This is a genomic window from Arthrobacter sp. zg-Y1110 (assembly GCF_025244865.1).
In the GTDB taxonomy this organism is placed as follows: Bacteria; Actinomycetota; Actinomycetes; order Actinomycetales; family Micrococcaceae; genus Arthrobacter_B.
In genome coordinates, this window is sequence record NZ_CP104273.1 from 160930 (window position 1) to 214897 (window position 53968).

General features: G+C 64.1%; 62 protein-coding genes, 3 tRNA genes and 1 pseudogene (2 of these 66 running past the window's edge). 21 read left to right on the forward strand and 45 right to left on the reverse strand.

Annotated elements, in window-relative coordinates; translation table 11 throughout:
* The 7 genes from secG to N2K99_RS17610 all read right to left on the reverse strand — a co-directional run.
* Positions 1-141: the 5' portion of a preprotein translocase subunit SecG gene (gene secG, locus N2K99_RS17580; RefSeq protein WP_227934324.1), read on the reverse strand. 105 nt of this gene lie to the left of the window's left edge; only the first 141 of its 246 coding nucleotides appear in the window; its start codon is at positions 139-141; its stop codon lies off the left edge, out of view.
* Positions 142-232: 91 nt separating this feature from the next.
* Positions 233-811 (reverse strand): DUF2637 domain-containing protein, encoded by a 579-nt coding sequence (locus N2K99_RS17585; RefSeq protein WP_260554935.1) that lies wholly within the window; start codon positions 809-811, stop codon positions 233-235.
* Between the two features lie 45 nt (positions 812-856).
* Positions 857-1519 carry a hypothetical protein gene (locus tag N2K99_RS17590; protein WP_227934323.1) on the reverse strand — a complete coding sequence of 221 codons (663 nt, stop codon included), beginning with the start codon at positions 1517-1519 and terminating at the stop codon, positions 857-859.
* Positions 1520-1616: 97 nt separating this feature from the next.
* Complete coding sequence (locus N2K99_RS17595; protein WP_227934322.1) at positions 1617-2444, reverse strand: thioredoxin domain-containing protein; 828 nt, start codon at positions 2442-2444, stop codon at positions 1617-1619.
* Positions 2445-2506: 62 nt separating this feature from the next.
* Positions 2507-3451 carry a hypothetical protein gene (locus N2K99_RS17600; RefSeq protein ID WP_227934321.1) on the reverse strand — a complete coding sequence of 315 codons (945 nt, stop codon included), beginning with the start codon at positions 3449-3451 and terminating at the stop codon, positions 2507-2509.
* A gap of 599 nt (positions 3452-4050) precedes the next feature.
* Entirely contained in the window at positions 4051-4623 is a 573-nt protein-coding gene (locus tag N2K99_RS17605; protein WP_231711964.1) for a dihydrofolate reductase, read from the reverse strand.
* Positions 4624-4664: 41 nt separating this feature from the next.
* Entirely contained in the window at positions 4665-5372 is a 708-nt protein-coding gene (locus N2K99_RS17610; protein WP_260554937.1) for a hypothetical protein, read from the reverse strand.
* A gap of 273 nt (positions 5373-5645) precedes the next feature.
* Here N2K99_RS17610 and clpX point away from each other — a divergent pair, with 273 nt between their 5' ends.
* The 6 genes from clpX to N2K99_RS17640 all read left to right on the forward strand — a co-directional run bounded on the left by clpX (position 5646) and on the right by N2K99_RS17640 (position 13242).
* Positions 5646-6911 (forward strand): ATP-dependent Clp protease ATP-binding subunit ClpX, encoded by a 1266-nt coding sequence (gene clpX, locus N2K99_RS17615; RefSeq protein ID WP_227934319.1) that lies wholly within the window; start codon positions 5646-5648, stop codon positions 6909-6911.
* Positions 6912-6987: 76 nt separating this feature from the next.
* Positions 6988-7371 (forward strand): hypothetical protein, encoded by a 384-nt coding sequence (locus N2K99_RS17620; protein WP_227934318.1) that lies wholly within the window; start codon positions 6988-6990, stop codon positions 7369-7371.
* The gene (locus tag N2K99_RS17625; protein WP_227934317.1) at positions 7368-8171 is read left to right on the forward strand and encodes a hypothetical protein; all 804 of its coding nucleotides are present in this window, start codon (positions 7368-7370) and stop codon (positions 8169-8171) included. The genes N2K99_RS17620 and N2K99_RS17625 overlap by 4 nt, the downstream gene beginning before the upstream one ends.
* An 82-nt stretch (positions 8172-8253) precedes the next feature.
* Positions 8254-8685 carry a LexA family transcriptional regulator gene (locus N2K99_RS17630; RefSeq protein ID WP_227934316.1) on the forward strand — a complete coding sequence of 144 codons (432 nt, stop codon included), beginning with the start codon at positions 8254-8256 and terminating at the stop codon, positions 8683-8685.
* A gap of 6 nt (positions 8686-8691) precedes the next feature.
* Positions 8692-9984, forward strand: a complete 1293-nt coding sequence (locus N2K99_RS17635) for a Y-family DNA polymerase (RefSeq protein WP_227934315.1) — start codon at positions 8692-8694, stop codon at positions 9982-9984.
* Between the two features lie 267 nt (positions 9985-10251).
* Entirely contained in the window at positions 10252-13242 is a 2991-nt protein-coding gene (locus tag N2K99_RS17640) for a fibronectin type III domain-containing protein (protein WP_227934314.1), read from the forward strand.
* 58 nt (positions 13243-13300) lie between these two features.
* On the opposite strand, the gene N2K99_RS17645 is transcribed toward N2K99_RS17640, so the two are convergent.
* Positions 13301-13903, reverse strand: coding sequence for a Clp protease N-terminal domain-containing protein (locus N2K99_RS17645; protein ID WP_227934313.1), 603 nt, complete (start codon positions 13901-13903; stop codon positions 13301-13303).
* Positions 13904-13964: 61 nt separating this feature from the next.
* Entirely contained in the window at positions 13965-14426 is a 462-nt protein-coding gene (locus N2K99_RS17650) for a GatB/YqeY domain-containing protein (protein ID WP_227934512.1), read from the reverse strand.
* Between the two features lie 313 nt (positions 14427-14739).
* On the opposite strand from N2K99_RS17650, the gene N2K99_RS17655 reads away from it, so the two are divergent.
* Complete coding sequence (locus tag N2K99_RS17655; RefSeq protein WP_227934312.1) at positions 14740-15909, forward strand: AI-2E family transporter; 1170 nt, start codon at positions 14740-14742, stop codon at positions 15907-15909.
* Here the strand turns inward: N2K99_RS17655 and N2K99_RS17660 are convergent.
* From N2K99_RS17660 to N2K99_RS17720, 13 genes and pseudogenes are all read right to left on the reverse strand, one after another.
* Positions 15896-16279, reverse strand: a complete 384-nt coding sequence (locus tag N2K99_RS17660; protein WP_227934311.1) for a hypothetical protein — start codon at positions 16277-16279, stop codon at positions 15896-15898. The two genes, N2K99_RS17655 and N2K99_RS17660, sit on opposite strands and share 14 nt — an antisense overlap.
* 42 nt (positions 16280-16321) lie before the next feature.
* Positions 16322-16394 (reverse strand) — tRNA-Arg (locus N2K99_RS17665).
* A gap of 63 nt (positions 16395-16457) precedes the next feature.
* Positions 16458-16862 carry a hypothetical protein gene (locus N2K99_RS17670; protein WP_227934310.1) on the reverse strand — a complete coding sequence of 135 codons (405 nt, stop codon included), beginning with the start codon at positions 16860-16862 and terminating at the stop codon, positions 16458-16460.
* 46 nt (positions 16863-16908) lie between these two features.
* A complete protein-coding gene (locus N2K99_RS17675) occupies positions 16909-17274 on the reverse strand; it encodes a hypothetical protein (RefSeq protein WP_227934309.1) in 366 nt (121 codons plus the stop codon).
* Positions 17274-18119: a thymidylate synthase gene (locus N2K99_RS17680; RefSeq protein WP_227934308.1), complete on the reverse strand. Its 846-nt coding sequence runs from the start codon at positions 18117-18119 to the stop codon at positions 17274-17276. Before N2K99_RS17680 ends, N2K99_RS17675 begins: the two co-directional genes overlap by 1 nt.
* A gap of 75 nt (positions 18120-18194) precedes the next feature.
* A complete protein-coding gene (locus tag N2K99_RS17685; protein ID WP_227934307.1) occupies positions 18195-19766 on the reverse strand; it encodes a Na+/H+ antiporter in 1572 nt (523 codons plus the stop codon).
* A gap of 226 nt (positions 19767-19992) precedes the next feature.
* Positions 19993-20066, reverse strand: a tRNA-Arg gene (locus tag N2K99_RS17690).
* Positions 20067-20098: 32 nt separating this feature from the next.
* Entirely contained in the window at positions 20099-20425 is a 327-nt protein-coding gene (locus N2K99_RS17695; RefSeq protein ID WP_227934306.1) for a hypothetical protein, read from the reverse strand.
* Positions 20426-20515: 90 nt separating this feature from the next.
* A complete protein-coding gene (locus N2K99_RS17700) occupies positions 20516-21019 on the reverse strand; it encodes a hypothetical protein (protein ID WP_227934305.1) in 504 nt (167 codons plus the stop codon).
* A 241-nt stretch (positions 21020-21260) separates the two neighbouring features.
* Positions 21261-21947 (reverse strand): hypothetical protein, encoded by a 687-nt coding sequence (locus N2K99_RS17705; protein WP_227934304.1) that lies wholly within the window; start codon positions 21945-21947, stop codon positions 21261-21263.
* A 42-nt stretch (positions 21948-21989) separates the two neighbouring features.
* Positions 21990-22087: pseudogene (locus N2K99_RS17710) on the reverse strand.
* A 317-nt stretch (positions 22088-22404) separates the two neighbouring features.
* The gene (locus N2K99_RS17715; RefSeq protein WP_227934303.1) at positions 22405-23256 is read right to left on the reverse strand and encodes a hypothetical protein; all 852 of its coding nucleotides are present in this window, start codon (positions 23254-23256) and stop codon (positions 22405-22407) included.
* A gap of 210 nt (positions 23257-23466) precedes the next feature.
* Positions 23467-23778, reverse strand: coding sequence for a hypothetical protein (locus tag N2K99_RS17720; RefSeq protein ID WP_227934302.1), 312 nt, complete (start codon positions 23776-23778; stop codon positions 23467-23469).
* A gap of 225 nt (positions 23779-24003) precedes the next feature.
* Here N2K99_RS17720 and N2K99_RS17725 point away from each other — a divergent pair, with 225 nt between their 5' ends.
* On the forward strand, positions 24004-26031 hold the full coding sequence (locus N2K99_RS17725) for an ATPase, T2SS/T4P/T4SS family (RefSeq protein WP_227934301.1): 2028 nt from the start codon (positions 24004-24006) through the stop codon (positions 26029-26031).
* 154 nt (positions 26032-26185) lie between these two features.
* Positions 26186-27394, forward strand: a complete 1209-nt coding sequence (locus N2K99_RS17730; RefSeq protein ID WP_260554943.1) for a hypothetical protein — start codon at positions 26186-26188, stop codon at positions 27392-27394.
* Between the two features lie 33 nt (positions 27395-27427).
* Here N2K99_RS17730 and N2K99_RS17735 read toward each other — a convergent pair.
* The 4 genes from N2K99_RS17735 to N2K99_RS17750 form a co-directional block, all read right to left on the reverse strand.
* Positions 27428-27512, reverse strand: a tRNA-OTHER gene (locus N2K99_RS17735).
* A 37-nt stretch (positions 27513-27549) separates the two neighbouring features.
* A complete protein-coding gene (locus tag N2K99_RS17740; RefSeq protein WP_227934299.1) occupies positions 27550-28314 on the reverse strand; it encodes a VWA domain-containing protein in 765 nt (254 codons plus the stop codon).
* Positions 28315-29133: 819 nt separating this feature from the next.
* Entirely contained in the window at positions 29134-29547 is a 414-nt protein-coding gene (locus N2K99_RS17745; RefSeq protein WP_227934298.1) for a hypothetical protein, read from the reverse strand.
* Positions 29544-29714: a hypothetical protein gene (locus N2K99_RS17750; RefSeq protein WP_227934297.1), complete on the reverse strand. Its 171-nt coding sequence runs from the start codon at positions 29712-29714 to the stop codon at positions 29544-29546. Before N2K99_RS17750 ends, N2K99_RS17745 begins: the two co-directional genes overlap by 4 nt.
* 130 nt (positions 29715-29844) lie before the next feature.
* Between N2K99_RS17750 and N2K99_RS17755 the strand changes: the two genes are divergently transcribed.
* Positions 29845-30255 carry a hypothetical protein gene (locus tag N2K99_RS17755; RefSeq protein ID WP_227934296.1) on the forward strand — a complete coding sequence of 137 codons (411 nt, stop codon included), beginning with the start codon at positions 29845-29847 and terminating at the stop codon, positions 30253-30255.
* A gap of 84 nt (positions 30256-30339) precedes the next feature.
* Positions 30340-31524: a Fic family protein gene (locus N2K99_RS17760; RefSeq protein ID WP_227934295.1), complete on the forward strand. Its 1185-nt coding sequence runs from the start codon at positions 30340-30342 to the stop codon at positions 31522-31524.
* Positions 31525-32225: 701 nt separating this feature from the next.
* Here the strand turns inward: N2K99_RS17760 and N2K99_RS17765 are convergent.
* Together N2K99_RS17765 and N2K99_RS17770 are read right to left on the reverse strand one after the other, a co-directional pair.
* Positions 32226-32516 carry a hypothetical protein gene (locus N2K99_RS17765; RefSeq protein WP_227934294.1) on the reverse strand — a complete coding sequence of 97 codons (291 nt, stop codon included), beginning with the start codon at positions 32514-32516 and terminating at the stop codon, positions 32226-32228.
* 163 nt (positions 32517-32679) lie between these two features.
* Positions 32680-33228, reverse strand: a complete 549-nt coding sequence (locus N2K99_RS17770; RefSeq protein WP_227934293.1) for a hypothetical protein — start codon at positions 33226-33228, stop codon at positions 32680-32682.
* Between the two features lie 107 nt (positions 33229-33335).
* Between N2K99_RS17770 and N2K99_RS17775 the strand changes: the two genes are divergently transcribed.
* Entirely contained in the window at positions 33336-34238 is a 903-nt protein-coding gene (locus N2K99_RS17775; protein ID WP_227934292.1) for a hypothetical protein, read from the forward strand.
* 2 nt (positions 34239-34240) lie between these two features.
* Here the strand turns inward: N2K99_RS17775 and N2K99_RS17780 are convergent, their stop codons facing one another.
* The 3 genes from N2K99_RS17780 to N2K99_RS17790 all read right to left on the reverse strand — a co-directional run bounded on the left by N2K99_RS17780 (position 34241) and on the right by N2K99_RS17790 (position 36683).
* Positions 34241-35146 carry a hypothetical protein gene (locus tag N2K99_RS17780; RefSeq protein WP_227934291.1) on the reverse strand — a complete coding sequence of 302 codons (906 nt, stop codon included), beginning with the start codon at positions 35144-35146 and terminating at the stop codon, positions 34241-34243.
* A complete protein-coding gene (locus N2K99_RS17785; protein WP_227934290.1) occupies positions 35143-36246 on the reverse strand; it encodes a site-specific integrase in 1104 nt (367 codons plus the stop codon). Before N2K99_RS17785 ends, N2K99_RS17780 begins: the two co-directional genes overlap by 4 nt.
* A 95-nt stretch (positions 36247-36341) precedes the next feature.
* Positions 36342-36683, reverse strand: a complete 342-nt coding sequence (locus N2K99_RS17790; RefSeq protein ID WP_227934289.1) for a hypothetical protein — start codon at positions 36681-36683, stop codon at positions 36342-36344.
* Positions 36684-36794: 111 nt separating this feature from the next.
* Here N2K99_RS17790 and N2K99_RS17795 point away from each other — a divergent pair, with 111 nt between their 5' ends.
* Positions 36795-37487 carry a hypothetical protein gene (locus N2K99_RS17795; RefSeq protein ID WP_227934288.1) on the forward strand — a complete coding sequence of 231 codons (693 nt, stop codon included), beginning with the start codon at positions 36795-36797 and terminating at the stop codon, positions 37485-37487.
* Between the two features lie 23 nt (positions 37488-37510).
* Here N2K99_RS17795 and N2K99_RS17800 read toward each other — a convergent pair whose 3' ends face one another.
* Positions 37511-38938, reverse strand: coding sequence for a hypothetical protein (locus tag N2K99_RS17800; protein WP_227934287.1), 1428 nt, complete (start codon positions 38936-38938; stop codon positions 37511-37513).
* A gap of 422 nt (positions 38939-39360) precedes the next feature.
* Here N2K99_RS17800 and N2K99_RS17805 point away from each other — a divergent pair, with 422 nt between their 5' ends.
* Positions 39361-39699 (forward strand): hypothetical protein, encoded by a 339-nt coding sequence (locus tag N2K99_RS17805; protein ID WP_227934286.1) that lies wholly within the window; start codon positions 39361-39363, stop codon positions 39697-39699.
* A 267-nt stretch (positions 39700-39966) separates the two neighbouring features.
* On the forward strand, positions 39967-41109 hold the full coding sequence (locus N2K99_RS17810; protein ID WP_227934285.1) for a nuclease-related domain-containing protein: 1143 nt from the start codon (positions 39967-39969) through the stop codon (positions 41107-41109).
* Positions 41110-41195: 86 nt separating this feature from the next.
* Here the strand turns inward: N2K99_RS17810 and N2K99_RS17815 are convergent, their stop codons facing one another.
* Positions 41196-41966, reverse strand: a complete 771-nt coding sequence (locus N2K99_RS17815) for a hypothetical protein (RefSeq protein WP_227934284.1) — start codon at positions 41964-41966, stop codon at positions 41196-41198.
* Between the two features lie 117 nt (positions 41967-42083).
* Here N2K99_RS17815 and N2K99_RS17820 point away from each other — a divergent pair, with 117 nt between their 5' ends.
* Complete coding sequence (locus N2K99_RS17820; protein WP_227934283.1) at positions 42084-42506, forward strand: DUF6283 family protein; 423 nt, start codon at positions 42084-42086, stop codon at positions 42504-42506.
* A 226-nt stretch (positions 42507-42732) separates the two neighbouring features.
* Positions 42733-43086: a hypothetical protein gene (locus tag N2K99_RS17825; RefSeq protein ID WP_227934282.1), complete on the forward strand. Its 354-nt coding sequence runs from the start codon at positions 42733-42735 to the stop codon at positions 43084-43086.
* Positions 43087-43139: 53 nt separating this feature from the next.
* Here N2K99_RS17825 and N2K99_RS17830 read toward each other — a convergent pair whose 3' ends face one another.
* From N2K99_RS17830 to N2K99_RS17840, 3 genes are read right to left on the reverse strand one after another with little or no spacing between them, the layout of a single operon-like run.
* Complete coding sequence (locus N2K99_RS17830; RefSeq protein ID WP_227934281.1) at positions 43140-43790, reverse strand: hypothetical protein; 651 nt, start codon at positions 43788-43790, stop codon at positions 43140-43142.
* Positions 43787-45322, reverse strand: coding sequence for a nicotinate phosphoribosyltransferase (locus tag N2K99_RS17835; RefSeq protein ID WP_227934280.1), 1536 nt, complete (start codon positions 45320-45322; stop codon positions 43787-43789). The genes N2K99_RS17830 and N2K99_RS17835 overlap by 4 nt, the downstream gene beginning before the upstream one ends.
* Positions 45323-45332: 10 nt before the next feature.
* Complete coding sequence (locus N2K99_RS17840) at positions 45333-46148, reverse strand: ribose-phosphate pyrophosphokinase (RefSeq protein ID WP_227934279.1); 816 nt, start codon at positions 46146-46148, stop codon at positions 45333-45335.
* 90 nt (positions 46149-46238) lie between these two features.
* On the opposite strand from N2K99_RS17840, the gene N2K99_RS17845 reads away from it, so the two are divergent.
* Positions 46239-46490 (forward strand): hypothetical protein, encoded by a 252-nt coding sequence (locus tag N2K99_RS17845; RefSeq protein WP_227934278.1) that lies wholly within the window; start codon positions 46239-46241, stop codon positions 46488-46490.
* A 13-nt stretch (positions 46491-46503) separates the two neighbouring features.
* Here N2K99_RS17845 and N2K99_RS17850 read toward each other — a convergent pair whose 3' ends face one another.
* From N2K99_RS17850 to N2K99_RS17865, 4 genes are all read right to left on the reverse strand, one after another.
* The gene (locus N2K99_RS17850) at positions 46504-47460 is read right to left on the reverse strand and encodes a hypothetical protein (protein ID WP_227934277.1); all 957 of its coding nucleotides are present in this window, start codon (positions 47458-47460) and stop codon (positions 46504-46506) included.
* A gap of 43 nt (positions 47461-47503) precedes the next feature.
* On the reverse strand, positions 47504-47968 hold the full coding sequence (locus N2K99_RS17855; protein WP_227934276.1) for a hypothetical protein: 465 nt from the start codon (positions 47966-47968) through the stop codon (positions 47504-47506).
* 140 nt (positions 47969-48108) lie between these two features.
* Positions 48109-49173 (reverse strand): hypothetical protein, encoded by a 1065-nt coding sequence (locus N2K99_RS17860; RefSeq protein ID WP_227934275.1) that lies wholly within the window; start codon positions 49171-49173, stop codon positions 48109-48111.
* A complete protein-coding gene (locus N2K99_RS17865; protein WP_227934274.1) occupies positions 49170-49856 on the reverse strand; it encodes a hypothetical protein in 687 nt (228 codons plus the stop codon). Before N2K99_RS17865 ends, N2K99_RS17860 begins: the two co-directional genes overlap by 4 nt.
* Before the next feature lie 76 nt (positions 49857-49932).
* Here N2K99_RS17865 and N2K99_RS17870 point away from each other — a divergent pair, with 76 nt between their 5' ends.
* Positions 49933-50328: a hypothetical protein gene (locus N2K99_RS17870; RefSeq protein ID WP_227934273.1), complete on the forward strand. Its 396-nt coding sequence runs from the start codon at positions 49933-49935 to the stop codon at positions 50326-50328.
* Positions 50329-50370: 42 nt separating this feature from the next.
* The gene (locus tag N2K99_RS17875) at positions 50371-50718 is read left to right on the forward strand and encodes a hypothetical protein (RefSeq protein WP_227934272.1); all 348 of its coding nucleotides are present in this window, start codon (positions 50371-50373) and stop codon (positions 50716-50718) included.
* Between the two features lie 89 nt (positions 50719-50807).
* On the opposite strand, the gene N2K99_RS17880 is transcribed toward N2K99_RS17875, so the two are convergent.
* From N2K99_RS17880 to N2K99_RS17895, 4 genes are all read right to left on the reverse strand, one after another.
* Positions 50808-51164 (reverse strand): hypothetical protein, encoded by a 357-nt coding sequence (locus N2K99_RS17880; RefSeq protein WP_227934271.1) that lies wholly within the window; start codon positions 51162-51164, stop codon positions 50808-50810.
* Between the two features lie 287 nt (positions 51165-51451).
* Positions 51452-51751: a hypothetical protein gene (locus N2K99_RS17885; protein ID WP_227934270.1), complete on the reverse strand. Its 300-nt coding sequence runs from the start codon at positions 51749-51751 to the stop codon at positions 51452-51454.
* Positions 51748-52098: a DUF4326 domain-containing protein gene (locus N2K99_RS17890; protein WP_227934269.1), complete on the reverse strand. Its 351-nt coding sequence runs from the start codon at positions 52096-52098 to the stop codon at positions 51748-51750. The genes N2K99_RS17885 and N2K99_RS17890 overlap by 4 nt, the downstream gene beginning before the upstream one ends.
* A gap of 132 nt (positions 52099-52230) precedes the next feature.
* The gene (locus tag N2K99_RS17895) at positions 52231-52839 is read right to left on the reverse strand and encodes a hypothetical protein (RefSeq protein ID WP_227934268.1); all 609 of its coding nucleotides are present in this window, start codon (positions 52837-52839) and stop codon (positions 52231-52233) included.
* A 128-nt stretch (positions 52840-52967) separates the two neighbouring features.
* Between N2K99_RS17895 and N2K99_RS17900 the strand changes: the two genes are divergently transcribed.
* The gene (locus N2K99_RS17900; RefSeq protein WP_227934267.1) at positions 52968-53645 is read left to right on the forward strand and encodes a hypothetical protein; all 678 of its coding nucleotides are present in this window, start codon (positions 52968-52970) and stop codon (positions 53643-53645) included.
* Here N2K99_RS17900 and N2K99_RS17905 read toward each other — a convergent pair.
* A protein-coding gene (locus N2K99_RS17905; protein WP_227934266.1) for a hypothetical protein crosses the window boundary here: on the reverse strand, positions 53642-53968 show its 3' end. The gene runs 486 nt beyond the window's last position; only the last 327 of its 813 coding nucleotides appear in the window; its start codon lies beyond the right edge, outside the window; its stop codon occupies positions 53642-53644. The genes N2K99_RS17900 and N2K99_RS17905 overlap by 4 nt on opposite strands.

Below are 53968 nucleotides of genomic sequence, written 5' to 3' on the forward strand. Positions count from 1 at the left end.
GGAGGCCAGACTGCTGGTCATTCCTCCGCCGAAGATGTCGGTTGCTCCCCCGCCCTTGGATTTGTGCAGCAGGACCATGCCGATCAGCGCGAGGCTAAGGGCCGCGGTCAGGACCTGCAGGGCGATAGTCAGAAAATTCATGGGGGTGGGAATCCTTCGTGGTGGTGCCGGCAGGGGATTTTTCCGGCATATGTTCTCTATGCGTTCCGCGGGTTGACGGCGCGCCGCGCCTTCAGGCGATGCTCAGTGCCGGTGCGTGCGCGGGGGTTTCGGCCGCACGTTCCACCGGGGGTTTCGCCGGTGCCGGGGAGCGGGGGACCTCGACGGATTCCGCTGGCTTGCGTGCGGTTGAACGGCGTGCCGCGGCAGGCTTCTTGACGGGCTTCGCAGCGGACTTCTGCACGAGGATCACTGTCAGGTGGGTGATGGCCAGGAGTACGACCGGCGGCATGGCGGCAACGATGGCTGAAACAACTGCGGGCACCGCCCCGTCTCCGCCGACGGCCAGGATTGCGTGGACGGCGTTAGCGGCCGTGCTGACGACGGCGCCGAAGAAGAGCAGCGCCCACGGGTAGGCGAGGACCCGCTTTTCATGGCCGGCCAGCGCCACGATGGCCACGGTGGCGGCCACGATGAGGCCGTCGACGATGATCGGCCAGATCCAGGCGAGGTCAGGGTTCAGGCCCGACATGACGGCAAGGTCTGTCAGGGCCGAGAAGGAAAGGATGAACGCTCCGGCGGCAATGATGACCGTGGTGGCGAAGCCGGTCATGACGATGGGGCGGGACAGGGGTGTGGCGTTCTTGCTCATGGGGTTTCTGGTGCTCCGGTGTGGTTCGTCGTCGGCGGATGGCCGTTAGCGGGTCTCGAGGCCGTCTTTTTCACGGGCGATGTCCACTGCGGTGCTGAGGATCAGGCGGACGGTTCCGGCCAGCTTGTCGGGATCGACGCCGGCGCCGGAGTCGAGGATGCGCTGTGCGATGGCCCGGGTGTCGCATGACATGCGCTGGATGCGGCGGGAGTCGTCGAACAGGTCTGCCAGGATCAGCGCGTCGGCTGCCGTTACGGGGCCGATGGACCCTCCGCTGCCGTCGCCGGCAAGTCCGGCCTTGGCGTACCGCGGTTCGGACTTGGCCTCGGCGGGGTTGCCTGCCGTCTCGATCTCACCGGCGATCTTCTCCACCGCGCGGTCCACGCAGCCGACATGGGTCTCGGCGCGGAAGGCTTCACGGTAGAGCCGGAAGCGCATCGGAATCTCGAAGAGGTAATCGTAGAGCGGGCGCTTGTCTTCCAGCCCGAACTTGTCCGTCAGCACGTCGCAGGCATCCAGGATGGCCGTGGTGGTCTGGTGTTCCAGCCTCCGTACGAGCTGGCTTACGGTGCCTGCGGATTCCATGGCCCGATAGGCCGGGGATCCGGTGCGTTCATCGGCGGCAGCCTTGGACATGGCGGTCAGCAGGGAACCGAGGGCGTCAGTGTCGAGGGCATCGGATTCTTCGGGGGCGGGGGTTTCGCTCATGCTTTCTATGTGTGCGGCATCCCGGGACCCTCTCCCCGGACATGAAGAAGGCCGCCGCGGATCTCTCCGTAGCGGCGGCCTTCTCTTCTCGTCGGCGTTATCCGGCGATGGCTTCATTCAGGACGGTGTCGAAGTCGCCCTGCAGGTCCCACATTTCCCCGTTGATGAAGATGGTGGGGGTGCCGGTGATGCCGTGCTCGGTGGCGGCCTCGGTCGTGAACTTCACGAAGGGACGGAACTTGCCGTCCTTCACGCAGTCGCTGATTCCGGTGACGCCGTGCTCTTCGGCAAGATCCACCAGGCCCTGGTTGGCCAGTTCGCCGTTGGGGTAGTTGGCAAAGACGGCGCCGGTGAACTCCAGGTACTTCTCCGGCTTGGCGTCGGCCACGCAGGCCATGGCGTTTGCTGCCCGGGATGAGTAGTTCGTCGGGGAGTTGCGGTCCAGGATGGCGATGGTCCGGGTTTCCAGGCTGATGGCCCCTTCCTCTGCCTTCTGCTTGAGGGAATCGCCGTACATGGTCTCGAATTCGGCGCAGTGCACGCAGTTCGGGTCGACGTAAAGGACTACGGAGGCCGGGTCTGCTTCGGCGGGTGCGGTGATGCCTGCAGGCTTGCCGTCCACTGAGCCTGGAATTTTCTCCGCATCCACGGATGCATCTGCCCCGCTCTCGGGTGCTGCGGCGTTGACGCCTCCGTAGATGTTCGCTGCCGACGGCACGGGCCCGCTGGAGGCGACTTCCTGGGGGCGGTTGTTGATCATGAGGGCGGCGACGGCGGCCAGGACGGCTATCACGGCCAGGACGATTCCGGTCCGGAACATCATTGCGCGCCGGCGGCTGCGGGCCTTCTCTGCGTTGAGCCTGGCTGCTGCCCGGGCCCTGCGCTGCTCGGTCTTGTCCTTTTTGCTCAGCTCTTCTTCGGTCATCTTGTGCCTTTCACGGAGGGTGCCGGTGCGGAGGGTTTTCCGCCGCGGCGTATCTCTTGTGTCTATGCGCCCCGGGCTCCGGCGGCTGTCCTTGCGGCGCCCAGGGGACGTCCGGAACGGCGCGCAGAGAGTTTGGCGGTGATGACGTAGTCATTGCTTGGGGCCAGCGTCCGGGTCGCCTCGTCGAAGACCGCTGTGGCAGCGAAACGGTAGGCGGCTGCGACGTCTGCCGGGGACTGCAGTGCGATGGGGTCCGGTTCCAGCAGTGCTTTGAGCCGGGACGGTGCCGGGCGGCGTGCCTTGGCGATGCCGTCTGCTTCCACGCTGTCCCAGGGTTCACCGGCGGGCACTGCCCCCTCACGGCCGAAGGTGGCATAGGTGAGGTCCGCCTTGCCTGCAGGCGAACGCGTGACCAGGGTGTGCACCGCCCGGCCGGGACCCGGCTTGGCCAGGGATCCTCCGATGAGCAGCTTCCGGGACGGTGTGTAGGGCGCCTCGCGCAGCGGTACGGGCATCGGTCCGGCGATGGTGGCGATGATCTTGGCCATTGATCCGGCGTCCATGAATGCCGCCCCCTTCACTTCCAGCCAGAGCTCGTGCTGCGGCAGGTAGAAGTCGGGGAGGTACCAGAGGTGGGGGCCGACCTGGTAGTGGGATGGCTCGTAGTCCCAGTTGATGTCCAGCAGGTCCATGAGGATGGCCCAGCGTGCCTCCAGGCGGGAGCGGAAGATCTTGCCTGAGTAGAGCGCCTCCATGGCCTTCGGTTTCGGGGCCCGGGAGGTGTGCTTGCGCACCGGAGCCTTCGAGGCAGGCTTCCTGGTGCCCGCCGCAGGCTTCCTCTTGGCTGCTGCCGGCTTGGCAGGAGCTTTCCTACGTCCTGCCGGTGTTGCCTTTGCCGTGGCCGCAGGAGCCTTCCTGGCGGTTTTCCGCGCCGGCGTGGCCGCGGGTTTCTTCTTTGCGGGTGCGGCAGCTTTGGGAGCCGCTTTCACGGCTGGTTTCGTAGTCATGGCAGGGGCGGCCTTGGGGCGGCCCGCTTTCTTCTCCGGCATGTGGTTCCTCCTGGCAGAGGACATGCGCAGACCATCGGCACCGGGCCGGATCGGCTGCCGACTGGTCCGCCAACCGGAACCAACCGGGTGCCGACCTGAGAGTCGGTGAAAAAATCCGCGGAATCAAAGGGGAAAAGAGGGGCCCCCATATAGAACCAACTTAACCAACCTGTTAAGAGAGAGATATATATAAGGGGCTCCTATATGTGCTCTTTCCTCGGGCTCATATATAGCCCTTTCTCTCTTATGGAGGCCTCCCCCTCCTGTCGGCAAGGTTGGTTTAGTCGGCAGAATTTCCGGAAACTGCGGAAGCACGCGGCAAAACGGGGGAACGGCACCTGGCTGCGGGTCGGTTCACCTGCTGTTTTAGGTCGCCGGACGGTTGGCAGGGCCCCTCCGAAGACCTGTTCCCGGCCTCTTTCGCCTGGTGGGTCGCCGCCAAAAGCACCCCGGGCAGCACAAAGCCCCGCAGATGGGGGACAGCTGCGGGGCTTTGCTGCCTCTACTTTACCTTGTCCGAAACCCTTCCCGGGATCGCGTTTAGGACAGTTTCGTGTCTAACGGGAGGTCCAGCGTTCGTAGCGGTAGCGGACGCCGTTGGCGGCGGTCGCGACACCTGAGGCAGGCTCTTCCTCCTCGAGCTCCCATTCAGGTCCGAGCCCGGGGGCGAAGGTGTCCCCCTCCACGTCCAGGTCAACCCTGGTGATCACGACCGTGTCGGCCAGGCTCAGTGCTTCCCGGTACAGGCTCGCTCCGCCGATGATCCAGATCTGTTCCGAGCCGGAGCCGCTCATGCTGGCTTCGATGAGCGCTGCATAAAGGTTGCCTGCACGCACCGCACCGGGGGCGGTGAAGTCCGGGTTGGATGTCACCACGATATTCGTACGTCCGGGCAGCGGGCGGGCGGCTTCGGGGAGGGATTCCCACGTCCGGCGGCCCATGATGACCGGGTGTCCGGAAGTGATCTTACTGAAGTGTGAAAGGTCCTCGGGCAGGCGCCAGGGGATGGAACCGCCGGAGCCGATCACCCCGGAGGTTCCCTGGGCCCAGATGAGCCCTATCACCGCGTTGTCGGCACGCATTACGGGTGCCTCCCGGGTTGTCTGCTTATTGGTGGCTGTTGCTGTCATGACCCCTATGTGTGCGGCAGATCGGGTCCATGTCCCCGATCTTAGAGGGTGAACTTGTTGTGCGATGCCCTGACGGAGCGGCCGTTGCGCATATGGGCCTTCCTGCCGCCCAGGATGTTGTTGGCGTTGTTGAAGCTGCCGTCGGCGTGGAAGAGTTCTCCGCCGCGGCCCTTGACCGGTGCGCCGCCCTGCAGCTCCATGCCTCCGACGCTGTTGTTCATGCCGCGGACCACTGCACCGATGCCGAGGGAGATCAGCACGGCGCCGATGGCGTTGTTCCGCCACTGCCGGGCGATCAGTTCCCTGGAGCGCATGGTCACTGTCCCGTCCGGCAGGGTCACCGGATAATCACGGAAGGTGGGAACGAACCCGTAGAAGAACAGTGCGGGCGGGAAGAACAGGAACCACAGGTAGGCAGCCGGATTGGCAAGCTGGTCACGAAGGCGGCGGATGGTCAGCGCGAAGACCGGGAACCGCATCACCACGATGAGGGCGAGGAGGAAGAAGGGCAGGTACTGTCCCGGGATCCGGGGCCACAGGGACGGCTGGCCCTCATCGTTGAGCATCTCGGGCGGCAGGATGACGTACCAGTTCAGGACAAGGCTGTTGGCGATCATGATCGTCAGCACCACGAAGGACGTAAAGAAGCCCGAGACGACAGTGTGGGTGAAGTACTCCGCCCTGTTCGAAGTTCCGGTGAAGTCGAACATGCGCCGAATAGGCAGGAAAAGGTAGCGAAGTGCTTTCAAGGGTCCCCCAGTGAGTGTGTGAATCAGGTCAGATCGTAGTGCGTAACGGGGGTGCCGGATGGTTCCGGCACGGTGTCCCGAATCCCATGTGTGCGGCAAACGTGGTAAAGCTTCCGTCTGAGGTTCACCGGAAGGCGGCCGGCCCGGACAGTTTCCGGGGCCGAAACCGACCGATGCAGGCATCTGCTGCACAGGAACCCGATACAGACCACGCGCCTGATGGCGCATCCAAGACGCCGGAACGATAGCCGGCCAGCAACAGGGGGAACACCAATGGCACGAATCGGCTCAGCATCGACCAGCATGAAGTGCTCGTTCTGCGGCAAAGGCCGTGAAGCGGTGCGCAAGCTCGTCTCAGGCCCCGGAGTCTCTGTCTGCGACGAGTGCATCGAGCTGTGCAACGAAATCCTCGAAGAGGAGACTGCAGCCGAAGCCCCCGCCCCTGCAGCACCCGAATTCGAGCTGCCCCGCCCGCGGGAAATCTTCGACCACCTCCAGGAGTACGTCGTTGGCCAGGAGCCGGCCAAGCGCGCCCTGTCGGTGGCCGTCTACAACCACTACAAGCGGATCGGGCTGGGCACCCCCGCGGCCGATGACGAAGGCGCCTTCGAGGGTGTGGAGGTCGGCAAGTCCAACGTCCTGCTCGTGGGCCCGACCGGCTGCGGCAAGACGTACCTGGCACAGACCCTGGCCAAGCGCCTCGACGTCCCGTTCGTCGTGGCGGATGCCACCTCGCTGACCGAGGCCGGCTACGTTGGCGAAGACGTGGAGACGATCCTGCTCAAACTCATCCAGGCTGCCGACGGCGACATCGAGCGCGCCCAGCGCGGGATCATCTACATCGACGAGATCGACAAGATCGCCCGCAAGTCCGAAAACCCCTCGATCACCCGGGACGTCTCCGGTGAAGGCGTGCAGCAGGCCCTGCTGAAGATCATCGAAGGCACCGTCGCCAACGTGCCCCCGCAGGGCGGCCGGAAGCACCCGAACCAGGAACTCATCCAGATCGACACGAAGAACGTCCTGTTCATCGTCGCCGGCGCCTTTGCAGGACTCGAGGGCGTCATCGCGGAACGCTCCGGACGCAAGGGCATCGGGTTCGGCGCAAGCCTTTCCAGCTCCGTCCCGGATGTCTCGCACTCCGACGTCCGGCCCGAGGACCTGGTCAAGTTCGGGCTCATCCCCGAATTCATCGGCCGTCTGCCCATCATCACCGCTGTCAGCCCGCTTGATGACGCCGCCCTCGTGGACATCATGAGCGGGCCCCGCAATGCCCTCGTGAAGCAGTACGGCAAGCTCTTCCACCAGGACGGAGTGGACCTGCGTTTCGAGGACGCCGCGCTGACGGCCATCGCCGGCATGGCACTGGAGCGCGGCACCGGCGCCCGCGGCCTGCGCGCCATCATGGAGGAAGTCCTGATGCCGCTGATGTTCGATCTGCCCGGGCGTGACGACATCGTCTCGGTGACCGTGACCGAAGCCCTCGTGAGCGGAACCGGCGAGGCGGAGCTGGGCCTGCGGCACAAAACGGCGGCCTAACCTGAATGCAGCCTGGGGATTGATCTAACGTTGCTTTCCTGTTGCTTTCGTGACGCCCAGGGTGAAAGATGCGTGCATGGAGACTACCTCCCGCAACGACATTTTCAACGAGGCCATGAGAATGGACTTCCACGACCTGGTCAAGGTACTCAACGAGAACGTTGGCGCTACCGTGGTTCAAACCATGGCCGGAGTCAGGGACCGGACCTCGCCGTACAAATGGGCAAAACCTGACGGTCCACTCCCGGATCGGCCGGAAGTTGTCGCCAGAGTCCGACTGGGATACCGCGTCTGGCGGACCCTTACCCAGTTCGAGGCCCCCAGCGTTGCGCTGGCGTGGCTGATGGGGGCCAACCCGCGGTTAGACGAGGAGATGCCGGTGCTGTACGTCCAGCGCCAGCTCGGCCAGGAGGTTCTCGGCGCCGCTGAAGCCTTCGTGTACGACACCTACGCCCCGTGACAGGGAAAACCTGCAGCCGAACCGGCCTCCACCTCATCAAGGCGGACGGGCAGACAGGATTCCGCGTCACTCAGGACCGTTACCACCCCTTGTCCGCCATGGAGAACAAATACGTTGGCCCACTTCCGACGCCGGAGCCGGGGGCAGCGCTGGTCGACAGGCGCGGTCGATACGACACTGTCGGTTGCACCGTCTACGCGGGGGATTCCGAAATGTGCGCCTATGCCGAAGTGCTCGGCGTCTTCCGGAAGAAACTCGCTGCAGTCGCCGCGGCCGCGGAGTCTATCGGCTGGAAGGTCGATGAGTACGTCAACAAGGTTCTGGAGGATGCGAAGCTCAATGGCGTTGAGCCGCCCTGGGCGATCCCCGCCGCCTGGCAGATGGACCGATCCATCCACGAGCTGTCTCTTCCTTCCAAAGGCTGGTGGGTGCGGATCGACCACCGCGACACGCTCACCGCCTTGGAGCGTCTGACATCGGCCGCTGCTGTCCAGGGCATGGCAGAGGAACTGCAGTTGCTCACAATCGGCTCGATCACGGGTGAAAACCGGGCACTCACCACGCTGCTGGCACAGACCCTGCGGATGCAGACGCTGGAGGACGGCTCTGAACCACTGGGTATTTCATTCGAATCAAAGACCCTGTTCGGTCGCTGCTGGGCCTTCTGGGACCGCAGGGAAGATCTGGGGCTGCCCCCTGGAAGCAACGACCCGCAGGTGGTCACTTCCGGAGGCATCGGCACTGACCCTCACTTCGCCTTCGTTGCCGACTACTACCGGCTCCCCCGCCCGAGCCGATAACCTTTTTGCCCGCCGACTCATCGGCACTCAGCCGGGTGCTACCCTGAATTAGTTCGAAAGTATGTTCTATGCGAGGTGTGCCATGGCAGCTGTATCGGAGGTCAAGCCACTCCCCGGGAACCATCCTGGCCTTGAAATACCGGTCAGCCCCTCTTCGGTTCCGGCCGGGTTTCCGTCGCCGTCCCAGGACTACTACGACGGCGGACTGGACCTGAACAAACACCTGATTTCCGACGCGACTTCCACCTTCATCGTGAGGGTCAGCGGCGACTCCATGACCGGTGCCGGCATCAGCGACGGCGACGAGCTGATCGTGGACAGATCCCTGGAACCGCGGGACGGCAACGTCGTTGTGGCCATCCTCGACGGCGAGCTGACCGTGAAGCGTCTTGTACTGAACAGCCGCGGGGTGGTTCTGCACCCTGAGAACCGGGACTATCCGGACATCGAGATCCCGGAGATCTGCGATCTAGTCGTGTGGGGTGTCGCCACCCGGTGCCTCCATAAGCTCTAGGAGCAGGTGTTGTATCCGCCCGGGCCCCGCATCGCCCTTGTAGATGTCAACAGTGCTTACGTGTCCATGGAGCGTGTTTTCGACCCGAAACTGGCCGGCCGGCCGGTCGTGGTGCTTTCCAATAACGACGGAATGGTGGTCGCCCGCTCAGATGAAGCCAAGGCCCTGGGCATCGAAAACGGTACCCCGTGGTTCAAGCTGGCCGAGGCGGCACCCCGCATGGGCCTGATCCAGCGCAGCAGCAACTATGAGCTTTACGGGGAGATGTCGGCACGCGTCATGAAGCTGCTGGACCGCTACTCATCCTTCACTGAGGTCTATTCGATTGACGAGGCATTCCTGCACATGGCGGGCGAGCCGGTGGACCTGCATTCCCGCGGCCGGGAGATCAAGGCAGCCGTCCTGCGCAACATCGGACTGCCGGTCTGTGTGGGGATCGCGCCCACGAAAACACTGTCCAAGCTGGCGAACCGCATCGCCAAGCAGAACCCGCATCTGGGCGGCGTCTGCAACCTGGACACTATGCCGGCCGGCGCCGTCGACACCATCATGTCGCGGGTGCCCGTCACCGGGCTCTGGGGTGTGGCCTCCAGGATCGGCAAGAAGCTGAACACCCTGGGCATCTACACGATTGCCGACCTGCGCGCCGCTGACCCTGTCATGATCCGCAGCCGGTTCTCCGTCGTCCTGCAGCGCACCGTCCTGGAGCTGAACGGCATCCCGTGCGTGCCCATGGAATCGGAGCGCGCCGACAAGAAACAGATGATCTTCTCCCGGTCCTTCTCCACCCCGGTCACCACCCGCGATGAGATGCGCCAGGTGATGAGCGTTTACGCCCAGAAAGCGGCCGTCCGCCTGGCCAAGGAGAACCAGCTGACACGGATCCTGACCGTCTTCGCCGGCACCTCCCACTTCAACGACAAGGAATCGTCCTTCCCGTCCGCGGCAGCGCACCTGGAAGTACCCACGGCGGATCCGGTTGTCCTCACCAAGGCCGCAGTGGAAACCATGGACGCCCAGATGACCGAAGGGATCCGCTACGCCAGGGCAGGGGTTATGCTCACCGACCTCTCCCCCGCCGGCGCCCAGCCGGTCTTCGAGGAATTCGTCACGACCCACGAGAAGCGCCGCATCGGAGAGCTGCTGGGTAAGGTGACCGACAAGTACGGGTCAGCGTCCATCGGCCTCGGCCTGGCGGGTATGAATTCCGCGCAGCCGGACTGGACGATGACCAGGAAATTCTCCTCCCCGCGCTACACCACGGAGTGGAGCGAACTGCCTGTCGTCAAGGCCGGCTAGGGACGTGAATCCCGCAGAGTCAAATAACCGTGGACCGATTTATCAGGCATAGGTTATTTGACACCAGAGCGATCCTCTGACTGCAGCTGCCTGTGGCATCTACCACTTCTGTCGTCATTTTGCGCAGCCTGGCACTTCTTATAGCGGAACCTTCTGCCTTGCATTCATGCAGGGCCTTCCTCGGATCCATCCCGTCACCATCGGCCTTACGGCTGGACGCCACGGGAACGCCCCCATTTCATGGACATCCCGCACAGGAGTATTGCTTTGCGACCACCAGCATTACCGGACCTCAGGAAGAGTTCCGGTGCCTTTGACCTTCCATCCATCATCACGGGGGTGGTCGTGGTCGGGATCCTGGCCGCCGGCGTCCTCGCCGCCATCTTCGGCGTCATCCCCTTCGCCCAGGACCGCGGAGCCAAACAGGACCTCTCCTCCATCCGAACGGCCGAAGGCGTAGCCAAATCCAAGGACAACCGGTTCATGGACCACGCCGGACTGCTCGACACCGGATACCTGCAGCCCTCCAGCACCGAGAAGACCACGGTCAAAGCAGACGCCAAGGGCACCTGCTACGTCGGGCTGGCCAAATCCGGCACCGGAAAGATCTTCTACTCAACCGACGCCAAAACCGACCCCGAAGTCTTCGAAGCCGATACCGACACCGGCTGCCTCACCCCGGAGGAACTGGCTGAACTGATCGAAGAAGTCGGCGGCATCGAAGCCCCCAAGGGTGCCCCAGAGAATCTGAAGCTCGTGGCCGTTTCCCCGCTGCAGGCCAAGGCCTCCTGGGATCCGGTGAAGAAGGCGTCCGGTTATAAGGTCGAATACCGTGTTGGAGAGGGCGCCTGGATTCTCAAAGAGGCGAAGACTACTGCGACCGCTGTGACTATCTCGGCCCTGCCGGAGGAAACCGTCCATGTCCAGGTCTACGCGGTCACAGGCGAATCCACGTCAGAGCCGTCAACCGCCACGGTCAAGCTTCCCGATTCCGTCCTGAAGAACCCGAGCTTCGAGCAGGGTGCCGAGGGCTGGTACACATCCAACGCCCCCATCAGCAGCGCCAAAGCCCACTTCGGGACAAAGTCCGCCCAGTTCTCGAATTACGGTGAGGTTTCCCAGACGGCCACTGTTCCGGCCGGCAGCCCGGTCCTGACCTACTGGACCACCGGCGCGCCTGAAGTCCACATCAACAACGTCAAGTACACCCCCGCCTCTGCAACTACAGAGTCGGGCTGGGCCCAGTACCGTCTGGATCTTTCCGGTTCAGTCGGCAAGTACGTGACCATCAAGTTCAAAGGCTCCTCCGGCTACCTCGACGATGTGACCCTTGAAGCACCGATGGCTGCCTTCGCCCCGGTATCTACTGCCGCCAGCTCCAACAACAGCACTGCAACCGTGACCTGGGGAACCCCGCTCTTCGCCGGCGGAACCCCCATCACCTCCTACACCGCGACAGCCTGGCTCGGCGGCGAGGAGCAGGCCAGCACCAACGTTGGCCCGGACAATCGCGCAGCCGTCGTCCGCGGACTGAAGGTCGGTACCGAATACACCTTCACAGTGCGTGCGAACAACGCTGTCGGGGAATCAGAGCCCGGGAAAACAGGACCGGTGGAAATCATTGCCGGCGCCGTCTCCAACCCGAGCTTCGAACTCGGAACCCAGGGCTGGCGCAATTACAACGCCACAATTATCAGCACCAGGGCCCACTCCGGGACGAAGTCAGCCGAGTTCTCCACATACGGCGAGGTCTCCCAGACGGTCACTGTCCCTGCCGACAAGCCGGTGCTCACCTACTGGACCACCACCACCCCTGAGATCCACATCAACAACGCCAAGCACATACCGGCCCGGGAAACCACGGACTCTGGCTGGTCCAAGTACCGCCTTGACCTCTCCGCCTCAGCCGGTAAATCCGTAACCCTCCTGTTTAAGAGCAGCGCCGGGCACCTCGACGACGTCACCCTCGAAGCACCGATGGCTGCCTTCGCTCCGGTGTCTGCTGCCGCCAGCTCCCGCAACGGCACTGCGACCGTGACCTGGGGAGCCCCGCTCTTCTCCGGCGGAACGCCCATCACCTCCTACACCGCAACTGCCTGGCTGGACGGTGAGGAGCAGGCCAGCACCAACGTTGGCCCGGACAATCGCGCAGCCGTCGTCCGCGGACTGAAGGTTGGTACCGAATACACCTTCACAGTGCGTGCGAACAACGCTGTCGGGGAATCAGAGCCCGGGAAAACAGGACCGGTGGAAATCATTGCCGGCGCCGTCTCCAACCCGAGCTTCGAACTCGGAACCCAGGGCTGGAGCACTTACAACGCCACAATTATCAGCACCAGGGCCCACTCCGGGACGAAGTCAGCCGAGTTCTCCACATACGGCGACGTCTCCCAGACGGTCACTGTTACTGCCGACAAGCCGGTGTTCACCTACTGGACCACCACCACACCTGAAGTTCGCATCAACGGCGTCAAGTACACACCGGCCCGGGAAACCACGGACTCTGGCTGGTCCCAGTACCGCCTTGACCTCTCCGCTTTGGCTGGTAAATCCGTCGCCCTCCTCTTTGAGAGCAGCGCCGGGCACCTCGACGACGTGACCCTCGAAGCACCGGTAGCTCCGTCTGTGCCTCAGTCTGTATCAGCTGTCTCCGCCAGCGGCACGGCGAAAGTAACTTGGAATGCCCCTGCCTTCTCAGGCGGTGTCCCCGTAACCTCATACACCGTTGCTGCATTGCTGGACGGAAAAGAAGTCACCAACGTCCAGGTCGCAGGCAGCCAGCGTGCCGCCACCCTGGCCAACGTAACTACCGGTGCTTCCTACTCCTTCCGCGTGACCGCCAACAACTCCGTCGGAGCGTCCGTTCCCTCGGCAGTGTTTGGACCTCTCACGATCAATGCCGGGGCTTTCGTCAACCCCGGCTTCGAAGAAGGCACCACCGGGTGGACTGGTTCGGCGATAATCACGACACCACACTCCGGCAAGGGATCAGCATTCCTTCAGTATGCCTCGCTCTCCCAGGTTGTCACGGTCAAGGATGAAGCACCGGTTCTGACGTACTGGTTCTACCGGGCTAACCCTGTGGTCAGCGTCAACGGCAAAATCATATCCACCAAATCGACGGGGGTCGTTTCGGGATCGTGGATCCAGGTGTCGGCAGATCTGTCTGCCTACGCTGGAAGCAACGTGACCCTGATGTTCAAAAACGGCACTGGGTCCGATGTCACCTTCGATGATGTCTCCCTCGAGGCAAAATAGTCCTTAAACCGCGGAACGGCGGCCTCCATTGTGGGGGCCGCCGTTCTTGTCTTCGGACCTAAGCGGCCCGGGTGAGTCCGACTGCGGCCAGCTGCGCGGCGCGCAGGGCTTCGGTCATGGCGGCTTTCAGCTCGGAGTACGGGACGTCCAGCTCTCCGCCAAGTGCGTGCTGGAAAGCGACGATGGCTTCGGCGACGGGTGTGCCGGCGTCTTCCTCGGTGGGACCAGCGGATCTGAGGTGGCCTTCGATTTCTGCGGCTGCCTCATCCACGGGCACTCCCATGCGCTGCAGGGTCAGGCAGGCGACTCCGCCGTTCGCACGCAGCAGGCTCAACAGGATGTGGTCCTCGGTGATGCTGCCGGATTCCAGGGCCAGCGACTCCTTCAGCGCCTGTTCCAGTGCTGCGCGGGCACGGGGCGTGAAAGGGATGTGCCCGCTCGGCGGGATGAGTCCGCGGCCGATCATTTCCACTATGGCTGCGCGGACGCCTTCAATGGTCACGCCGTGGTTGCCGAGCGTGCGGGCACCGGTGCCGGCTCCTTCATGCAGGACGCCGAGCAGCAGGTGTTCGGTGCCGATGTAGTTGTGGTCGAGCATCCGCGCTTCTTCCTGGGCGAAGACGACAACGCGCTTGGCGGAGTGGGTGAACCGATCGAACATATCTCTCCTTGAGAAAAGCCAAGGCACCCCGACGTATCGGAGTGCCTTGGCGGGGTGGTATCTAGGCCAGTGCCGTGCGGACGATGTCGCTGACGGCTTTACCGTCGAAGCGGCCGGCCACCTTGGCGGTAACTACCTTCATGACGGCACCCATGGAGCGCATGTTCACCTTCGTGCCGTCGCCTTCCAGTGCGCTGATCACGCTGGCAACGATTTTCTCGACGTCGGCGCGCTCCAGCGGTTTGGGCAGGTATGCCTCGATGATGACAGCCTCGGCAATCTCAGCAGCGGCGCGGGTGTCCTCTCCGGCTTCGGTGTAGATACGGGCGGTGTCGCGGCGCTTGGCCGCTTCCTTCTGCATCAGGGCAGTCACCTGGGCGTCGTCCAGCTCGACAGGCGTCTTGCCTGACTTCTCGCGGGTGCCGATCTCGCCCAGAACGTTGCGTACGGTGACCAGCTCAAGCTTCCGGCCGGCCTTCATGTGGGCGGTAACGTCAGCCTGCAGTTTCTCTTTCAGGGTCATGGTCTTCACTTTCGTGTTCAGGCCGCCGGCGGGGCGGCTCATGGGTTCGGTCGTCCGGGCCTGCGGGCCAGCGGACCGGGCTTCAGCGGCGAGGGCCGCCATGCCTTCGGATTTGAGCTGGAAAGTCATGGATCTCCTGGATCGGGGATGGCCGGAGGTGCCCGGCTCATCTCCTATGTGTACGGACGGCAGCACCGCGCTCCCCGCAGGGTCGATGCCGCTGTTTGGGTCTCTCAGCTACCCTGGCCGGGATCCTTCCCGGCATATCTGCCGGTTCTTCCCGGGTCTCCCCGCATCGAAAGAAAGCCGATCCATGCCCTCACCTGTCCAGCCGGCCAACACGACCACCGGCCCAGGAAGCTACTGGAGCGGGCCCCTGGGCCGCGCCGGCCAACGCTCTGCGCAGCTGCTGCTGGTGCTCATCCTTGTCGGAGCCGTGGTGTACGGCCTGACCCGGATCACCCTGGTCGTCATCCCCTTACTGCTGGCGCTGATCCTGGCTGCAGCCATTGCACCGTTCGTGAGGTGGCTCCGTGACAAGGGGTGGCCGCGCGCCCTGGCAACCGGGATTTCCTTCCTGCTCCTACTGGGCGTGTTCGGCGGACTGGTCACCGGCATCATCTTTGCCATCCGCGGCGAGTGGGAAAACCTTGCAGGACAGGCCTCCCAGGGGTTCGACGAGTTGTACGCCTTCGTGGAGCACGGTCCGATTCCCGTTGACTCGGCAACCATCGCGGCCGCACGCGAGAGCGCGGTGGACTTCGCCACGAGCAGCACGGCAGGCAGCGGTGCAATGGCCGGCATCAGCGCTGCCACCTCCTTCGTTACCGGATTCGTCCTCATGGCCGTGGTGCTGTTCTATTTCCTGAAGGACGGCGACCGGATCTGGGCCTTCCTTCTGCGCTGGTTCACCGGGGACAAGCTGGAGAAGGCACGCCTTTCAGGCAGCCGCGCCATGGAAGTCCTGGGCGCCTACGTCCGCGGGACCGCCATCGTGGCTGCGGTAGATGCCATCTGTATCGGCGCCGCGCTGTTCATCATGGATGTGCCGCTGGCCCTGCCGCTTTCGGTGATCGTGTTCGTCGGATCCTTCGTCCCGCTGGTGGGCGCCACGGCGGCCGGTGTTCTGGCTGCGCTGATTGCACTGGTTGCCAACGGTCCGGTCGTCGCCCTGATCGTTGTCATCGTCATCGTGGCCGTAAACCAGCTGGAAGGAAACCTGCTTCAGCCGGTGGTCATGGGACGGTCACTGAGCATCCATGCCCTGGTCATTCTCCTGGCACTGACGGTGGGCACCATCCTGGCCGGCATCGTCGGAGCCATCCTGTCAGTGCCGATCGCCGCCGTCGGGTGGGCCGTCATCAAGGTATGGACCGGCGAGGATACGGGCGACGAGACTGATACGGAATCCACTACCGGCGGGACCGAGGGAGAGCCGGACGTGCAGCCGGCCGAGGTTACCGCGGGCGTTACGCCGGTCTGACCGCTTTCCGAAGCGGCAGGCTGAACCTCACGAGGGATGCTCCGGCGTGTGCCAGGATCAGGCAGATGATCAGGTACGCGCCGGCTGCGGTGTGGCTGTTATTGCAAAGGCCTGCTGCCACCGCGACGGCAACTACATCGGCTGTGATTCCCGTGATCTTCAGATTCATGCCGAAATACCCGCAGGCGGAGAAGGCGACAAATGTGCTGACTACGGCCATCCCGGTGAGAGCGATACTCTCCACGACGGTGTTTTCCGGGCTCGGAGCTGCTGCTGCAACGAAGGCCAGCAGGAACATCAGACCTATGAGAAACAGGATGGGCCGCGGCCGGCGGCCGGCTGTTCCGGCGGTGAAGCTGGGCATTGCCATGAGGTACTTTCCGGTGCTGTGACCGGAGGGCTCCGGCTATAGAGCCCGCGACGGGATTCGAACCCGTGACCTTCCCCTTAGGAGGGGGACGCTCTTTCCACTGAGCTACGCAGGCAGGTGCCCGGCAGGTTTCCCTGCCGGGCTTTTGTGGCTAACACCCTCTATGTGTGCGGCTGGCTCAGGAAATCTCACCACCGTCACTCCAGGTCCCGTTCCGGACCCTTACCAGCAGCTTCCCCAGCCCCGTACGGGCCCTTTCACCGGCCAGAGCGTCAGCTGCCTCCCGGTAGCCGTTCCAGCCCGCCAGCGACCCGTGACGGTGCGCATAGCCGACCTTGAGCAGGGAGGGCACCGTGCGGGTATAGGCCGTGATGAACATGGCCGCGGCCGCGGCAAGGATCCCCGCCAGTGCGTATGCACCTGCTTCCGCCGACCCTGCTGCACCGGTCCCGTGGAACTCGGAGGCGACGCAGAGGGACATGAAGAGGCTGCCGGCCGCCAGCGCGGTCAGGCCGCGACGGTAAAGGACACCTTCAGGCGCAGCGTTCCGCCGCAGCGGGACGGATACAGGAAGAATATTCATACCGGATATGTGTGCGGCAGGCACCGCCGGGATACCCGGGGCATGTTCACCAGGTGCCGTTCCTCAGGCCGACCACCCAGCGGCCGAACCTTGTATTGGCCCTTGAGGCTGCTGTTTCGTCAACGGTTTCCCGGTAGGCGCGGTATTCCCCCTCGGTGCCTCCCCGGTGGCGCAGGGCCCACCTGATCTTCGCCACGGCGGGGAACCACGCAAGGTAGGCGTACACGATCAGTACCGGCGGGGACGCCATGACCATCACGGTGAGGATGGATGTCACGGTCTCCGCGCCGGGGAGCAGGAATTTCCCCCACAGCCCGAGGACTACGGCCAGAAGCAGGTAGCCCACCAGGGCGGCCCTGATTTTCTGTCCGGGCGTGGCGCCGCCGAGCCCGAGAACGCGGAGGTCAGGCATCAGACCGACACCTCGGCCTTGATAGCCGGATGCGGGTCGTACCCTTCGATGGTGAAGTCCTTGAGCTCGTAGTCGAAGATGCTCTCCGGCGTCCGGTTCAGCACCAGGTGCGGGTAGGGGCGGGGCTCACGGGAGAGCTGTTCCTTCACCTGGTCAACGTGGTTGAGGTAGATATGGGCGTCGCCGAAGGTGTGGATGAATTCTCCCGGCACCAGGTCTGTCTGGGCGGCCAGCATGTGGGTAAGGATTGCGTAGGAGGCGATGTTGAAAGGCACACCAAGGAACAGGTCCCCGGAGCGCTGGTAGAGCTGGCAGTTCAGCTTCCACGGGTTGCCCTCGGCGTCAGGGGTGACATGCAGCTGGAACATGGTGTGGCACGGCGGCAAGGCCATGTCTGCCAGCTTTCCGACATTCCAGGCGCTGACGATGTGCCGGCGGCTGAACGGATCGTTCATCAGGCCGTCCACGAGGGCTTCGATCTGGTCGATATATCCGCCGCCCTCGGACTCGGGGATGTCCCAGTGGCGCCACTGGTGCGAGTATCCGGGGCCGATGGTGCCATCCTCCAGCTCCCACTCATCCCAGATGTGCACGTTCCGGTCCCGGAGGCTGGACACCCGGGTGTCCCCCGAGAGGAACCAGAGCAGCTCCTCGATGATGCCGCGCGTGAAGACCTTCTTGGTGGTGAGCAGCGGGAAGCCGTCGGCGAGGTCGAAGCGGATCTGGCGGCCGAAGACGCCGATGGTTCCGGTCCCCGTCCGGTCCGCACGCCGCGAGCCGTTCTCCAGGACGTCGCGCAGGAGATCTTCGTAGGGTGTTGCTACGGGTGTGGTTGGTGCGGGCATTGCGGACCTTTCGGGTTTGGAAGGCCGCCGCGGGATAGACGGCCTGTTGTTTCTATGCGTTCGCGGTCCTGACGGCTATTTCTGGAGCATGACCGTGCGCAGGTCCAGACGCCGCAGCACCCGGTCGGCGGTCTCGGGGTCCACACCCACTTCGTTGCGGGCCAGCAGGATTTCCTGGCGTGCAGCGTCAAGGGCGATGGTCCGGATGGCCACAGCCGAGTCGTGGCGTACTTTGACGGCCCCCTTCTTGTCGTGCGGAACCGGTACGTCGATCACGAGGTCTTCGCTGAGCCGTTTGATGCCGCGCGTGATCGCTTCCTGACGCTGGGCGGGAAGGTCATGCAGGAACGGCACCTCGTGCAGGGCTGCCAGTGCGGCATCTTCCGCCCTCTGCGCCAGGATCTTCTCCTCCTCGTGCTCGGCGGCCGGGGACTCCTGCGCTTTCAGGCGGCGCATCAGCCACGGGAGGGTGAAGCCGGGAAGGACAAGGGTGGCGAAGAGGACGCACACGGCAGTGACGATGATCTGGTCGCGGGCCGGGAACGGGGATCCGTCGGCCGTCACTTCGGGAAGTGCCAGGGCGAGGGCAAGTGTTGCCAGGCCGCGCATTCCGCACCAGGTCAGGATGACGACGTCCTTGACCCCTCCGGGAGGCAGCCCGTCGCCGCGGCGGCGGTTGCCGGGGATGAGCAGGCTCAGCCAGGCGGCACGGACGAGGATGACGACGGCGCAGATGATTCCGGCCTGCCCGAGCATCGGGAAGATGTCGTTGCCGGTCTCCTGGATGACTGCACGGGCTTCGAGTCCGATCAGGCCGAAGGCAATGCCGGTCGCCAGCAGCTCCACGACGTCCCAGAACGAGCTTGAGGTAATCCGCTCGGCAGCGTCGTGCGGCCGGGCCCGGCGCTTCATTTCCAGTGCGGCGACCACCACGGCGATGACACCCGAGGCGTGGAACTCCTCGGCAGCAATGTAGACGGCGAAGGGCAGGATGAGCGTCACTGCGGAGCGGGCCGTCGAAGACTCGATGAAGTGCATCAGCTTCTTTGCGGCCCAGGCCATGGCAAAGCCCAGGATGACGGCAATCGCAGCACCGGCAATGAATTTCACTGCCAGCCATGCGTTGATTTCGCTTCCGTGGACGGCGGCAGCAACGGCGGTCTGGAAGATCACGATGGCTGCAGCGTCGTTGAAGAGGCCCTCGGACTGCATCACGGTCATCAGGCGGCGGGGCATGTGGACACGGCCGGCCACGGATTCGACGGCTACAGGATCCGGAGGGGCGACCATGGCACCGAGGGCGATGGCGGCGGGGATGCCGATTCCGGGGATGAGCACCCAGGCGGCGCCGGCGACAAGAGCCGTGGTGACGACAACCAGCGCGATGGAGAGCAGGACAACGGAACGCCAGCGGATGCGGAAGACCGACCAGGATGTCTTCTTTGCGGTCGCGTACAGCAGCGGCGGCAGGAACAGCGGCAGGATAAGTTCGGCCGGCAGCTCCAGGTGCGGGATGCCGGGCACGAAGGCAACCCCGAGGGCGATGAGGACCATGATGACGGGGTACGGCAGTTTCAGGCGGTCCCCGAGGCCGACGGCGATGACGGTGGCCAGGAGGAGCCCGATGACGAGGGCAAGCTGATGCAAGGGTTTTCCTATGTTCGGGGGCGGCGGACGGCCGCAGCCGGGGGCTGGAGGTTAGCGGCCTGTGGAAGGCGGGACGTCAGCAGCCGGACGGACCTGAGCGCGTTCCTGCAACGCATCGGGGTCCCGGGCGTCGGGAATGGTGAATGCTGTGGCCATGCTGTCCTCCATAGAGCGGCAGTGATGCTCTCTATGTGTGCGGACAGGGCGGGGAATATCCCCGCGTGAGAGCCCCCAGCGGGATTCGAACCCGCGGCACCCGGATTAGAAGTCCGGTGCTCTGTCCATCTGAGCTATGGAGGCGTTGGCGGCACTGGGCCGTCCCGGACCGGCTTCTACGCAGCCTTCGCCGCGGCAGCCGCTTCGGCATCGGCGCGTTCATCATTGATGGTCCACACCCAGCAGGGGGTTTCCGCGCAGAGGTGTCCTTCGCCGGAGAAGTCGTAGGTCTTCGGGTGGATCTTGCCCAGGATGAGGACGAGCTTCCCCGAGCCGATGGTGCGGATCTGGCCCTGGGGTGTGAATTTCAGGAACGGGAACGTAACCCGCAGGAATGAACGGCTCTTGGGCCTGAGGTCGTCATGGCGCTCGGCCAGTTCACCGAGGGTCATGGCCATTGCACCGGTGGGGGCGTAATCCGGACGCGGCATTGATTCAGGCATGGAGTGCTCCTTACAGGACGGGGATGTGTGTTCAGAACCTATGTGTGCGGCAAAGGTCCTTCTTCTCATCGCCCGCGGGCACCTGCGTTCTCACCAGACGTGCAGTGAGGGATGCTTTTCGTCCGTGTCGGTGAAGTTACGGGTGAGCATGAGCCCTCCCCCTACGTGCCCGAAGCCGTATCTCTCCCAATGCGCACGCAGTGCTGCCCTGCCCCTGGCGTAGGCCGCGTCAGCATCCGGTCCTGTTCCCCTGACGACGGGAGCTGCGTTGATGGCTACCAGGGATCCGGCACGGCCCATGACCGAACGGATGGAGTCCATGACCGTGTAACTGAGGTTCCGCCCCCGGAAGCTCGGTTCGATATTCAGGCTCGAGACAATAATGAGGTTGTTGTCCCATGCCCCTTCCTGATATTCGACGAGCGTCTCGACGGGGGTTCGGAGGTACAGGTCGGCAAAGTCCTGCAGCTCCGGGACGTCGAAGACCTCCATAGGTGCCCGGCTGGCTTCAGGGAGCAGGTGGATGACAGCGTGGGCGACGCGCCGCCCCTTGGGCAGCAGGTACCCGTGCGCGACGTCGGCAGTGACGTCCAAAGTGGTCCTGCTTGCAGCAGGGGTGCCGCCGGGGCCGATGAACGGGGACTTCTGGAAATGCAGGTGGTAGTCGTAAATGAGCTGGTCGACTGTAAGGGGGATTATGGCGGGTCACCTGTCCAAGGAGGGGAAACAGTGGATAGTGGTGTCGTCAGATTGCTGTTATGCGAGCTAAGTGGATGTCAACTTTACCGGCAAAATAAGCCAACTGAGTAATCCCCTGCGGCCCTTCCGCTCACCTTTACCTGTGGAGGAATTTGGGGTCCACGCGGCGTACGCCGGCGGCAGCTTCGGGGTGGCCGGCAGCCAGTGGAGAAGTGTGCCTCCGGGCAGCATGAGGCCCTGTCAGGTTGCCCGATGCAGCCGTGCAGGGATCGCCCGGCGCCGCGCCGCAGGATGCACAGCTGCGCGACTCCATATCGGCGAGCAGTTCGTCGTGCAATTCCTGCCCTTCGGCCCTGCTCTGTTCGCGCGCTTCCATTTTCTGCTTGTCGGCAATGAGAGCAGGGAGGGGCTTCAGCTCCTGTATGGCAGCGCTGTACGTTGTGGTCTCTTCCGGGGCAAGCCCTCCTGCTGTCTTTGCCAGGCTGAGGATCTGCAGCGGCGAAAGGACCGGGCCTCCGCGGGCTTCGGTCCAGGGCTCCTCGCCGTCACCGAACTTCAAGGCCAGCGGGACCCCCGAATTGATGCTCTGTGCCGCCTCGGAGAGGGCGCGGGCGGTTCTTTCCAGCATCTGGGTGGCGTACTCGACGTCCCTGTATACAGGCCGCAGGTTCATCGGTGTCATGCACCCGGTGAGGGCCTGGAGGAAGTCGGCTGCAGCTTCTGCTGCCCGGTGCCCGGCAGCGGCCACCTCCGCTGCGGTCTTCGGCTCGATCCCGTCACCGGAAGTGTCATAGATGTCGGCAGGTCCGTGCTCGGCAGCCATAACCGGCCCCTTCCAGTTCAGTGCCCGGGTCCGGGCTGTCAGTGCGGGCGAGGGGAATCGAACCCTTCCGCCGGGCAGGGTGCGGCAGCGCCCCGCCGGTCGATAATTTCTTATCGGGAGTCTCCAGACTCCATGCCCGCGTCCATTCCTTTAACGTGAGGCTTGGAAGCCTCCCCTGCCGGGGGTAGCCACCGCACGCGGCACTGTCGCAGCTCAGGCGCCGATGTCATTTGATCTGCCGGCTCCCATCAGGTAATTACCCCCGATGCCGGCGGGCAGCAGTCATCAGAGTTGCTGCCGGCGTGGACTGTCCGGAGTTGAACCGGTCCGCGGGATGCGGATCCTTGAGTCCTGACCGGATTATTCCGGCCTCGAACCCTATGTGTGCGGACGGTCCTGGTTCTCTCCACAGGCCGGCGTGGGAAGGCTGCAGCCTCACAGCCTTCCCGCAACCCGGTCACTCGCCGATCAGGCTCGTCACCCGGATATGGCTGACTTTCCATTCCCCGTCGGATGCCAGCTTCATCTCAATCCGGTATTCGGCCTCGTCGGATTCAATGCTGTCGCTCCCGTTATGGGTCGCACGGAGCGAGTAGGACACCTGCCCCCTGAAGGTAAGCAGACCCATATCCGCCTGCCCCGGCTCATAACCGGAAAGGAAGATCTCGCCGGGGATGATGCTGCGGTTCACCATCCTCATCTTGTCCTCGCCGTACTGGTATTCGAAGGGGCTTTCCTGCTTCCAGTCGGAAGTGCCGCTCGGGTCTCCGTTAGGCCAGCCGTTCAGGGCCAGCCGCTCCGGCGTCATCGTCGCCATGTACGTGATGGAGTTGTCCATTGAGAACTCCACATCGTCGGCAAAATGGTCCTTGTTTGCGGCAACCCATTCGTCCCAGGCCTTCTGGCTTTCGCCGTTCCTCGGGGCGCGCAGCGTGCTGTCTATTCCTTCGGTGGCCAGGAAGCGCATGGCAACCGCCTGTGCCTGTGTCACCTGCTCCTCAGTGAGTCCCGCGTCCCAGACTTCAGGGTCCACGAGGTTCCGGGAAAACGTAAGTGCAGGATCGTCATCGGCGATAGTGGACTGAAGGTAGGAACCGTATCCATCGTTTTTCACCCCGTTGTCCGGGAACAGATTCACCGACTCCCCGTCTGCGCCTACGCCGGCAAACCCTTCAGGTGCCGTCTGCTCGGCCTGCGCCGGCTCATCAACCTTTTCGGGAGAGGCAGCACAGCCGCCCACCAGCAGCGGAATGGCCAGTGCAATGCCAAGCGCAGACCTCCAGCGGGCCCTCTTTGAGACAAATTCCATTAAGATTTTCCTTCCATCGGGCGGAATGCCCGCCCCCCATCTGCAGATCGCAGGATCGACAGTCTAGCGGGGCCGTCCCGGTCACCACGCCTCAAATATCCTGCGGTCCGCTGCGCGCCTATCAACAGCACACGCGCCGGCTTCACCCTCCTGCTGGATAGCCCCATGCGCGGCCGAACAGGAGGGTGAGCGTTACGGCGGCCTAGGCCGCTACCCGTCGTCACCGCGGCGGCCGAGGTCATAGGGGTCGATCCAGGATGATTCCGAGCGGCTGATCGGCTTGGCATTCCGCGACGGGATCCAGAACGAATGCACCTCACCGGCGTCGTCGAAGTAGATCAGCAGCCATTTGCCGTCACCCGTCCGGGCCTGGACCATGACGTCGCGGACATGGTCTTCTCCCCCGCCGACCAGGGCGAGCCGCGCGCGGGCATACGGTTCCCGCCGGTAGGGGAACCTGACGACACCGGATTCGAAGTCCGGGTGCCAGCCCTCGCCGATGTAGGAGTTCCTGGGTTGCACCCGCCCATTGTGGCCGTCCACAGGGTGGTTGCAGGCACGGCACGCCAGCATTAAGTTTCCTTGCAGCGCCATCCCGGTGGCGGACTTCCGAGCAGTCGACGGCCCTGTGCGCCATGACCGCGAAGAGGACAAGGTTCTTCGAATCCCGGACTGCACGACCATCCCTCTGTACTCCACAGGTGATGGGCACAGGACGTCTCCGCGTGTCGAAGGACAGATACCCCCATGGTCAAAAACCGTGCCGCAAAAGAAGCGGCCCGCAAACTCAAAGCAGAATCCGGCATCACCTACCCCCGTGCACTGGACCTGGTCCGCACGGCAGGCAAGGCATCCGGCTATCCCGCACTGACGGTCGGCCTCATCGGCGGCGCCCCGGTCAACTGGCGGCCCCGCCCGGGCTCCCGCCTGGAAATCACCGGCGCCACAGGCACGGGCAAGTCGGAACTGATGGCTTTCATGGCCACCCAGGCGGCAGCGGCCGGCACCGAGGTCTTCATCCTGGACCTGGACAAGCGGGGTCCGGACTACACAGACATCACCGGCGCCGTTATCGCAGCAGACGTGGATGCAGCCAGGATGCTTTTCAATGACCTTGAGACCGCCGTCCGTCCGGCAATCATCTTCTTCGAGGGCATCCCCCGGCTGGCCCCCGATATGGATGCCGCGAGGGAAGAGCTGGCCGCCGCCGCCGGGCGGCTCGCCGACGCCGGCTACCCCGTCGTCGCCTCCTGGCAGTTCCCCGAACCCCTGTGGGAGGGCTCCGAGCGGATCCTCCTCGGGCGTTCCGTTGCACGGCAGCGGACCGGATTCTTCGGCGCCGAAGTCAAGCAGGGCGCCGGCCCCCTGGAAGGGCATTTCCTTCAGGCCGGCAGCAGGGAGCCACTCCTGTTCGAACTGTGCCGCGATGGGGGCATCCCCGCCCTGCTCTCCGGCTACTGCCCGCACTTCGATGACCTCGGGCTGCCGCAGGCGGTGCGCGGGTTCGCTACTGTCGCACCGGGGCTCTTCGTTTTTGCAGGCCCCACCGGATCCGGCCGGACGACGTCCATGGCAGCGGTAGCCAACCTGATCACCGAGCGCTTCGCCCGGCGGGTAGCAGTGCTCGAATCAGTACGGGAACTGGCCATCCGTCCCGGGCGCTCCGAGATCACCCGCTGGGACGTCGGTGACAGCGGGTCGCTGGCCAAGGTCATCGACGCAGCGGTGAGCCAGGTTCCCGACATCATCGTGATTGGAGAGGTCAACAACGGCGCCGCCGTGATTGCAGCCGTGAAGGCGGCACAGGCCGGGCATACGGTTTTCATGACAATGCACGCCGATTCTGCCGCTCACGCTCCGTCCCGGCTCATCGACATGGTTTCGGCGGAGGGCTGGCCCGAGGTCAGGGCCGGCCTGTCTCAGGTCCTGAAGGGGGTGCTCTTCCAGAAGCTCCTCGCCGCTTCAGCAACTGACCGTGCCACCGTCCCCGCCGTCGAGTTCCTTCCCATGAACGGGATTGCCAACCGCATGGTCCGCGACTTCGATGATGAAGGCCTTACGGGGAGGATCGCCAATATGGAGGAGGGGTGCATCTCCCTGGCCGTGTCCCTGAGCCAGCTCGTCCTGGACGGCCATATCAGTGAACGCACAGCGGAGAAAGCAATAAAGACCCCCATGGCATTCCGGCGGGCGTTCCATGCCGGCCTCCGCCACAGCACCCCGTTCATCACCCTGGGTGTCCAGGACTCAGGCGATCACGTCAGGCACGACCTGAGCCGCTACCCGCATCTCCTGGTTATCTCCGGCGACGCAGGCCGGCGTACGTCCGCACTGGAGGACATCGCAGCCGGATTCCCCGGCCGGCTCATGCGGGTGGACACTGCCGGCGCCCTGGCAGACGTGAGGCAGAGGGCTACGGAGATCATCGCTCTCGTTCGCGGCAAGGGGGCGGCGAGCTTCCAGTACCTGCCGCAGGAGATCCGGCCGGAACGCTGCGGCGTGCTGGTGGACATCCCTCACGATGTGCTGATGTCGGGCGCCGATGCTGCTGAGTGGCGCATTCAGCTGGCTTGGCTCAGCCGCGAAGCAGCCTCGGCAGGAGTGACACTCTTTGTGGGTGTTGAGTCCGAATCGCAGCTGGAGCTCCTGGGCCCGGAGTTCCATGCCTTCTTCGGGCAGCTGGCACTGGACGGCACCGCCCGCTACCGTCCCTTCAGCATTGCTGACCCTATTCGGTTCAGCCCTGGCTGGGAGGACAAACCGGAAGCGGCGTAGCGGCCGGTAGGGGCCGCCGGTGTTACGCGCGGCCCCTACCTCACGGCAGGCGTTTCAAGGTGTCGCTTCGACGGGCACCGCGCCTGCTCACTGCCTGAGCGCTCTTGTGCAAGAATCGCCGGTAAATCATACGACCAGATCGGGACGTGGGGGCATGGCCAGCATCAAGTTTCATTTGACGGCATCCGGGCCGGAGAGGTGCAAGCGGTCTCTGGATCTGTGCCCGCATGCAAGCCACTACCGTTCCACGGAGGAAGCGCTTGAGGCGCAAAGCCTGCTGGGAATGGCGGCCAAGCACGATAGGGACGTGGAGGATCTCAAGCGCGCTGCCAGGGTAAGCGGCCCGGTCCGGGCGATCAGCCTGGCGAGCTACTCGACCTCTTTGAGGAAGTTCGGCAACGAATTTGCTGCCCGGGAGAAGGACGGGAAGCCCCGGTTGGAGAACCTGACCGGGTCAATCTCAGCCATCGTCGATGCCGGGGCAGGCAGAAGAATTGAAGTCATATTGCGCCGGGAGAACGCTGTTGATGAGGAGGAGATGCGCCTTTACGGGAGATACCGGGCGTCCGCAAAGCTGATGGGTCCGGTGGACCGGAAGGTGTTGGAGGACGAGCCCTCTGTCTTCGGTTTCGCCGATCACGCGGAGGCAGCCGGAAGCTTCCAGCAGATCAGGGACTACTTCGTCGCTGCAGCCGTTGAGGCCGGCGCCGTCAATGATCCGGTGGGTGACCAGGCGGATCCGGATGTGATCGCTGATGACCTGATGTCCCGGTTCCGTCCGGCCTTCGACGCGCTGGAGGGGCGCATCATCGGAGAAGAGGCGCTGTTCGAGATAGGGCTCGGGCCCTTCCAGGACTACGTCGGGAACTTCTTCACGCTGGAAGTCGACTTTGACTACAGCAAGTCAGCGCTCACCTTTCAGCCCATCACGGAGTTCATTCTGGGGAAACGGCGTTGGTTCCATACCGGGACAAAGGTGGAGGTGCGGATGCACGAGGCTCACCGTAATGGGGCGATGTGGGCTGCCGAGTTCACGGAAGGTTCCTGGAGGGTCCGGGAGACAGAGCCGGACGGATCGAGCTACACCACGAACTGCAGCACGGGCGACCGGATGTACGACGCCGTGTACGACGCCAGCTGCAACTTTGTGAAACCAGGCGACAAGGACGCCGCGCACGAGCGTGGAGTGGTTGCCCGGGATCTGTTCAACCGCATCGGCCCGGCCATCGAGCAGTTCGAGGAGCGGGATGCTGAACAGCTGGTCCGGGCCAGGCAGGAGAACGCTGAATGGCAGCAGCGGCAGGTCAGGAGACAGGCAAAGGGCCTGGACCGGCTCGGGTACGCCCTGCGACTGAAGAAGTAGGCGGCCCCCGCTCCACCTTCAGTGCGGGTGCGGTGGCTTCGGCGGGATTCGAACCCGCGACCTCTGTCGTGTTGCCGGCGGCCGCCTGCAGCGCTCTAACCATCTGAGCTACGAAGCCTGATGTCCGGGCCGTGGAGTGCGGCCCGGACGGGGTGTTACTTGATGAGGCCCTTGGAGCGGACTTCTGCAACCCATTCAGGGAACTCGTCGAGCATCGCTTCGAAAAGCCCTGCGTCGGTGAGCCTGTCGACCTCGCCGACGGGCTTGTAGTCGGCGTTGTCCACGAAGCGGCCGGGCATGTCGTCGAGCTTCTGCAGATAGTCCTTGTGCTCCTCGCCGACGGAGAGGAACTTCCAGAAGATCGGAGCCTTGCTGACTTCGATCAGCGCATTTGTTGCCTCTGTCCGGTTGTCCGGGTTGCCGTCGGTGAGGAAGAGGGCGTAGACGGGCTCGCTTGCCGGGCCTGCTTCGGGGGCGGCTTCGACCTTCTTCCGTCCGAAGAATCCGCGACGTTCAGGTGCCGGCTTTGCGGGGTTGAAGCCAAAGTGGTCCCTGACGGCCAGGAACGCTTCAGCGTAGTTGGTCCTGCCCATGTGCCGGCCGCTGGTGAGGCGATTGACGCCGCCCTTGAAGTCCTCCAGGCTGATTTCGCCCAGGTAGGCGGCATGGGTGTCGAAGACGAAGAAGTCGATGGCGCCGTCGTCATCGAACTGGGTGGCCATGGCCAGGACCTGCTCGGCCAGGTTCTGCATGGCCCCGGAGGCGTAGCGTTCACGCATGGAACCGGAGAAGTCGAGCACGAGGGCGACCTTGGCGGTCTGCCCGTTCAGACCGGACAGATCAATCGCGGCAGCGGCAGTCTCGGCTTTCTTGAGCAGGAGGGGCGCCTTCGCGGCAACCTTATCGAGGGTAAGAGGCATCGGATTCCTTAGGAGTGCGGGGATGGATACGGGGAAGGCCCGGAACACCGAAGCGTCCCGGGCCTTGGCGCATGCTGGCAGAGCGGGCGACCCGTGCGGGCCTGCCCTCATCCGGCCGTGGCCTTTGGCGGATGCTGCCAGCGTGCTTCGGACTTTCACCGATACGGCGCGTGTATCCGGTTTGCGGCCGGTGCGCTCCTGAGGGTCAAGCGTCCACCCTCCATGCCGGACAGCGCGGCGCCGAGGCGCCGTTCCGGTTTCCAGTTCGGCCTGCGTAGCCGCCCATCACTGGCAGGGACCCGATTTTTTCTCCGGCATCGGGCTACCGCCGGGACCCATTTCCGCGGTGCAACCCGCTTCCGTCCCGGTGACGCAGTGCCAGCGGCGGGTCTTGCCCCCGCATTGCCCTAAGGCGAACCCCTGATCTACAGGGCACTGACTGGTGGAGCGGCCGGAGTCTTACCGGCAAACGGCGCTGTTCCCAACCCGTATTTCCTGCTTCCGTTGCCAACGGCGTGCAGTCCTTGTCCCGGGGAATTCACCGCGCCGGCTAAACGCGTCACTTCCCCTGAGCACCCCCGAGGTATGTGCCGGGCGGTCTGTCCGGCACACAGTAGGACAGGTGGGTTCTGCCCCCACTTCCGGCGCTGCAGTTCGCCTGCGGTCTACCCGCATCTGCCCTGGAAGTCCGGCAGGTGTACCAACCCGCCGGACCGTTTTCCAGAAAGCGCCCCAGCAGGTGTCCAATCCACCGGGGCTGTTCAACATTCTCTATGTGTGCGGACACCGGCAGAGGTCTCACCACCACCGTTCCGCGGGCTAGACGGGGCTTGCTTCCCCCTCCAGCGGCAGCTTGAAGTATTCCTCCATGGCCTGCAGGGTGGTCAGCTCAGTGCCGTCCGCCAGAGCACGCAGGTAGGCCAGGACGCGCTGCTTCGGGGTGGCCTGCGGGTAGGCCGGGTTCTTACCGTCGTTGACCGGGTAGATGGCGTAGGTGGTGGCCCACATTTCCTCGAACCAGTTCCACAGCGCCGATCCGCGCTCATCGGTGCCGCCCATGTTGAACAGGTGCCCGAAAAAGCAGTTGGTGGTGCCGTCGGCCGAGCGGACAGTGTCCACCCGCCAGGCATCCTCATCCGTTGCTTCCATATAGGTGATCACGCTGTCCAGGTTCGCCAGCTGTATAAGCGCCCAGTCTCTCGGACTGAACGCCTGTGCCTCCTCGGTGCTCATTCCACGCCTTTGCGGCCGAGGCGGCCATTGGCGTCAAGCCACCAGGTGAGACGGAACTTGCCGGTGAAGGGAAGCTTCAGGACGGCCAGCTTGTAGCCCTCCGGCACGATCTTCACGATGTCTTCTGCCGGTACGACCATGTATCTGCGGCTCTGCTTGCGGGGCATGGGTTTTCTCTTCCGTTGGGAATGGTCTGCTGTGTCCCATATGTGTGCGGCAGCCCGGTGAGATCTGCCCGGGGCGGGCGTTCGGGCTAAGGTTGGCCGGAGTTACTGACGCTGCGATCCAGGGGGAAGAATGCCTTACAACCGCGACGACCTTGAATGGGGCGAGCTCATCCGGGCGGGCTATCGGGTCCTGAAGCGGCGGGCCGTTGGCGGTGAGATGCTCACCTACAGCAAGTTCACCGAGGAGCTGGCTGCGGAGAGTGAGCTGCCGCAGCTGATGCTCTCGACCGACAGGGCCGCCATCGGGCCGCTCCTGGCCGCGATCTCCGATTTGGGCAGGCAGGAACACCCCGACTTGCTGATCTCGGTCCTGGTCTACAGCAAGGGAACCAGCTCTCCCGGCAAAGGGTTCTTCGAGCTGGCAAAGAACCACCGGCTGCTTTCTGCCGGCGCCGGCGAAGCCGAGGAGTGGAAGTTCGTGAAGGCCCAGATCGCCGGGCTGGACGACCACTACTCGAAGAACACGTCATCGAGCCGCTAAAAACCCTGACTTAGCCCCCGCTTATTCAGATTTATGGCCTACTATCTGAATAAGAATCTGCCATTTCAGGGTTAGGAGAAGCTCATGGGGCCCTGGCCCGCTCACGAATTCACCACCGTTCCATACAAACCCAGTGGAAGGGTGCCGCGGGAAGACCGGATGCTGGCGGAAATCAGCCCCTCTGTGCCGCCCAGGATTGCCGGGGTTCATTACTACCCGGAACGCGAAACCATGGTCCTGCTGGAGGAGGCGGCCGTGGCCATGGCTGCTCTGGATGCTGTCTCCGGTCCCCGGATGAGGGCCATCAGCGGTTTCCTGCTCCGGAGCGAAGCCGTCTCCTCTTCCAAGATCGAGCATGTCGAGGCCGCCAGGGACGACGTCGCCCGCGCTATCGTCGGCGTCAAAGCATCTGAGAACGCAAGGTCCGTTGTTGCTGCCACCGATGCTATTGCCTCCATGATTGCCGATGCCGGCGCCACCGGATCCGTTCGCAGCGAAGCCCTGCTCAAGGCCCATCACACGCTCATGAAGGACGACCCGGTCGATTTCAAATACGCCGGCCGATACCGCGATGTGCAGAACTGGATCGGCGGCAGCGACTACACGCCGCTGAACGCCATCCACATCCCTCCGGTGCCGGATGAGGTCCAGGGGCTCATGGATGACCTGCTGTCCTTCTGCAACCGCTCCGACATCCCCGTCCTGGCCCAGGCTGCCATCGCGCACGCCCAGTTTGAGTCGATCCATCCCTTCACGGACGGTAATGGCCGGATCGGCCGCGCCATCATCGGGTCAATAGCCCGCCGGAGGAACCTCACCAGACAGACCGTTACGCCCATCGCCTCGGCCATGGTCGCCGACGTCGACTGCTACTTCTCCCTGGTCAATGCTTACCGCACAGGGGATCTCGAACCGTTCGTGGTCTATCTGGCCTCCTCGGCTGTGCTGGCTGTCGAGGCGTCCCGCGAGTCGATTCACAGGCTTGAGGATCTCCCGGCCGAATGGATGGATGCCGCCCGTCCGCGGCGTGGCAGTGCCGACGAGAAGCTCATCGCCAGCCTGCTGGAGGTGCCGGTCTTCGACGCCGAGACGGCAGCGGGCATAGCCGGTGTCGCCACCCCATCCATATACGGCGCACTGGACCGCCTGACGGAAGCCGGGGTCCTGCACCCGCTGACAAAGAGCAAACGCTACCGGGCATGGGCTGCAACCGAAGTGCTCGATGAGGTTGAACGCCTGACCAAGCGCCTGAGCGTCCCGGCAGCCTGATCACCAGGACGGCCGCCGCCGCCTCGGTGCATGCCTTGGTGTTTGTGCCTTGGTGTTTGTGACAGGAGATGGAAAAGCCCCGCCGCGGTTTCCCTGCGGCGGGGCTTGGTGGCACTGGCGAGGATTTGAACTTCGCCGCCTCCGGTGTGCCAGCCCGGCGCTCTTCCAGGTGTGAGCTTCAGTGCGCGCCCGGCGTCCCGGGCCCATGCCTGCATCTTCGACACTCCGGACGTCCGCGGGCCCGGCAGGACTCTCACCTGCATACGGTTGGCTTCCTGCTCTCGTTATTGAGCTACGGGCTGCCGCGGCCGTGCCCCGGGGTATCGCGGGCACAGACAAAGTTGGTGACTGGCCGGCCGTTAGGCAGGAATCCCCTATCCCTATTACACGCGGTTCCTAGGACACGTGCTTTTACTCGTCGGGTTCAACGGCAATGGTCTCCGCCCGGTTCCGAGGGGCCCGCCTAGCGCTGTATTCGGGCCTTGCTCGTCCGTTGCGGCATACGCCGTTCCAGTCCGTGGGCTTGCCGGTAACGATCCGGCACCGCCATGGCGGTTCCATTAGCCCTGGCCGGGGTCTCATGTCCGGCCCACCATGCCGGCGGTCTCAAAGCCGGCTGGCCCTACACCCATCGCCGGGGGCGGAGACGTGCTCCGGCCTTCACCCAGGATGGGAAACTACGATCCCAAGCTGTCCCCAGCTTAAGCAGATTCCACCAGGATGATTTCGGAAGCTGCCTGATAATCATCCGTCGTGGTCGAGCTACCGGACTCGTAGCTCAGATCGGCTACAGCACATTCACGAGCGCTGCCGTACGTGTTGGAGGTTACTGTCCTGAGATTGATGATCCATGCAGAGTGCAGGTCAGTAGTACCTTGGACGTTCGCAGTAGCGTAAGCCACCTTGTCACCAACCTTGAGGGGTCGCCCGACAAAGTCCACTGCTGAGACGGAGTTCGAGCTCTCGCCTGCTGTGTTCTGATTCGAAGTCATGTTGTACCTTGCATTGAAGTGGAGTAGATCGGTGTCAGTGGGCTTCCCGGTAACGATCCGGGGCCGCTGCAGCGGTTCCGTGAGCCCTGCCGGTTCCTATCCGGCGTTCGATGTCTTCTATGTGTGCGGCAGGTTGGGGAAGTCTCCCCACCTGGTCCGCGGTCTACAGCTCGACCTTCGCCCTGCACTCGCTATGTATCCCGACTCCTGCCTGAAGGTAGGCAACCGAAAGCTTGCGGCGGCAGAACGGACAGTGGCGGGTGATCCTCCCGAACTCGGTGGCGGAAGCGGAAGGTTCTGCCTGGATCTCTTCGAGGATGAGCCTGGCCTCTTCACCTCTGACGGGTTCAGGTTCCTGCTCGGGAATGATGGGCACAGTGGTCAGGAAGTTGTAGCCGGCCCACTTGCCCTCCGTGGGCTTTGAGAGCTTTACCAGGACTATGGAGCCGTCTTTGTAGACGCCATAGCACCCTTCCGGAGCGTCCGTCCTCCTGCGCCCGGCTGGCTTGGGGCGGCTTGCCTCGAGGCCCTGGAGCTTCTTGATCTCAGCCGATGCCTGCGCGGTTGTCGGAGAGCCTCCGCAGGATTGCCGAAATTCCGCAAGCCGCTGGGGTGCTTCCCGGCTGCCCCAAACCCGACGCTCCAGGAGCAGAAGGAAGTCTTCCTGCTTCTGCGACATCGGGGACGGCGTAGGTGCTGCGTTTTCGCTCATGGGTCCTTCCAGGTGGAGAGCTCTTGCCGGGGATTCTTCCACGAAAGCCGCCGCACTGCGTCACGGCCGATGCGCGCGCTTTCCTGTGCGGCCGCACACAGGGTTGCGTGAATGAATCTCTTGCATCCAACGTCAGCGACATCATCATGGTCGGTACGACCGCCCGTTTCACCGGCACGGTGGCATCCGGCTTTGATCCGCAGTCCTGGGGTGTGCTCAAGGAAGAGCGTCTGGGCGAAATGGCGGCGGCCGCCGCCTCCCGAAAGGTCATGTTCACCGACGATGAGGCCCTTTCCGTGGCCTCAGCGCAGCTGGCCGAAGACGGCGTTTGGGAACTGGCGCCGGCCGTGACCACCTACCACCGGTGGGCTGCATCGAGCGGCAGCCTGGACCGCGAACTTACGGCAGGTGAATCGTCAACCATCCCGGGCACCGGGTCCACGCTTCGTGAACGCTGGAATTCCGCGCTGGAAAGCCCTGCGGACATCGCCGGCCTTCCGGCTCCGGCCAAAGCCGGTTGCGGTGTCGTGCCGGTGACCTCTGACGGTTTCATCGTCCTGGGCGTCCGGCGTCGGACCTTCGTTGCCGCAGGCAGCCGGGCGGAATACCGTGACAACGTCCATGTCATCGCCGAAGGGATGCTCCCGGCTGATGTCGGATCCGACGGGACCGTCAGCGCCGCAGCGGCCGCCGCCCGCGGGCTTATCGAGGAGCTCGATGTCCACACTGCGGACATCATTCCGACCGGCTTCTTCCTGGATACCCTGCGGTGGCAGCCGGTCTTCTCGTTCCTGGCGTACCTGCCCATGACGTTCAATCAGGTCTGGGATTCGGCCGCCGGCGCAGGCGATAGGTGGGAAGCGGACCGGCTGCTCGCCCTCCCCTTCCGGGACGGGCCCGAGCTGCGTTCACTGGTTGAGGGAACCCACCCGGAGCTGCATCTGGCGTCCAACCATGCCCAGGCGTATCTCGCCTGCGCCATGGCCCATGCGTTCGGTACCGGCCGGTAGCTTCAGAACGAGGTGGACAGGGCTGCTTTCATGGCAGCTTCGGACCGCCGGAGTGCTTCGGCAGCTTTATCGTCGAGGTCGTCGAGCAGTTCGGTGAGGTCCTGCATGCTGGTGCGCTGGAAGTCGGGGCGTTCGGCAGGGCCCGTCCTGAACGCCGGCTGCGGGTCATGGGGCCACCGGGCTTCGTCCTGGCGGTAGGCCAGCACTGCCGAGATGCTGCGTGCGGACATGGGTTCCCAGTCGGCCAGCCATCCGTGCCGGTCGATCCCGGGCAGCAGCGTATGGGCCATGATGCCTTCGTGGCCGACCGGATCCAGGCATTCGTGGTCATCGACCGGCCGGTATCCGGCAACGTGTTCGCGCACGGAATAGCGGCCCCAGGAATCCCATATTTCCAGCACCTTCATCCACCGGGCGACGGCGCAGGAGGGGCAGGGGCCGGCTTCAGGGGTGCACGGTATCCGGCGGTCGCGGATGTACCAGGCACCGGTGCGGTCCTGGCGGACATCGCCGAGTTTCACCGTCCGCGCATCCTCCCGGGAGTATCCGCATTCGCCGATCAGCACCACCAGGAACATGTCCCGGCGTGCGGCCAGTCCGTTCGGCCATCCCTTAAGGGGTGCACGGCGCAGGGTGTCGTCCAGCTCCAGCCAGCCCTTCCCGCTTCTCCACGGGATTGCCTGCTCGTGTGCGGGCAGAGCCAGCGGCAGCCCGGCTTCCCGGTGGGCACGGCGGATTGCCTGCAGGCGCCGGATGCGGGTGGTTCCGGCTGCGGGCACTTCCCGGAAGAACTCTGCAACGGTTTCCGCCGCCGCCGGCAGGGGCTGCAGGTCTGCGGCCATGCACCAGTCGTCGAACAGCGACCATTCAGCGGAAGCGTGTCGGGGCCGCGCGGCTGTTGCCGTCACAGCCCGATGTTCCTGACGGCGTTGCCTTCCAGCGGTGCGTTCTCCCGGTCGTAGACGGCCAGGATGGCATCCCCGGTGTGTCCGGTCTGCCGGCGGACCGAGCGCGAGTCGGCACCCGATTTGAAGGCCTGGGTGACAAAGCCTGCCCGCAGTGAGTGGCCTCCGTACTGGGCGGGATCCAGCCCGGCGGCAGCAACACGGCGCTTGATGGCTTCATTGACGGCATGGCCGGACATGCGCGAGGTCTTGATGACTCCTCCCCCGGCCAGGGACCGGAACAGGGGCGTTTCATCGTCGGTCCGCCGCCGGTGCCGGCCGTCACGGCAGATATGCGAGGTGGGCTGGCCGGACCTGCGCAGGGCACGCATGAGCCCGGGGCGCCCGTCAGGTCCGTCTGCAGCTTCCAGCAGGTCGAGCCACCGGTAGATCGCGCATGGGGCGCAGGTGAGCGGGTGGACCCCGTAGGGAAGGCCCTTGATCTGGCCCTGGCCTTCCTGGTCGGTCTTGGACCGGCGGACGCGCAGGTAGACGCCGTCGGAGAGGTCCGGGATGACGTCGGAGATGTTCAGGGCCGCCAGTTCGGAGCGGCGGAAGGCGCCGGCGAACCCGGACAGCAGGAGCGCAGCATCCCTGACCGCGGCCACGCCGTCGGGCCAGGTCCGGTCCTTGGTGCCTTCGAGCAGCAGGCGGATGTCGCTGGTCAGCAGCGGTGCGACCCGGCGCTGGGGTTCGGTGCGGGCGCGCTTGATGGCTTTCAGGGCCCTGGTCACGCGGCCGTCGGCGCCGGGAGGGGCCACACCGGCGGCAACATGCTGGGCGTTGATGGAGGAGGCCCTGCGCACGATGGTTGACGGCGCATAGGCTGCCTTCCCGTCCTGGCGTATTGAGGACGCCATGAAGGTCAGGTACGCGATCACGGTTTCGGCCGTGGCCGGCATGGGGTTGTACCCGCTGGTGAGGCACCATTCGGTGAAGGCCCGCCAGTCCGAGGCGTAGGCGGTCTTCGTGGCGTCGGAGATGGAGTTATCCAGTGCCTCCTGGACGCGCGCCGCATCGGCCGGGCTGAGTTCCCTGCCTGCGGGTACTGCGATGACGGTCATTAGTGCTCCCGGTAGTTCCTAGGGAAACAGTCCTATCGGAGACCACTGACATTCCCCAATTCCCGGGGCCTGCCAGGCTGGGTTCCGGATGCGGGTTAAGCCCTTTTGGAGCGGGTGCTGAGGGCATGGACCACGGGCCGGTCCTGGTAATAGCGTTCGTTGCGCGGAACGGAGGCGGAGCGTTTGAGCGGATTGGTCGGCATCCGGACCAGGACCTCGGTGCCGGCGGCCGCGGCTGCCGCGTAGGCCTCGGCGAAGTCGAAGGTTGCCACGGAATGCGGTCCCTTCAGGCGGAAGAACTCACGGGCCTGCAGAACCATGGTCCCGCGTCCCAGTTCCTCTCCGGGCTGCCGTGCGGCTTCGGCGGCGGTGTTGTCGGGGTGGACACCGGTGACGGTGCCGTTGGCTTCGGTCGTGGTGACTGCAAGGATTCTCATACTCCCTATGTGTGCGGAAAGGGGTGGGGCTCTCGCCGTTGACCGGTTCCATGGTGGTCTGATCTGCCATTCAGCCCGGGATGGGAGAGCGCGACCGGTAGGGTCTAGCCCATGATTGATGTCGATGCCCCTTTGCCCACTGAGGTCTTCGCCTCGTTGCCGGGTCAGGAGGTCGTGCTGGCCCAGTCAGTGCCCGTCTTTGCCGGCCGCTGGCGGGAAGCCGTCACGAGCCGCGGGCTGCCGCCGCTGCAGGGAAAGCTCGCCGAGCCGGGGGTTACGGCCGTCTCGCGCGCTGAGGTCTTCTCCCTGGCCGACCATGAGGTCACCGTCGAGAACGCTTTCCAGCTGCTCTATTACTCCCTGGCCTGGGGGCTGGGTTCGCGGGCCCCGCGGCTTCATGCTCGCCTCGATGCTCTGGCAGCGGACCAGGAGCGTGCCGGCGAGCTCCTCGTCTCAGCTTGGGAGAAGGCCCGGATCGGCGCGCCGGTAGTGGAGGTCTATTCCGTACTGACCACCAGCCGCGGCGCCGGACGGATCCGCTGGTTCGGCCCGGCCTTCTCCACCAAGTTCCTGTATTTCGCCCAGGGAGCTGCCTCCGTACCCCGCTACGTCATTCTGGACGCCGTCGTCGCGGGCAACCTTAAAGAGGCCTGGCCGGGCGCCGCATCAGGGGCATGGCTCCCGGAGACATACGGGCGCTACTGCGAGCTGGTGGCCAACTGGGCGGAGCAGGCCACGGGCCGGCTGGACGGATCCCGGAAGGTGCGGGCAGACGAGATCGAGTACGCCCTGTTCAAGCGTTAGCCGGCCGCGGACAAAGCTCCCGGCTAATCCTGTTCGACCAGGTCTGCCCTGGGGCGCTGCATAGTGGTCCCACGGTAGCGTTCGGCCTCCGAAAGCAGCCGGTCAAGGGGGCTGTATACGTTGGCCAGCCCTCCGGGCGGGCGGTAATCGGGCCACCCAAGATCCGGTGCCGGTGACGAACCGGGTTCGTGCACGGCGAACCGGTAAGAGGGCTCACCGCGCAGGGACCCGTCCTCAACAGCCCTCCGGATCATCCAGATGAGCAACCCGACTCCGATAGCGCCCGGGAGGATCGCTATCCAGGCAGTGCCGGCCCTGAGGTCGTCCTGGATGAAAAGCAGGAAGCCCGGCGCCCCGAAAACCAACACGGCCAGTCCCGAAGACCACACAGTTGTCTTGACCAGCTGGTACCCGCGCTCAGTCTCGGCACCGTAGGCCGTTTCGAACCACCCTATTTCTGCCACACGTTCGCGCGGGGTGGGCTTGCCTGCATGCTCGATGAGGTGCGGCAGCCAGCCCAACAGGATGCCGGTGAGAATCATGCCAATCGTCGTCGGGTTACCCGGTGACCCAACGAATACGTCCGCGGCGTCCAGGAACAAGCCCCTAACACCGGTCTCAAGCTGCTCGGACTCCTGTGCAGCTGCGAGATTCGCCGGCATAAACGTGATCAGCTTCGCGACAGGTGCCAGGAACGACATCTCGGGCGTGACGGTGTAGAAGAAGTGCAGGACAATCACCGGCAGGGCCGCCAGGATGGAGCGCGTCCAGACATAGGTGAGCAGGAGTCCGTAGACGATCATGGCCAGGACACAGAGTATGAAGAGGACAACCATCACCACGGGCAGAGTCCTTTTCCCCAGCTCGCCAAGTATGTCGACAAACAAGTTGAGGACCTGTTCCGGCGCCACTACACCTGCAGTAAACAGGAGGACCACGGGCGTCGTCAGAGCCGCTAAGTAAATAATCCTGCGGGGCCGCACCAGCAACCAGCGGACCGGGTGGGACAGGAACCGGTCGATGGGCCTGAAGATTGAGTCCCAGGCCTTGGTGGATTCCCGGGCAGGTGCACCCATCGCGCGCAGGACCTGCAGGGCTGCTGGTGTCCCGGGACGTCGCCGCAGGATGGCCTGGATGCCGGCTGGAACCATCCACAGCGCGGGTGAGCCGAGGATAGCCGGCATCCCATTCTCACTTAGTGCTCGTGCAAACGAGCTGGATTCGCCCGCCTGCTCGATCACGGTGAGAGCGACGATGTAAGCAATCATGATGATTAGTCCGGCGGTCGCCGCCATAAACAGCACCGCGGCAAGGTACTGAACGGCAGCCAGACGCAATGAGTCGCGGGCGGCCAGGACAGCCCGCAGCGCCCATGTCCAGACAAACACCTCAGTCCATGCCGGCTCGCCGGGTTCCCGGTCCGGCCCGGTGTCTGTTCGTGCAGTGCTCATTCCAGTCCAGTCCTTCGCATTGTGCCAATGTCTGCGAGGAAGGCTGGGGGACGCTCCTCAGGTCGAAGTATGCCGCAATCGCCGCGGAATCATGTTCATCGGTCAGCAAAACCCTAGAAAAGGGCTACCGCCGATAATCTTCATTATCGGCGGTGAAATTCCACCCCCTTGAAGCGAGACCTCTGAGACGGAAAACGGAGAAACGGTCGTAGCCGCCAGGCCAAGGACCGGCGTCATTACTGGCCGCGGGGAGGGTTGACGGCCCGTCCGCACACATTGGGTGTGCAGCCCGATGCCATCACGGCGGCTTCGGCAACGACACAAGAAAGAGGTGCCGGCTTATGGCCGCGACCTTTTATGGAAGCAATGAGCCTCTGCCTGGATTGTGGGTTCTCGACAACGGCTTGGAGCTGAGGCACTTCATGTCCTCCGACTCCCTGGCAAACGCCCTGGCCAACGGTTACGGCAGGGAGGTTCCGCTCAAATACCGTGAGGGAACCCGGCCCGCTTCCCTTCAGTGGTTCGGCTCGGATGGATACTGCAGCGCCTCAGTGTTCATCGGCACCCAGCTCCCCGAAGATCTGGCAGATGACCCCGACAGGCCGGAAGTAATTGACGCCTGGAGCCGCGGGGACAAGGCCGCACTGGCCGCCTTCCGAAAGCAGGCCGACAAGCAGCGCAAAACCCACCGTCGGGAGCTGGCAGCAAAGATCGAGGCATACCGTGCTGAGAATCTTCAGCCGGTCGTAGCCAGTCCCTGACCCGTAAATGAGGAAGGGCCCGGACATTATCGACGCCGGGGCCCTTCATGGCATTGCCGTGTATGCTCACAATATTTAAGCTTCCGGCGCCCAGGTGCACTGCAGCACCATTATTCTGGGCCAAAAACCAACGCGAGGGAATGACCTGTCTAACCGCTAACCAAAAGCGTCAGACAAGTTTGATTGGCAGGATCCAGTTACCCGCAATAAAGACAACAAGCAGCTGTGGCGGCACAACCCCGTCAGCGACAGCAAGGAGGAAGAAAATTGGGCGAAAAGTTCTTTCATTTCATCAAGATGAGCTGGATGCTCTACTGGCGGGCAACACTCTTCACGCTCATCTTTGCCTTCGCCCAGGGGTGGCGCACCCCTCTGATGTGGCTGTCCCTCATCGCAGCAGGCATCACCGTTTTCTACTTCGACAAGGCGCTCGTCACCTTCCCGGTTATCCGTGCAGTGTTCAAAAAGGAGGATGTCCTCCTTGATCTCAGCAACGAACCTGTTAGGGCTCCGGTCAAGGAGCCGGAACAGGTTAAGCCGGAAGTACCTCCGGTACCGAATCCCATAAAATTCCCTATATCTTTTTACGAGCCCAACCGTATTCCCTATTTCGCTGGCGGGGTCTTGGAGAAGGCCACCCAGGATGGGCGGATGACGGGGTTCGAACCCAAGGCGCTCGAGGGAGTGAGGATCCCCAGAACCAGCAGGCACTGGACAGGCGTCCCCGCTGGTGGACTTATGGTTGCCGAGGGGATGAATAAGGCCCGCAATGAGCTCGGAGTACGGGGTGAGGAAAACTTCGCCCGCGCACTCATGAAGCTGGGCTTGACCGGGAAGGGGTTTAGCATCGCCTGGTCAGTCCCCGTCCCTTCGATGGACCGCTTTGAACCGGGGAAGTATGAGACGGACATTGATTGCATCATTGGAACAGAAGACGCCGTGTTCCTCATTGATTTGAAGAACTACAAATCAGGTGATGTAGAGTACTTCGACTTCGATGACCATATTTCCTGCCGGGATCGCGCAACTAAGCGGCATGTTGGGGACGCAATCAATCCTTCCAGGAATATGGAGATGGCAACCAACGCGGTAAGGGCTCACTTCCCGAAGGCAAATATTGTTCCGGTAGTTGTCTTCATGCCCACCGACAAGGGCGAAGGGGAGATCTTCAACGTTAGCTGGCCGGGGGGAATTCCGGCCATAAACCTCAGCGTGTTCCTTGAGGTGCTTGCTACGCAGAATAGGCCAGTCCATGCGAGTCCCAACGGCATGGCGTCGGCTAAGCTCGCGGACTTGGTGCGCCGGTACGTCATGCCAAAGATCGACAAAGCAATGCCGTCGGAATTCGCATATCTCGAAGAGGAAGATCGGAATTACGCCAGGGGCTGGCACCCAGACGGGACGCATTGAGCGCAGAGAGCACGGGTGCCGTAACCGGTCCCTGACCCAGAGAGGAAAGCAGCCCCGCCATCAACGGCAGGGCTGCTTTCGTGTGGCTACGGCTTCCAGGTGTCCTGGACGTTGCGGACGTTGATCTCTTCGCCGACGTAGAGGCTGTAGTCGTCCTCGTCCCGGTAGCGCCATACGTCCCGCATCGCGTCTTCTTCCTCATCCGGTACGGGCTCCCCGTCGGCATCAAAGATCTCCGTAGCTTCGAGGTCGTCCTCGTTGATCAGGGTGAAGGATGCAGTACTGGGGCATTTGGTCTTCATGTCCTCAATAGCCATCAGCATGTAGCCGTGCTGGGCCTTTCGGCGGGTAATGAAGAATTCGTTCTCTGCTGCGGCGACGGCCTTCATGAACTCCGGGCCCGATGTAGGGGCGCCCGGCCCCTCGCGCTCTTCGCCCTGCCAGTCGTCGCGAATTTTCTGGATGTCGACATCATCACCGATGTAGCCGGAGTAGTCGTCCTCGTCCCGGTACCGCCAGATGTCCCGCATCGCGTCTTTCTCCTCATCCGGTACGGGCTCTCCGTCGGCATCAAGGATCTCCGTGGCTTCGAGGTCGTCCTCGTTGATCAGGGTGAAGGATGCAGCACTGGGGCACTGCTGCTCCATCTCGTTGATTGCCATCAGTATGTAGCCGTGCTGGACATGGCGCCGTGCCGCGTGGAAGTCGCCCTCAACCCGGAGCATCGTCTCCACGAATTCCGGGCCCGAGGTAGGGGCAGGGACCGGGATGCCGATTTCCGGTTCGGAGTGGGCGGTGGTCGCAAACTGGCCGCCGGCGGGAATCCCCTGGGGCTGGCGGTTCATTGGTGTCGTCATGCCTTATCTGTGTGCGGCTGCCGGTCCGGAGGCGCATTCGGCTGCGGCGGGCAGGGACAGCTCATTGTCCGCACACATAAGGGGTGCAACCAGCCACCAGTCGTCGAAGGCAGAACCATGAGCGAGTCAGATCCCATCCAACCCAGGAAGAGCCCCTGCGGGTCGTGCCCTTACCGGTGCAACGTACCCTCGGGCGTCTGGGCTGAATCGGAGTACCGCAAGCTTCCCGCTTACGACGGCGAGATGCACGAGCAGACCTCCGTGTCCGTTTTCATGTGCCATCAGGCTGACGGCAAGGCGTGTTCAGGGTGGCTTGGCCACCGCGATCCCACCGACATGCTCGCAGTCCGGCTGGGACTGATGGCCGGGGACCTGGATCCGTCCTGCGCCGACTACACCACGACCGTGCCTCTGTTCGAGAGCGGAGAGGCAGCCGCAGAGCACGGCATGGCCCGGGTCAGTGAGCCAGGAGATGACGCAGCTGCGGTTATTAACAAGCTCGTCCGCCAGAAGGAAGCGCGGGCAGAACATGGCCGGTAAGAAGATCCGAAAGAAGCATGCCTGGGCCAACCCCGAGCTGGCCGCGGCGATGCGTGAACTCCGCCGTTCAAGCGCCGCACAGCGGCACACGCCGAAACCCCGAAAGGGATCGCGTCAGGACAGGCTCAAGAGAGCCATCCGCGACCAGGGAACAGCCAAAGACTGAAGCCCGCTCTCCGTGAACCGGAGGGGATGACCACCAACCGCTACCCCTAGGAGTAGAAGAATGAGCAAGCACATCGGCTACATCGCAGCAAAGCCCGCGGACGTTGCCGCCCTGGTCCACGCACCCGCCCAGGCGGGGTCAGTGGAGGTCTACCCGAGCATCGTCTCGGCATGGGCGGCATTGACCAACGACCCCGGCAGCTCGGTATACGAGGTAACCGTCACGCTGCAGGCCGGCGAGAGCTTTTCGGCCGGCACCACGTACAGCTCCGACCGCTTCGACACGTTCCTGGACGCCTACAACCACGGCGCCGCAATGAACGGCGGTGTCACCATCGAGACGCGCTCTGAAGGCGAAATCAGCCTCCGTGAGCGGATCACTGTGGGCCCGCAGGTATCCATCGTCGGCTGGTAGCCCCTGGACAGCAGAAAGCCCCCGCATCGACTCCGGTGCGGGGGCTTTCTGCGTCAGGCCTGCTTCCAGGACCATCCGGCTGCCGGCCGGCCGCGGCCCGAGGGCGCCGCCGCTTCCGCCGTCTTCACCAAGGCAGTGTTCTTGGCCAGGTCCCGCCCCAGGTTGCTGGTGACCGGTTCGGGGCGCCCGGCAGCTGCAGCCAGTTCGCGTGCCAGGCGTGCCGCGGACGCCGTCGTGAACCGCTCCCCCACCAGGGCGCGGGTCAGCGCCGCATCCACCCAGAGTGCATCCAGGACGGCCCCCGCGGTGCGGGCAATGATGGAGTCATGATCGAAGGGCAGCCCCTTGGCGGCCGCCGCGCGCACCTTGTGCGCCCCTTCGCGGTCCAGGTTCGCCTGCGGATCCAGGATGACTGCGTGGACTATGGTCAGCGTCGGCCCGCGCGGGTCACGGTCGGGATTGTCGAACACTCCGGCACCGGTGATGTTCCGGATGGATTCCGCTCCGATGCCCGCTTTGGTGTCCAGTGCGCGCATCGCTGCTTCGGCCAGCCGCTCGTTCGGGGTCAGCAGAACGCCCGGCAGAGCCGCCTGCCCCAGGAACGGCTCAAAGACCCGTTCGGCAAGGACGATCTCCAGGACACCGTCCCGGAACAGGAAGGGGACGGTGTCGATGGAAACCAGCGGCTGCTGCGGGAGGGTCATGATGCGATGTTACCGAGCACTGCGCGGACGTCGGCGAAGGACTGGCGGCGGATGAACTGTCCGTTGGCCCAGACGGGCTGCAGCAGGGAGTTCTCCTCCTCTTCCGGGGTGGCCTTCTCGATGAGCATCAGCTCAAAGTTGTCGTCGTAGTGGACTGCCAGGCGGCCGGTGGCTGAACGCTTGGCGCCCTTGGCGGTGATCGGGTCCTTGAAGACGTTGCGCGGCTCGTCGTTGACCTCGATGTAGGTGACCTTGATGGCGGAGGAGAAGGTGTCGCGGGTGTTGTACTGGTAGGTGAACGATCCGACGCCCAGGACGATGTTCTCGGCGGCGTAGCCTTCCTTTTCCAGGCGGGCAGTGATGTCCGCGGCGCGCTCGGGGGTGATGGAGTCCCCGTACATGACGCGGACGTTATTCAGGACCTTGTAGCCGGCCTCGTTGAGGGTGTGACCGAACTCGGCGTCGAGCAGGCGCACGACTCCGTAGTAGGCCGGGTGGCTCTGATAGGTCTTCACTTCTGCCGTGAACACAGCGCCGGGGCGGGTGGAGGTGCCGCAGACGATGTCGGCCGGGTCGCCGGAGTCAGGACGGATGACGACGTTGCCCTCGCGGGCGGTGATGATGTCCTTCAGGCTTGGCAGGATCTCGAGCAGGACATTCCACAGGTCGTAGCCGTCGGAGACCAGGGAGATGTTGCCGGTCGGGTTGGCTTCGAGGATGTGGCGGAAGGTTTCCTCTTCGCCTTCCGGCCCGCCGGAGCACATGACAGCGTGCTCGGAAGCCGGGATGGAACCGAGCACCTGGCCGTTGTCGGTGCCGAAGGAGGAGCTGTAGTAGCGGCGGACAAAGTCCATGGCACCCAGGGAGTCCGAGCCCTTGAAGGAAAGCAGGTGGGCAGCGCCTGATGCTGCAGCGGCGTCGAGGCCTGCCATGCCGCGGAAGGAGAAGTCGTGCAGCTGCCAGTCGACGAATCCAGCGTCCGTGCCGGTCTTCTCGGCGGCGGCGTCCAGGATGCGGCGGTACTTGTCGGCGATGGTGGCCGAGGTGGAGGGCTGCCAGATGGAGGCGCTCAGGGCGGTCTCAATGTAGTTGACCAGCCAGAAGAACTCCGGCTCGGTGGATTCGACGGTGACCGACGGGACCAGCAGGGGTACGCGGGTGCCTTCGGGGAGGGCACGGAAGATCAGCGGCAGGTAGCCCTTGCGGTGCAGTGCGCGGATGTGGTCGGAGCCGATGTTGTTCGGGCCCAGGATGTCGTTGAGGCCGGCCTGGTATTCGGCAACGGCTTCGTCTTCATCGGCGTCGAAGAACGGGGCGAAGGCTTCGATGCAGTACTTCTGCAGGAAGGCCTGCAGGCCGAAGTGCACGACGTGGTCCACACCGTCCAGGCGGGATCCGCGGTTGGTGAAGTTGGAGAGGACCTTGGTGGTGCCCTGGGGGTACATGTGGATGTGGCCGAGCTTGTAGGCGTCCGTCTGGAAGAGGGCGTCGGTGACAGCGGGAGCGGTCAGTTCCTTGGTGGCGGTCGTCATTGGTGGCTCCTTAGATGAGGTGGGAGATCAGAGGGGTGATGTTCGCGGCGACGTCGGGGTTGGCGGCGCCGGGGTGTGAATCTGTGGTGTAGATGGTTCCGTAGGCGGCCTTGAGCTGGCCGGCGTTGCCGGAGAAGACTCCGTGGCTGACCCACAGGTCCAGGCGGTCCGGTCCGAGTCCGGTGGCGGCGGCCAGGCCCATGAAGGTTCCGCCGCCGTCGCAGATGTCGTCGACGACCAGGAAGCGGCCTTCGGCAGGCAGTTCCTCGCAGGTGAATCCGGAGAGCTTGCCGGTGGTGAAATCCCGGTGCTTGGCAGCGTGGAAGAGGGGCAGGCCCAGGGCTTCGGCGGTGATGGCCGTGCGGGTCTTGGCTCCCTCATCGGGGCAGATGACGCCGGCGTATAAGTCCAGCTCGGTGTGCACCGCGCGGCGGATAACGTCCTCGGCGCCCACAACCCGGAGGTTGTTGACCAGGGCCGGCATGACGGGCGAGTGCGGGTCGAAGCAGACGACCTCGTCGGCGTTCATGGCGTTGATCAGGTTGGCGTACACCTTGGCACCGAAGGGGTTGCCGCGGTCCTGCCGGGCGCCGGGCATATACGGGATGAGTGCCTTAACCTTGTGGCCGCCCTGGTGGGCGTAGTCGATCCACATGGCCGCGCTCATGTACTCGTTGGCGTCTGCGCCGGTGAGGTAGAGGTACAGCGGCGTTTCTCCGGCGGCTGCATCGGTCTTGATGTGAGCTTCTCCGGCGGGGAAGGTCATGGCGATGGCGGCCGAGTGAACCGTGAATCCCTGCGGGACCTGGGCGAATGTCTTGAGCATGCCTCCACTGTACATGAATAATCTTCAGATGATGATAATTACCTGACGAGGGGTATTTTGTTTCGCCGCGGCCCGGATAAACTCACCCCTATGTCAGAACCGAACCTTGATAAGAGCCTCTTCGCGGGACCGCCACGCCCCGAATCCCGCATCGACGAACTGCTCGGCCTCCTGGCAGCGGACTGGAAGCGATCCGGATCCGACCAGCGCTTCTTCCAGTACGTGGAGAACCTCCGGTACCGGCTCGGCGTCCAGTCCGACGCCTACTTCTACGAAGACGATGCCCTCATCAGCTATCTGACGGCGGAGGCCGGCCCCGCCGGGACCGGCGCCTCAAGCTGACTCCGGAAGTCCGCTAGCAGCCCGCCCTGTCCCAGTCATAGGTCTTGCCCAGAAGCCGGTCCGCTTCATCCAGATGGTTGCGGACGTCCTGTGTGACGCTCGAGAGCGCGCTATGCTCTTCCTGGACGGCGTGGATCCTCTCCCGTGCGCCCTGGACGGCTGCGATCCGATCCTCCCGTGACCCGGCCTGCTCGATCTCCTCGGGCAGGTGCCTGATGGCATCGGCAGAGTCTGTGTGCATGGCGGAAACCGGCCACCCTGCCCGGGCATCGCTCAGGAGATCAAACCGCAGGTCGGCAATGGCATTCGCTGCCATGGCCGCCCGGGCGTCTTCAGGGGTGAGACCAGTACGCCTCCCCACGGTTACAGGCCGGCCGCGGAGCTGATCTGCCTGGGCTGCACTCCATCGCCCCTGCTCCCTGACCCCGTAGTCGAAGTCGAATGCTTCGGTGGCCCCTGTCCGGATTCGGTCCTTGTGTTCGATGTACCGCTGCAGGTATTCCAGCCGTCCGTCGGCGCGCCGCAGCGCACGGTCGTCACTGTGCCCTTCAGCACGGAAACCGTCGGCCAGCCGGGTGCGGAACAGCCCGATGGTCTCTGCGGCAGTCCATGCATCTCCTGCCCCCTGGATCTGTACGGGCAGTTCAGCCAGCAGGGTCGAGACGGTCCGGTGTGCTTCGGCCTCCTTCACGTTGCCCCTGGCCTGGCATCCGACCGCGAGAGCCACCTGCAGCTCGGTTTCCTCCATCACCTCGATGGCCATGGCGGCATTTACAGCCTTCTCCGGATCGCTGTAGACCTTCCCGGCCTCGTGGATGAGTGCCTGGGTGCGGTCACTGCCGGTCGGCCCCAGAATGACGGATCCGGCTTCGGGCTTCGACTCGGCTGCGAACTGACCTCCGGAAGGCACCCCCTGGGGCTGTCGTCTGCGGAGGTTGTCGTTGGCGCCGTTGCGCTTGAAGATGTTCATGCCCTCCTGTGTGCGGCCGGGCCGGGATTCACCCAGGTACCCGCTACGGGCGCCATTGCCTCAGCCCGGTGTCGATCCCGTATCCGCCCCGGCCCTGCGGCAGGTCCTTGGGCGGGATGAGTCCTACAGAGCGGGCCCACTTCTTCAGGGTTCCCATCGTGTGGTTGCGGGTCCAGAAGAAGTACCAGTCCGGGACTCCGGATCCGCGGTAGGGGTTCCGGTATCCGTGGGCAATGAAGGCGGCCTTGTCGTCGAACCGGACCATGGTCTCTTCCAGCCGCGGTGCGCGCGGGCAGGTGACGGCAGCGCCGGCCCATTCGGGGTAGTTCTCCAGGGTGAAATAGGAGTACAGCCGGACCAGATCCTGGTCATCGCAGTCTTCGTACACTGCGGTCCTGCCCTCCCAATGCCACAGGTCAGGGTAGAGGTGTCCGTCGCGGAAGACGGAATTTCCCACGGCCGCCCATGCCTCGTCGGGGATGGTGCGGGAGGTGGTTGCGTCGTTCATGGATTCTCCTCATGGTTGGTGCCTTGCCGGCCGGGAAGTTGGCCCTCCCGAAGGAAGTCGATACAGCCTGCTCCCGGGTAAGCGAAGGGCCCGCCCTGAAGAGGACGGGCCCGCCGGCACCGGCTGGCCGGGTGCTGTTGCTACTGGTCGATCGGGACGGCGGTGAAGCGGCGTGCAGGCGCGTAGTTCGTGTTGGAACGCGCTGTCTTCTCCGCATTGGCTGCCGAGGACGAGAAACCCCAGGCGGACCAGTTGCCGGCGTTGTAGGTGCCGTTGTCGATCTCGTCCACCGTTGACTGCGCCTTGTCGACATAGCCCTGCACCGTTGAACGGCGTTCCTTCAGGGCCGTCTTCATGGCCGGGAAGATCTTTTCGACGCGGTCAGGGTGGTATTTGCCGTCTTCGTCGTAGACGCCCTGGGTTTCCTGCTTCGAGTTGCCCCGGATCGTCTTCAGGACCGTCTTACCGTCCGTGGCGTAAGCACGGTACTCGTGGTTGTAGTACACGGGGTTGCCCTGGCGGTCCACATCCGGGTCACCAACGGTCTTGAACCGCTGCACAGACCGTATCTTCAGAGGCTCGGCCAGCGCGGCGTCAATGTCGTCGATTTCCTTTTTGTGCTCATCCGCCTGAACCAGGGCAAGCTTCCGCACCATTTCCGTGTCCTCGGGGGATGCGATGATGGCGTGTGTGTAGCTCTTGGTCTTCGACGTCCTGTCCACGACCACGCCGTCCGGCAGCGTCACGAAGACGGTCCGGCCCTTCGAAGTGATCTTCGGCGATGTCGGGGACACCGTGTCGGGCTCCCACTTCCGGGCCTCGGCGAGGCCGACCGGTGTGTGAATGTACCCGACGCCGGCTTCACGGAGGTGCTTCACGATGTACTCGCGGTCATCCTCACCCAGCTGGTATCCGCGGGTGTCCCATGCGCGGGCGACAACGTAGCCTCCGTCTGCTTTGTCTAGGGTGAAGCTGGCAGCCTCGGGCAGACCTTCGTGGATGTTCCGGGCTGCAGCGGAAAGGCGCGCCTGATTCGCCAGGCCGCGGCCCTCGGTCGAACCGGCCTGGGCGTCGGCAAATTCGTGGAGGCGGGCGATGGTGTCTTCACCGGCGGCGCCCGAAAGCGCTACGGGCGCCTCCCCGTGGGTCTTGAAGCTGTACTGCCCGCCGGACTCACGCGGCTGGGGTGCGGTGTTGATGGTCATGAGTTCCTGTCTTCCTCGAAGTACCCTTCGGATCGTTCAATGGCGTTGTCGAAGTTGACGCCGTACTTGTTCGCGTAGTGCCGCATGTCAGCGAGCATGTCGGCCACCCGGGTCTCGGGGTCGATGGAGTCGAGCTTGGCCGCGTTCATGGCCACGAGGGCGCGGCGGGCCCCCTTCTGAGACTCGTCTTCGCGGTCAAGATCGGGGTTGAAGTCGTCCGGGATCCACTGGCTCATGCGGTCGACGTCGATGCCGCCGTAGTAGAACCGGGGGTCGTAGGGGACTTCCGCGCGCCGCAGCGCATCCTGGGCAGCGACCCGTTTCTGCGGGCTGAGCTGCTTGCCGTCCGCGTCCATGACGTCGATGACCAGGGCACCGCCGAGCGGGTCCTTGGGGCTCAGGTAAACCGTCGCTATGTCGGGGTCGGCTTCCCGGATGGACCGGGCAGCGAGGGATACGCGGGCGTCGGTCGCAGCACGCCCGGCTGCGACGGCTTCATCGCGCTTTTCCTCGGCGTAGCTGGCAAGGCGCGAGCCGAGCATCTCCATGTTGCCGGTCAGGACGACCGATGATTCGCCGTGGAGCTTTTCGGCAAACCGGCCGTTCTGCTCGCGTTCGTAGGTCTGCGTGCCCGGGGCTGCGAAGCCTGCGCCGGCGCGCTTCGGGGAGGGTGTAGTCGTCATGCCTCTCTGTGTGCGGCTGGCTGCAGGAGGAGCAGGGGCGACCAGGGTTCAGGGGCGTGCCGCACACATGGAAGACATGACGACTACTATTGACCCGTCCCTGGCCAAGGCCATGGAGGACATCCGCCGCGACCCGGTCCTGCCGATGGCCTTGTCTCTCTACAACCTTTCCTTCGAATCCGACTACCGTGAGATCGGCGGCGGGCTGGCGCGGAAGTACGTGAGGAACTCCTACAATCCGACCGGCGATGCCGGCAGCCTGGCTGATGCAGACCTGATCATCCGTGAAGAGCACCCCGCCCTGTACGGCATGACGTTCCACAATATGCTGGTCAACCTGCACGGGTACGGCGTCGACACTACAGAGGAGTTCCCTTCAGCTCCGGCCCGGGAACTGGTCCTCGGAATCGTAGCCGCGAACAGGCCGCTCTCCGACTTGGTCCGCGCCCTGGAACCGATCATCCCCTTCTAGGCCGCGGGCACTGTTCCGGGCCCTGCCGTACACATGGCAGTCATGAACTTCTTTGAGAAATACATTGAGCGCATGCGTACCGCAGTCAGCGAGGACCCCGTTCTGGAACTGGCTTTGTCGCTGGGCCGGCTGATGCGGGAGAACAGCCCGAAGGTTGAGGCCGTTCTCGAGCACGTCCGGACACTGGAAGACCCCCAGGGGGAGACAGCCCGGCTGGCGGCCGCCGACCGTATCGTCTGCGGCAAGGCCCCGGCGATGGCGGACGGGATCACCTACAGCAACCTGACCTACAACCTCGGAAGCGAGGGGCTCAGGGAGCTGAAATGCTCCGGTGTCCTGGCCCGCGGGGTCGTGGACCGGGTTTGGGAGACCATCCCCCGCCCGGCATAACAACCTGCAGCCACCCTGGCCAGGGCAGCACAGAGCCCCTCCGGCATGATCGCCGGAGGGGCTCTTCTTGTGTCGGTGCCGCAGCGTTTCTAGTCGTTGCGGGGGTCGACTTCACCGAATGGCCGGGGCTGCCATTCCGTATCGCGCTGGATGACGGCGCCGAGGTCTGTACTGGTGCCTTCGAGGTGCATGATGTCGATGTATCCCATTTCGGCGTTCTGGGCGTCGCCGTTCAGCATGGCGAAACCGAATGCCATGCCTGTTTCCTTGTCGGTCTCGAAGATCATCCAGCTGGACTCACCCAGGAAGTACCGCGCGTGCACAGTCTTCTCGGCCAGCGGGACACCGTCGGTGACATAGATGTCCGGCGCTGCGGAAAGCTCCGGGCCGTAGAACGGGTAGCCGCGGCGGTCGCGGTGCAGCTCGGGGAAAATCGGGTATGCCATCAGTTCTCCTCTTCAGTCGCCCGGCCGGGGTGGCGCGGGATGTTTATGAGAGGGGCGTGCAGGTTTCGAACCTGTGTTTCCGGCGCGGTGGGCCGGCGTATTCGGCCAACGCGGTACCGCTTCCGTGCACCAAAGCCATCCCTCGATGGATGGCGGGGCAGCCGCTGCCGCCTTGACTCCCTGGTCGTTGTGCACGGGGCCCGCTTCATACGAACACCCCCATGTACCTTCCGGTCTTCACCATCAGGTCCACTAACCCCTATGTGTGCGGCACTCCCGGGGCTTCTCTACAGGCCGTCGCCCAGGGGCGTGACGACGACGGTGTGGTAGTCCGCCCAGAAGCCGTGGGTGTCGTCTTCGTAGCGCGGCTTATCGCGCTTGACGATCACCTCGACGTCCGTATTGTGCGGCTCCCGGTCCGGCCGGTGGAAGATCCGTTCAAGGACCGCAGTGCCGCTGTCGGAAGCCGCGGGGTAGCGCTCCCCAACATGGTGGACACGCTGGCCGACTGCGAGGCGGCCTACTGAGGTCATTTCGACGTACCCGCTGGCAAGAAGGTCAGCTGCGCGGTCCTCTGCCCGGCTCACTTGGCTGCCTCAGTCTCGTTGGCGTTGGCGATCTCCAGGAGGATGTCGGCGTGGCAGGGGCGGTCCAGTGCGCACCAGCATGCCAGGTTCTTCCCCTTCAGATCCGCGACCACCTGCCGGCGCACCTTCGGCTGCTCCACGAGCCCGCGGAACATACCCAGCGCCTGGGTATCGTCTTCAGGGCGGAAGAACACCCGGGTGTCGTCGGCGCCCCTAAGCACCCCTATCTCACCGGCCTTGAAAGGGGTTGCCCAGCCGCTGCCCTTACCGACGAGAGCGGTATTAGCAGGCAATGCCCGGCCTACCTGATGCTTGATGCGCTGCGGAGCTGCTTCAGCGGTTTCCATGATCCTTCTTCCCGTACTTCCGGCCTCTTGCCGGCGTCCTCCCCCTCTATGTGTGCGGACCATGGCGCGCCTCTCAACGAAAACGCCCCGCCCTCGGGACGGAATCCGGGGACGGGGCGTTCAGGGGCAGTGCTACTTGCGGCAGGTAACAGTCTCTCCGAGATCGGAAACAGAAGCATTGTGTTCCGGGTCCGTGTATTCGGCCGTTTTCATCGTCATCTTGCCGAGCTCGAAGGCGACTTCGGTCGTCGCTTCATATTCCGGCCCCACATTGTCATCGGGGTTGACGATGTGGCTGGTGACTTTCACCGTGCTCGGTATCTGGATCGAAACCGGCAGATCGAAGTAAATGTCCTCGTGGTACTCCATGAACAGGGCGCCGTCGCGGTATTCCCACTCGTACTTGGGCTCAGGATCTTCACCGGTCCACCGCCCGTCTGCGTGGAACGTGACTTCCTCCGGGAGGGAAAGGGACATGTTGCTGTTCATGCCAAAGAAGTTTGGATCATTCTGGCCGGTGGTTTTGCACCACCAGGCCCCGAGGAGGTAATCCTCGATCGGCACGCCGGGACCCATGTCCTGCGTGGCAACCCCGGGGGCCGCAGAGGTTGTTTCCGTGGGTGCGGCAGCGGCGGTCTTCTCCGGTGTCGAGGCTGCTGCCGGATCCTGTGCACCGCCTGAGCATGCAGAGAGCGTGAGTGCGCCTGCGGCAGCCAGGACGATGGCTCCGCTGTATTTCATCTTCAATTTTCCCCCATGGATTGTCGTATCGGGTGTGACACTAACACGTTCGCCGATACCTTCCCGGGCGGCACCCGGACTCGACCCGGTTGCTCAGAATTGGGCACGGTGCCGCACACATAGGAGGCATGGAAAACCAGCTGCTCGACTACGAGTTTGATCTCACGCGGAGCCAGTCCGCCTACCCCTACGGCGACGAGGGCGCGGGATACAGCGGCGAGGAACAGCGCCGCCAGATTGAGCGCAAGTACACCCTCACCCGCAAAACGCCCTCCGAGGTGGACCACCCCGGGAACCGGCAGGAGTACGTTGCCGCAGTACAGGTTTACCACCCTGGGCTGAATGACGACGACGCGCTGACCTATCTGCTGGTCACCACGGCCTACCCCTTGGACAACCTCAGCTGGATCCGTGATTCCCTGCGCCGTGCCTGGTTCAGCGCACTGGACAAGGCTCCGTACCTGTCTCTGGTGGAGCAGCATTTCCCCGGCCGGCCCGAAGCCGAACTCGTGATGCTCCTCGAACGCAGCGGCTTCGTGCCCGGCGCTGAGGACCTGGACGAACGCCTGGCCGCGATGGCCGAAAAGAAGGCACGGGATGAAGCCCGCGCGGAGGCGAACCGCGCACGGATTGCCGCCGTGAACCTGGAAAAGGACAGGCAGTGGGCAGAGGATACTACCGCCCGTGAAGGACGTCGTGCCGCCTACAGGTTGAAGCTTGCACGCGACCGGAAGGCCCGCGCGGAGACCGAGCTGGAGCGGGCCAATGCCAGGCTTGCCGGACTCGAGCAGAACGCTGCGGTCTAGGCATCCACTTTCGGTGCCGCTACCGGACCCTTCGGTGGTGTGGCCTTCGCTTTCCGCTTCCTCTTACGACGCCGCTTGGCTTTTCCGGCGAACGGCGGGCGCGGGGCGCCGAACCGCGGACCCCACCAGTACCTGCCGCCGATAAGGATGCCTGCGAGGAATCCGAACAGTCCGGTGAATACGTGGTCGCCGTAGCCGAAGGAACCGGCCACGATGAGTGCCGGCACGAGGGCGAACAATATGGCGATGAAGGTCATGAACCGCACCTGGAACGACTTCACGAGGCGGAACAGCACCCATCCCGCGAGGAAACCGGCTGGCAG

Excerpts from the sequence above, each read along its gene's own strand:
- N2K99_RS17770 (WP_227934293.1), bottom strand. The coding sequence starts at position 33,228 with ATGAGCGAAAACGCAGCACCTACGCCGTCCCCGATGTCGCAGAAGCAG.
- N2K99_RS17725 (WP_227934301.1), top strand. The coding sequence starts at position 24,004 with ATGGTCAAAAACCGTGCCGCAAAAGAAGCGGCCCGCAAACTCAAAGCA.
- N2K99_RS17755 (WP_227934296.1), top strand. The coding sequence starts at position 29,845 with ATGCCTTACAACCGCGACGACCTTGAATGGGGCGAGCTCATCCGGGCG.
- N2K99_RS17805 (WP_227934286.1), top strand. The coding sequence starts at position 39,361 with ATGTCCTCCGACTCCCTGGCAAACGCCCTGGCCAACGGTTACGGCAGG.
- N2K99_RS17715 (WP_227934303.1), bottom strand. The coding sequence starts at position 23,256 with ATGGAATTTGTCTCAAAGAGGGCCCGCTGGAGGTCTGCGCTTGGCATT.
- N2K99_RS17740 (WP_227934299.1), bottom strand. The coding sequence starts at position 28,314 with ATGCCTCTTACCCTCGATAAGGTTGCCGCGAAGGCGCCCCTCCTGCTC.
- N2K99_RS17870 (WP_227934273.1), top strand. The coding sequence starts at position 49,933 with ATGACGACTACTATTGACCCGTCCCTGGCCAAGGCCATGGAGGACATC.
- N2K99_RS17875 (WP_227934272.1), top strand. The coding sequence starts at position 50,371 with ATGAACTTCTTTGAGAAATACATTGAGCGCATGCGTACCGCAGTCAGC.
- N2K99_RS17745 (WP_227934298.1), bottom strand. The coding sequence starts at position 29,547 with ATGAGCACCGAGGAGGCACAGGCGTTCAGTCCGAGAGACTGGGCGCTT.
- N2K99_RS17730 (WP_260554943.1), top strand. The coding sequence starts at position 26,186 with ATGGCCAGCATCAAGTTTCATTTGACGGCATCCGGGCCGGAGAGGTGC.
- N2K99_RS17785 (WP_227934290.1), bottom strand. The coding sequence starts at position 36,246 with ATGACCGTCATCGCAGTACCCGCAGGCAGGGAACTCAGCCCGGCCGAT.
- N2K99_RS17795 (WP_227934288.1), top strand. The coding sequence starts at position 36,795 with ATGATTGATGTCGATGCCCCTTTGCCCACTGAGGTCTTCGCCTCGTTG.
- N2K99_RS17655 (WP_227934312.1), top strand. The coding sequence starts at position 14,740 with ATGCCCTCACCTGTCCAGCCGGCCAACACGACCACCGGCCCAGGAAGC.
- clpX (WP_227934319.1), top strand. The coding sequence starts at position 5,646 with ATGGCACGAATCGGCTCAGCATCGACCAGCATGAAGTGCTCGTTCTGC.
- N2K99_RS17830 (WP_227934281.1), bottom strand. The coding sequence starts at position 43,790 with ATGACCCTCCCGCAGCAGCCGCTGGTTTCCATCGACACCGTCCCCTTC.
- N2K99_RS17670 (WP_227934310.1), bottom strand. The coding sequence starts at position 16,862 with ATGAATATTCTTCCTGTATCCGTCCCGCTGCGGCGGAACGCTGCGCCT.
- N2K99_RS17890 (WP_227934269.1), bottom strand. The coding sequence starts at position 52,098 with ATGGAAACCGCTGAAGCAGCTCCGCAGCGCATCAAGCATCAGGTAGGC.
- N2K99_RS17835 (WP_227934280.1), bottom strand. The coding sequence starts at position 45,322 with ATGACGACCGCCACCAAGGAACTGACCGCTCCCGCTGTCACCGACGCC.
- N2K99_RS17855 (WP_227934276.1), bottom strand. The coding sequence starts at position 47,968 with ATGAACGACGCAACCACCTCCCGCACCATCCCCGACGAGGCATGGGCG.
- N2K99_RS17765 (WP_227934294.1), bottom strand. The coding sequence starts at position 32,516 with ATGACTTCGAATCAGAACACAGCAGGCGAGAGCTCGAACTCCGTCTCA.
- N2K99_RS17600 (WP_227934321.1), bottom strand. The coding sequence starts at position 3,451 with ATGACTACGAAACCAGCCGTGAAAGCGGCTCCCAAAGCTGCCGCACCC.
- N2K99_RS17650 (WP_227934512.1), bottom strand. The coding sequence starts at position 14,426 with ATGACCCTGAAAGAGAAACTGCAGGCTGACGTTACCGCCCACATGAAG.
- N2K99_RS17750 (WP_227934297.1), bottom strand. The coding sequence starts at position 29,714 with ATGCCCCGCAAGCAGAGCCGCAGATACATGGTCGTACCGGCAGAAGAC.
- N2K99_RS17675 (WP_227934309.1), bottom strand. The coding sequence starts at position 17,274 with ATGCCTGACCTCCGCGTTCTCGGGCTCGGCGGCGCCACGCCCGGACAG.
- N2K99_RS17605 (WP_231711964.1), bottom strand. The coding sequence starts at position 4,623 with ATGACAGCAACAGCCACCAATAAGCAGACAACCCGGGAGGCACCCGTA.
- N2K99_RS17900 (WP_227934267.1), top strand. The coding sequence starts at position 52,968 with ATGGAAAACCAGCTGCTCGACTACGAGTTTGATCTCACGCGGAGCCAG.
- N2K99_RS17705 (WP_227934304.1), bottom strand. The coding sequence starts at position 21,947 with ATGGCTGCCGAGCACGGACCTGCCGACATCTATGACACTTCCGGTGAC.
- N2K99_RS17850 (WP_227934277.1), bottom strand. The coding sequence starts at position 47,460 with ATGAACATCTTCAAGCGCAACGGCGCCAACGACAACCTCCGCAGACGA.
- N2K99_RS17660 (WP_227934311.1), bottom strand. The coding sequence starts at position 16,279 with ATGGCAATGCCCAGCTTCACCGCCGGAACAGCCGGCCGCCGGCCGCGG.
- N2K99_RS17800 (WP_227934287.1), bottom strand. The coding sequence starts at position 38,938 with ATGAGCACTGCACGAACAGACACCGGGCCGGACCGGGAACCCGGCGAG.
- N2K99_RS17865 (WP_227934274.1), bottom strand. The coding sequence starts at position 49,856 with ATGACGACTACACCCTCCCCGAAGCGCGCCGGCGCAGGCTTCGCAGCC.
- N2K99_RS17645 (WP_227934313.1), bottom strand. The coding sequence starts at position 13,903 with ATGTTCGATCGGTTCACCCACTCCGCCAAGCGCGTTGTCGTCTTCGCC.
- N2K99_RS17790 (WP_227934289.1), bottom strand. The coding sequence starts at position 36,683 with ATGAGAATCCTTGCAGTCACCACGACCGAAGCCAACGGCACCGTCACC.
- N2K99_RS17820 (WP_227934283.1), top strand. The coding sequence starts at position 42,084 with ATGAGCGAGTCAGATCCCATCCAACCCAGGAAGAGCCCCTGCGGGTCG.
- N2K99_RS17860 (WP_227934275.1), bottom strand. The coding sequence starts at position 49,173 with ATGACCATCAACACCGCACCCCAGCCGCGTGAGTCCGGCGGGCAGTAC.
- N2K99_RS17760 (WP_227934295.1), top strand. The coding sequence starts at position 30,340 with ATGGGGCCCTGGCCCGCTCACGAATTCACCACCGTTCCATACAAACCC.
- N2K99_RS17630 (WP_227934316.1), top strand. The coding sequence starts at position 8,254 with ATGGCAGCTGTATCGGAGGTCAAGCCACTCCCCGGGAACCATCCTGGC.
- N2K99_RS17695 (WP_227934306.1), bottom strand. The coding sequence starts at position 20,425 with ATGCCTGAATCAATGCCGCGTCCGGATTACGCCCCCACCGGTGCAATG.
- N2K99_RS17895 (WP_227934268.1), bottom strand. The coding sequence starts at position 52,839 with ATGAAATACAGCGGAGCCATCGTCCTGGCTGCCGCAGGCGCACTCACG.
- N2K99_RS17620 (WP_227934318.1), top strand. The coding sequence starts at position 6,988 with ATGGAGACTACCTCCCGCAACGACATTTTCAACGAGGCCATGAGAATG.
- N2K99_RS17585 (WP_260554935.1), bottom strand. The coding sequence starts at position 811 with ATGAGCAAGAACGCCACACCCCTGTCCCGCCCCATCGTCATGACCGGC.
- N2K99_RS17590 (WP_227934323.1), bottom strand. The coding sequence starts at position 1,519 with ATGAGCGAAACCCCCGCCCCCGAAGAATCCGATGCCCTCGACACTGAC.
- N2K99_RS17595 (WP_227934322.1), bottom strand. The coding sequence starts at position 2,444 with ATGACCGAAGAAGAGCTGAGCAAAAAGGACAAGACCGAGCAGCGCAGG.
- N2K99_RS17880 (WP_227934271.1), bottom strand. The coding sequence starts at position 51,164 with ATGGCATACCCGATTTTCCCCGAGCTGCACCGCGACCGCCGCGGCTAC.
- N2K99_RS17845 (WP_227934278.1), top strand. The coding sequence starts at position 46,239 with ATGTCAGAACCGAACCTTGATAAGAGCCTCTTCGCGGGACCGCCACGC.
- N2K99_RS17815 (WP_227934284.1), bottom strand. The coding sequence starts at position 41,966 with ATGACGACACCAATGAACCGCCAGCCCCAGGGGATTCCCGCCGGCGGC.
- N2K99_RS17825 (WP_227934282.1), top strand. The coding sequence starts at position 42,733 with ATGAGCAAGCACATCGGCTACATCGCAGCAAAGCCCGCGGACGTTGCC.
- N2K99_RS17840 (WP_227934279.1), bottom strand. The coding sequence starts at position 46,148 with ATGCTCAAGACATTCGCCCAGGTCCCGCAGGGATTCACGGTTCACTCG.
- N2K99_RS17680 (WP_227934308.1), bottom strand. The coding sequence starts at position 18,119 with ATGCCCGCACCAACCACACCCGTAGCAACACCCTACGAAGATCTCCTG.